Raw genomic sequence first — 57671 nt, forward strand, 5'->3', positions numbered from 1 at the left:
TAAAAATTCCATGGTGATCACCTTGTTTGCTCCTGCCTAAAAAGTAGGCAGCGCTAGTAAAACACCTGGCTCAGTTTTGGGGCGGCATAACCTCTAAAAGTGGCTCAGTTTTCGGTCGGCGGCAACAGAATAGGCCTCTTCACCGGTGGAGCAACCGGTACACCAGACACGCACCGCGCTGCCAGCGGGCTTGCCTTCAAACAGTTTGGGGATCACCTGTGCCTGGAGCGCCGAAAAAGCCTCCGGGTCACGGAAAAAGTTGGTCACACCAATCAACAGGTCATTGAACAGGGCTTGCACCTCGACCGGGGTTTGTTGCAGGTATTTGACGTAACTGTCAATGGCATCAATTTGGTGCACCGCCATACGCCGCTCTATGCGCCGGTAAATGGTGCTTGGCTTGTACTGAGAAAAGTCATGCCCAGTCTGCGCCCGCAGCAGCACAAATATTTTTTTTAAGGCGCTCCCGCTCAGGGGTGTCGCCACACCTGTTGCATGCGGCGGGCGACCAAAGGCGTGCGCCACATAGGCGATAAGTTGCGCTGCCATGTCAGCCGGTGGCAGTTCAAAGTCCACCATGCCGGTGGCCAGTGCACTTTGTGGCATGCCATCGAATTCACTCGACGCTGGCGTTTGCACCATCACCATACCGCCTTCAACCTTGATGGCACGCACACCCAGCGTGCCGTCACTGCCAGTGCCCGACAGCACCACGCCAATGGCTCGCTCGTGCTGGTCTGCGGCCAGTGAACGAAACAAAAAATCAATCGGCAGGCGGTGGCCGCGCGGCGCGGTGGGTTCGAGCAGTTGCAGTGCGCCGTTCAAAAACGCCATGTCGCGGTTGGGCGGAATGATGTAGGCGCAGTTGACGCGCACCACCATGCCATCAGTCACCTCCAGCACCTGCATGCGGGTGCGCCGTGCGATCAGTTCGGTGAGCAGGCTTTTGTGGTCCGGGTCCAGGTGCTGCACCAGCACAAAGGCCATGCCAGGGTCCGCGTCTGCGGGCATGCCCGAGAAAAAGGCCTCAATCGCAGCCAAACCCCCAGCTGAGGCACCCATGCCCACGATGGGAAAAGTCTGGTTTGCAGCAGGCTCTGTGGACAGCGCGGTTGGCTGCAAAGCAGGGGCTTGATCAGGGCTTTGAGGGTGTTTTTTTGGCATCTTGAATACTCCTGAATGTGTAGCTGCTCATGCACTATAGACGGGCGCTAGCGCCTTATTTTGTTGAAATGCCAGAAGCATCAAAACAGACCCCTTGGGTGTCATCGGCTTTGGCTTGATACATGGCCTGGTCGGCTTTTTTCAACAAGCTGCTCATGGCTTGGGCATCCCCCGAAAAAATCGCCACACCGATGCTGAGCGACGTGTCATAGGTCTGACCGAGCAACTGATAGGTTTGCCGCAGTGCATGGTGCATTTTGTCGGCAATCACCTTGACTTGCCCTTCCGCCAACGTGCCACTGGCGCTCAAACTTTCCAGCAACACCACAAATTCGTCGCCCCCAAAACGCGCCACCGTGTCGCCCTCACGGGCGCAGCCGAGAATGCGTTTGCTGACCTGCTGCAGCAGCTCGTCACCCGCGATGTGACCCAAGGTGTCATTGAGTTGCTTGAAGTGGTCAATATCCATGAACAGCAGGGCACAGTGCCGGTGTGTGCGCGCCGAACTGAGTTGCGCCTGGCGCAAACGATCCAGCAACAAACGACGGTTGGGCAACTGGGTCAGGGCATCGTGCAGCGCCAGGGCCTCCAGCGTCAGGTTGTTGTGCTCCAGCTGGTTGTAGAGCAGGCGCACTTCCAGCATGTTGTGAATGCGGGTCTTGAGCTCTTCTATGTCAAACGGCTTGGAGATGAAATCTTTGGCCCCCGAGGCCAATGCGCGCAACTTGTGGCGGGGCTGAACCGTGATGGCCAGCACCGGGGCATAGCCCTGGCCTTCGGTCTGCTTCAAGGCGGCCATGACAGCAAAGCCGTCCATGCCTGGCATTTGCAGATCAAGCAAAATCAGGTCAAAGTGCTGGCTGCGGTGCAACTCGCACACCGCATACGGGTCACGGGTGGTGGTCAGGTTCTGATAGCCAGCCTCTTGCAACAACTGCACCAGCAATTGCACGTTGGCCTCCTGGTCGTCCACGATCAGAATCTGCGCGGACAAAATATCGGCGGGGCTGAGCATCATGGGGTAGCCAACAAAAGTGGCTGTTCAGTTCGCTCTTGGGCCATTTTGAAGCCATCGTCAAGCGCTGCCAAAAACTCATTGACCCTGATCGGCTTGGTGAGGTAGCGGTAAAACCCTGCTGTAAGTCCTTTTTCAATGTCGCGCGGCATCGCGTTGGCACTCAGAGCCAGCACGGGAATATGCGCCGTGGTGGGGTCATCGCGCAAGATTTGCAGCGCCTGCATGCCACTGATGCCGGGCAGATTGATGTCCATCAGAATCACATCTGGCTGGTAAGTGCGTGCCATGGCAATGCCGCGCATCGCATCTGTGGCGCCAATCAGCCGCATGTCGCTCTGGCGGGCTATGAGCTGCTCAACCAGTTCCATGTTGGCACGGTTGTCTTCCACATACAGTAGTGTTCGCACTGACGCACCTGGGCACCCTTGCAAAGAAATCATGGTGTACCCGTCGTGGCTGTCAGCCAACCATTGGGGTGCAGCCACTGCGTCCAGTTCAAACCAGAACTCGCTGCCCACGCCAACCGTGCTTTGGGCACCAATTTCACCCTGCATCAACTCCACCAGCCGACGACTCACCACCAACCCAATGCCGGTACCCTCCTCGGTGCCAGATTCTTGCCCCAGGCGGTTGAAAGACTGAAAAAGCAGCGCAATTTTTTCTGGCGACAAACCTTTGCCACTGTCGGTGACGCTGATGCGCAAGCGCCCCGATGCCTGCTTCACATAACTCACCTCAGCCATGCCGCTCGGTGTGTTGTATTTGATGGCGTTGGACAACAGGTTAATCAGCACCTGTTTCAGGCGGGTTCGGTCCGCGTTGACATAGCAGTCACTGTCCACCACGGCAAACTTGAGGTGTATGCCACGTTGTTTGGCCTGCGGCCCGATCATGGCCTGGCAATCCTGAAACACGTCGTGCAGCGAGGTGGGTTCCAGCGACAGAGACAAACGTCCGGATTCGATCAACGCCAGGTCGAGAATTTCGTTGATCAGCTCCAGCAAATACCAGCCTGCCTTGAGAATTTGAGCCACACTGGCCATTTGGGTCGGTGTGGGCGCAGGCTTGCCGGACTCCAGCAACTGTCCAAAAACCCAGAATGGCATTCAGCGGCGAGCGCAGTTCGTGGCTCATGCTCGACAGAAAGTCTGACTTGGCCTGGTTGGCGGTTTCAGCCACCTCGCGCGCACCTTCAAGCTCCAGGTTTTTGTTTTGTAACACTTGCTCAAGGCGCGTTCGCTCGGCCTCAATCTGCTTGCGAGCCGTGTTATCGGTGCCAATCAGCAGGTAGCCAATGATGGCATCTTCGCCATCGCGCAACGCGGTGACCGACACCACGGCGGGGAAGCGGCTGCGGTCTTTGCGGATGTAGGTCAGCTCGTAAATGTCTTCAATGCCGCGCGAGGCCTTAAACACCAGCGCTTCAAAACCGGGGGTGATGTGGGTCTCAAGCTCCAGGCTGAGCGACTTGGCGCGTGCAATCACCTCTTGCGGATCAGAAATATCGGCGGGCGTGATTTTGTCCATCACATCGGCGGCGGCGTAGCCCAGCATGCGCTCAGCCCCCACATTGAAAATCTGGATCACACCTTTTGCGTCGGTGGCAATGCTGGAAAAGTTGGCGCTGTCAAAAATGGCCTTTTGCAAAGCACCTGCTTTGAGCAGCGCGGCCTCAAATTGCTTGCGTGCTGTGATGTCACGCAAGATGCCCGTGAAGTAGCGTTGCCCGCCAAGCATCATTTCGCTGACGGCAATTTCAAGCGGAAAAGCGCTGCCATTCTTGCGCAGACCCAGCACTTCACGACCCATACCATTGGCTCGCGCCTCGGCACTCACACCGTAATAGGCCAGCGACATGGTGTGCTGGTCTTGGTCAAGCTCAGGAATGAGTTGACTCAGGTGCTTGCCACCCAGGTCAGCCGCGCTGTAACCAAACATGAGTTCAATGGCCGGATTGACCGACTCGATGATGCCCCCGTGGGCGTGAATGGTGACGATGCCGTCCACCACGGTGTTCAGAATGGTCTGAACCAGTGCAGCACTGTCGCGCAGCGACTGTTGCACCGCGTATTCATCGGTGACATTGCGAAACACCAGCACGGCACCTACTACCTGACCCATTGCGTCACAGATCGGGGCACAGCTGTCGGCAATGTCGAACTCTCTGGCATCGCGGGCAATCAGCACGGTGTGGTTGGCCAAGCCCTGAACCGTGCCGTGCGCCAGCGTTTGCGCCACTGGAATGGTGGCGGCTTTGCGGGTTTCTTTGTTGATGATGTTGAAAACTTCATCAATCGAGCGACCCAAGGCCTGCTCTAGTGTCCACCCCGTGAGGTCTTGCGCCACCGGGTTGAGCAGGGTCACGCAGGCTGCTGCGTCGGTGGCTATCACCGCGTCGCCAATCGAGCGGAGGGTAACAGTGAGCTTTTCTTCACTTACCCGCAGCATCAGGTTGGTTTGCTGGAGTTGCCGGTTAATGGCTTCCTGATTTTCAAGCAACCGCCGGGTTTCCAGATGCACCTGATTTTTCAGGTGTTGCCCGGCTTGTCGGTAAAGCCACCAAGCCAACACCATGGCCGCCAGCAACGCCAGCAGGCTGACGATGACGATGACGCTGAACAGGCGCTGCATGTGAGACTGAAACTCAGCCTCGCGAAGCGACCGATTGTCAGCCTGCGACTGAACAAAACGGTTGATGTGATCTCGGATCACATCCATGGCTTGTTTGCTCTGGGCATTGCTGACCAGCACCTGGGCGGCGCTTTGCCCCTTGTTGCGGCGCGTGGTGATGGCATCTGACAGTTCAACCATGTAGGCTTGTACCAATGGAGCCAGAGGGGTCAGGTGAATTTGCCCCGGGCTACCCACAGCCAGCTGGTTCAGTGTTTCGAACCGGCTTTTGATGCTGTCACGCACGGCCAGATAGGGCGCCAGAAACGCATCGTCGTTGGTCAACAAATAGCCGCGCTGGCCGGTTTCTGCATCTTTCAGGGCAGACAAAAAGTCGTTGGCGTTGCTGACCACCGAGTTGGCCTGCCTGCGGGCCTTTGCAGCGTCTTCAATTTGGCTGAATGACCAAAACAGGGCTCCTACCGCTGAACTTACCAGCAAAACCAGCGCGGCAATCCATACCTGTGCTTGGCGTCCATAGGCTGAAAAAAGTATGGGGGTCATGTGCTGGCTCGATTTCTGTAAAAGTGAATCAGGCCGAACGGGAGAACCGAAAGGATGAACTGACGCACTTGTGCTTATACGCCTATTCTTTGCAGGAATAACTTTGCCATCTGTACGGTTGCGCACAGAACGAATATCAGCACTGACCAACAATGCCTTTTCGCCCGTGCTGGTGTGAACCGCATCACACGATTTCACCAAGACCAAATAAACCCATTTCCCCGATATTGCCCTTGCAAGCAAATTGCCCCTGGCAGCCTGCATGCCATCTTCTTCCAACAAGGTACTCCCCAATGAACATTCTGCGCACATTCAGTCAGCTGCTGGCGCTAACCGCCGTGCTGCTGCCCCTGGCTCTGGGGTCAGGTTCCTCACAAGCCCAAACCCACACTACCACGCAAACGCTGCCCCGCATTGACGGTTTTAACGTCGACGAAGTCAAACGGCTTAGTCCGGGTGTGGAGCTGAACTTTGAGATGGACGGCACACCAGGCGGTCAAGCCACCTTGCACATTGCCGGGGCGGTACGCAATTTGACGCTGGCTGAGGTTGAGGCCGGGCACTACCTGGGAACTTACACCATCAGCAGCCGCGACAAAATTGCCGCTGGCAGTGCTGTCACAGCCAATTTGCGTCTAAAAAATCAGGTCACCAGTGTGTTCCTGAACGAATCCCTTCAGATCGGCGTTGGGGTGCATCAAACAAAATCAGCTCCGGGCTCACAACCCAAAATTGAGCATTTCAACGTAGACCCGGCTGCCGCACTGGTGGGGGGCAGCGAGCTGTATTTCTCGGTGTTTGGTACGCCTGGTGCGCAGGTGGATTTGGCCATTACAGGAGTTCGGGGCAAGGTGTTTTTGCCCGAGGTGAAAAGCGGTGAGTACGCCAACACTTACATCATCAAAAACCGTGACCGCATCACCCGCAACAGCGTTGTGACGGCCAACATGCGTCTGGGCGAGCACGTGGGCAGCGCCATTTTGGGCAAACCTTTGCAAAGTGACAGCGCACCAGCACCCCTGCAAATCAACCGGGTGTGTGCCACGTGTGGTGTGGTGGAGTCGGTAAACCTGATCGAGGTCAAAGGTGAGGGCAGCTACCTCGGCACCATTGGCGGCGGCGTGGTAGGGGCCATTTTGGGCAACCAGGTGGGCGCTGGCACAGGCCGCACAGTGGCGCAAATTGCTGGCGCTTTGGGCGGGGCTTATGCCGGCCGGGCGCTGGAAGCCAAGTCGCGCACAACCAACCACTTTGAAGTGCTGGTGCGCCTGCAAAACGGAACCACGCAAACGGTGAGTTTTGCAGCTGAGCCGGGGTTCAAAGTGGGTGACAAGGTGCGAGTCAATGCAGGCGTGATCACACATACCCCTTGAAACGACTCAGGCCACTGTGATGCCAATTGATTTGCCACAGTGCTGGGCTCTACTCAAACAAGTTACCAACGCCTGGCTGGACGACTATGTACCCAGCATGGGTGCAGCGCTGGCCTACTACACCCTGTTTTCATTGGCCCCATTGCTGCTGATCGTGATCTCCGTGGCGGGACTGGTGTTTGGGCAGGACGCAGCGCGTGGTGAGATCGAATGGCAGTTGCGCGCCCTGATGGGCGATGCAGGTGCGAGCGCAGTGCAAGCGCTGCTGGTCAGCGTTGACCAGCCTGCCCAAGGTGCTGTTGGCACACTGGTGGGGCTGCTGTTGCTGCTGGTTGGGGCCACCACCGTGTTTGGCGAGCTGCAAGGCGCGCTTGACCGCATTTGGCGTGTGCCCGCCAGGTGCCAGACGAATGGCTGGATTGCACTGCTGCGCGCCCGGTTGCTGTCGTTTGGCATGATTTTGGCCATCGGCTTTTTGCTGATGGTGTCACTGGTGCTGAGCGCTGTGCTGGCCACCATGGAACGCTGGTGGAGCCCACTGTTTGGTGGCTGGCTGACCGTGGCCAGCGTGGTCAACGGCATTGCTGGTTTCTTTTTGGTGGCCGCTGTGTTTGCCCTGATTTACAAGGTGATGCCACGCGTGCATGTGCATTGGCGCGATGTCTGGATTGGTGCGGTGTTTACTGCGCTGCTGTTCACGCTGGGCAAGAGCCTGATCGGGGTCTACATTGGCCGCAGCGGCATCGTCTCGGGCTTTGGCGCTGCGGGCTCGCTGGTGGTGGTGTTGCTGTGGGTGTATTACTCAGCGCAGATTTTCCTGATCGGCGCGGAGTTCACTTGGGTGTATGCAAATGTGTTTGGGTCGCGCACTAACATACTGTTCCAATCAGCACTTTCAAAATAGATCAGAAAACCTCAAATGGACTTCAAACCCCTGGTAACCCTGCTGGCGATTGTGAACCCGCTGGCCATCGTGCCGTTTTTTATTCACTACACGCACGACTTCAGCCCAGCGCAACGCGCCCGCACGATTCGCATCAGCGCCTTCAGCTCGTTTGTAGTGATTGCCAGTTGCGCACTGCTGGGGCTGCACATTCTGGAATTTTTCAGCATCTCGCTGGCCAGCTTTCAGGTGGGGGGCGGCATGCTACTGCTGACCTCGGCGCTGTCCATGCTCAACGCCCAACCAGCCGAGGCGCGCACCAATGCCGAAGAAATGCAGGACTCGTCCGCGCGTGCCAGCATCGCCGTGGTGCCGCTGACCATTCCGCTCTTGACTGGTCCGGCCACCATGTCCACAGTGGTGATTTACGCCGAAAAAGCCAAAACCTTTTGGCAACTCAGCACGCTGGTGGGCTACGGTGTAGTTGTGGCGCTGGCCACTGCGCTGTGCTTTACCCTGGCCGAGCCCATTGCGCGCATTCTGGGCAAAACCGGTATCAACGTCATGACCCGGCTCATGGGGCTCATTTTGGCGGCGCTGGCGGTTGAGGTCATGTCTGACGGCCTGATCAAGCTGTTTCCAGTCCTGGGGGGCTAAGGGCTTGTCAAGCAATAAGGGACGCAGAAATCTCAAATAGCCCATTTCTGGCGGCACTGGCGGATTCAATAAACTATGCAGTGTTGCACCTGAACCGGCGAGCGCCAGTTTGCCATCAAGCGACATCCGCTACATCTTTCATCGTTTATTTTTCCAATGTCACCCAAAGAACTCTCCCCTGGCCTGGTGCTGCAACACCTGCCCTCCCACCTGAAGTTGACCGACTTCAAACTCATTGCTTTTGACATGGACTCGACCCTGATCAACATCGAGTGTGTGGACGAAATTGCCGATGCGGTGGGCAAAAAAGCCGAGGTGGCAGCCATCACCGAGGCCGCCATGCAGGGTGAAATTTCCGACTACAAGTCCAGCCTGCGCCAACGCGTGGCCTTGCTCAAGGGCGTCACAGTGGCCGACATGGAGCTGATCTACACCCAGCGTCTGCAGCTCAACCCGGGGGCTGAGCGGCTGGTCAATGCCTGCAAGGCCGCCGGTCTGAAAGTGCTGCTGGTCTCGGGCGGCTTTACATTTTTTGCCGACCGCATCAAAGCGCGCTTGGGGCTAGACTTTGCCCGCGCCAATGTGCTGGAAGTTCGCAGCGGTGCCAACTGTGGTGAACTCACTGGGCGCATGGTCGACCAGTCTTGGGGTGACATTTGCGATGGTGCTGAAAAACGCCGCACCTTGCTGGACGTGGCCAGCTTGCTGGGCATTGAGCCGGCGCAGTGCATTGCCATGGGTGACGGTGCCAACGACCTGCCCATGATGCGCGCCGCCGGTTTGTCGGTGGCTTACCACGCCAAACCAGCCGTGCGCGAGCAAGCCCAAGTAGCCATCAACAGCGGTGGGCTAGACCGCTTGCTGGAAATATTCACCTGACCTTCATGCTTCATTCACTTGAAAGCATGAGGCTTGTCAAGCGCCAAACCTGCCAGCACCAATAGCCCTGGCCTCAGGGCGAATGCAAGTCACGGGCGAGGCCAACCCAACCAACTCAACCCCATCAGCACCCCGATCAGCACCGGCTGGTGCAGCATGTAATAGCTCAGACTCCAGCGCCCCAGTGCAGCCAGCGCCTGCCCGACGCGGGGCAACGGCTTGTGCAGCATCGCGAGGGCATGCTTCAGCGCCCAAGCGCCAGCCGCGGCGCCCCACCACATCACACCCAGCCAGGGGAACAGCGGGGCGTAATCTTCGGTGACGGGTTTTTGAGTAATCCACCCCAGCCAATTCATCATGGGCGAATTCATCCGTGCAACAAATTGGCCGCTAGCGCCCATGGATAGTGCATAAGCAGCTATAAATTTTGATGCAATGGCCAGCGCACCCAGCAGCCACAGCCAGCGCCCCCAGTGGGCGGTGAGGCGCACCACCACCAGCATTAACGCCATGCCATGCAAGATACCAAAGTAAATGAAGGTTTGCGGGTACATCAGCCACGACCCCAGGCTGACCAACAGCGCGCAGCCCGCCACCAGCGCCCAGCGCTTGCCAAACCGCGCCCAACTTTGCCCCTGTGCCGCAGCCACAGCCTGGCCAAAACCGGCGCAAAACAAAAACAGGCTGACGATGGCCACCCGCTGCCAGGTCCAGAACGGGTCGCGGTAAAAATCTTGCTTGACCCAGCCAAAGTGGTTCAGGTCAAACACCAGGTGAAACAAAGTCATCCAGACCATGGCCAAGCCACGCAAGGCATCTAGGTGGTCAAAACGGTCAAATCCGTTAAAGCGATCAAATCGTGCAGGGGTCATGCATGAAGTGTAGACAAGGCAAATGCCTCATCATCAACTTCAACTGGCAGCAGCATGGCAATGCGCTGACCAATGGCGTCGGCTCGCTCAGCGCCAGCAACAAGTTCCACGGCTTGCAACATGTCACGCGCTGCAGCCAACATGGATTCACGGTCACGCGCCTTGCGAAAGGCATCCCGAAACATCTGCGCCTGCTCTGGCGCACGCCGGGAAAACATGCGTTCACACATGTCAAACAAAAACATGCGCGTGGTGGCCAATGACCTTTTGCCTTCAAAGGTGTCTGCATTTGTCTGATGAAGCGATTCAGGCGTAGGCTTGAGCGTAGGCTTAGGTGGGCTTTGACTTTGGGTCAGACGAATGCAGGTCAAATAGCCTTCTCGGATCAGCGAATCCGCCATGAGCCGTGCCTCGTCTTTGAAAATAATTTCAAAGTCCTGAATCGTTTTTTGACCATCCGCCAAGATCAACAAGTTGCGCTCCCTGCGTCCTACACGCCTCAAACTGCCCGTTAACTCCTCTCGGGCTTTGTCAGTCTTCACCAATCTCATAGGGGTGCTCCAGTAAAAACACGCATTCAACCCCAGGTGTGTGACACGCCTATGAAGCCCAGGCCAACACCGGGCATTGAGAAGCAAAGCGTAGGCAGGGATAATCGCGCGCTATGTCTTTACTCCCCCACCAACTCGAACTCCTGGCCCCGGCACGCAGCGCTGACATTGGCATTGAAGCCGTCAACCACGGGGCTGATGCGGTCTACATCGGTGGTCCTGGCTTTGGCGCACGCTCCAGTGCCGACAACTCGGTGGCCGACATCGCCCGGCTGGTGCAACACGCGCACCGCTTCAACAGCCGCATTTTTGTCACCATGAACACCATCTTGCGCGACGATGAGCTCGAAGGCGCCCGCACGTTGGCTTGGCAGCTGTATGAATCTGGCGTGGATGCACTCATCGTGCAAGACATGGGCTTGCTGGCCATTGACATGCCGCCGCTGCAGCTGCACGCCAGCACCCAGTGCGACATTCGCACGCCCGAGAAAGCACGCTTTTTGCAAGACGCAGGGCTGACGCAGCTGGTGCTGGCACGCGAACTCACCCTGCCCCAAATTGCCGCCATCCGTGCCGCCACCGACCCAACGCGCAGCACGCTGGAGTTTTTTGTGCACGGCGCGCTGTGCGTGGCCTACAGCGGCCAGTGCTATATCAGCGCCGCCCACACCGGGCGCAGCGCCAACCGGGGCGAATGCAGCCAGGCCTGCCGCCTGCCCTACCAGGTGATTGACTCGGCAGGCCGGTTTGTCGCGCATGACAAACATGTGCTCAGCATGAAAGACAACAACCAGAGCGCCAACATCGCCGATTTGATTGATGCCGGGGTGCGCAGCTTCAAGATTGAGGGTCGCTACAAAGACATGGCCTATGTGAAAAACATCACCGCGCATTACCGCAAGTTGCTCGACGAGGTGATTGAAGTCCGCCAGCACTCAAGCAACCCGCTGGCACGCGCCAGCAGCGGCCAGACCAGCTTCACCTTCACGCCCGACCCCAACCAGAATTTCAACCGCGAATTTACCGACTACTTTGTGCAAGGTCGCCAGGACACCATTGGTGCCTTTGACACGCCCAAAAACCCAGGGCTACCGATTGGCTATGTGACCGTGGTTGGCCCCAACTGGGTGGAACTTGAACTCAGCCACAAAACCACCGAGCTGCACAACGGTGATGGCCTGTGTTACTACGATTTGCAAAAAGAGCTGGTTGGCCTGGCCATCAATCGCGCCGAACTCATCAGCGCCAAAAAAGGCAGCTGGCGCGTGTTCCCGAAAGACCCGATGGAAGGCTTGCCCGACCTGCGCAAAGGGGTCGAAGTCAACCGCAACCGCGACGCAAGTTGGCTGCGCCAGCTGATTAATAAAAGCAGCGACCGGCGCATCGGTGTCTGGGCCAAGCTGGCCGTGCTGCCTGACGCGGTGCAACTCACCCTGACCGATGAAGACGGCACACATGCCACGGTGCAGCAGCCCTTTCCCGCAGCCAATCGCCAGCAAGCGCATGACAAAGCCGCTGCAGAGGTACAAATCCGCAGCCAGTTGAGTCGATTGGGTACTACTATTTTTGTAGCTATTAGCACAGATATTACCTGGTCTAGAGGCCGATTTGATGCTGTATTGGTGCCCAGCTCCCTGCTCAATGCCCTGCGCCGCGAGGCGGTTGAAGCACTGGAGGCCGCACGTGCTGCAAGCTTTGTGCGCTGGCTACCAGGCCAGGCGGTGGAGCCGCCCGCGCCCTACCCTGAAGACACCTTGAGCTACTTGGCCAATGTGTTCAACCGCGCTGCCCGCACGTTTTACGCACGCCACGGCGTGAAGGTGATTGATGCCGCTTACGAGGCCATTGAAGAGCCCGGTGAGGTCAGCCTGATGATTACCAAACACTGCGTGCGGTTTTCTTTAAGCCTGTGCCCCAAACAGGCCAAGGGCGTGACCGGCGTGCAGGGTTTTGTCAAAGCTGAGCCGCTGCAACTGGTCAACGGCAAAGAAAAGCTCACCCTGCGCTTTGACTGCAAACCCTGCGAAATGCATGTGGTGGGCAAAATGAAACCGGCAGTGGCCAAGCAGTCGCGCCAGGAATTGGCGCAGGCGCGTGTCGGCACACCGATGACATTTTTTAAAACCCGCCCGTTACCCGCAGGCGAACAATTTGGACACTGACACTGTTCAGTCCCCAAGCACAGCGCAGTTACGGCTCCGTGTCTTGGCTTGGTAGAGCCGCGCATCGGCCTCGCGAAACAGTGCCACTAACTCGCCTTGTGCCGGGTTTTTGAGTGCCCCACCGACCGAGATGGTTACCACACCCCAGGCCTCGTTGAGCTCATGCGCTATGCCCAGGGCGTGCACGCTGCTGACAATGCTATTGGCCACTTTGGTCAGAATTTGAGGCGTGGCCATGGGCACGATCACGGCAAACTCCTCGCCACCGTAGCGGGCGGCAAAAGCGCCGTGGGTCAAACCCAGGTCGTTGGCGTGGCGCACGCTGGTCTCAATAGCCTGCGCCACCTGGCGCAGACAGTCGTCGCCGCTTTGGTGACCATAGTGGTCGTTGTATTTTTTGAAGTTGTCGATGTCGAGCATCAGCAACCCGTAAGACCGGCCAAAGGCTTGCGCTTCTAGCCAATGCTGATCGGCACGCAAGTCCATGCTGCGGCGGTTGCACAAGCCGGTCAAGCCGTCTTGGCTGGCCAGGTCTTGCAGCTTTTGGTTGGCTTGCGAGAGGCTTTTACGCAGGCTGGCAATGCGGCTCATGGCTTTCATCTTGGCTTGCAACACGGGCTCGGGCACAAATTTGCTCATGAAATCGTCACCACCCGCCTCGATGGCGGTCACCAGGTTTTCAACCGTGTCTGACGAGGTGAGAAAAATCACCGGTGTCCAGGCCCACTGCTTGGTGGCCTCAAACGCACGGATGCGGTTGGTGGCTTCAAAGCCATTCATCACCGGCATCTCAATGTCCATCAACACCAGGTCGGGAGCTGCGCTGGCAAATGCGGCCACCGCCTCTTGGCCGTTGGCGGCGTGCACCACGTCATACCCATAACTGGCCAAACGTGAGGTCATGACCATCACCACCGAGCGGGCATCGTCAACCAACAAAATTTTCATGGTGCTTCTTTCTGTGTAAGCAGTGGGGGTGAAAGCTCTAAATCAAGTTCTAAGGCATCGAGCTGTTGCAGCAACGTGTCGCGCAGCGCATGCAGTTGGGGCAGCATGGCCAGCACATCGGCGTTATGCCCCTGCGCTTGCTCAGCCAGCATGTGGGTGGCCAAGGCATGCACCTGCAGGTGCAAATCGACCAGCACAGCGAATGTGGGTAGCGCGCCAAAACGCGCCTGCCCCTGGTTGTAAAGCCATTGCCCAAAGTGACACTGATGTGCCGCCAGCGGTGGCGGCGACAAGCGCTCGCCTCGCAGGTGGGCACCTAACGCGTTGATCCAGGCACGGTGCTCCACCTTGGCATACAACACGGGCACATCCTCTGGCTCAAGCTCGTGGATATGGCACCAAGCTGGCTCGGGCCGCCAATGCTGCACCCACTCAGGCATGAGCTGTGCTGGCATGGGCCTGGCAATGCCGTAGCCCTGCGCCAAATCGCAGCCGAGTTGCAGCAGCAAAGCACCATGCGCCACGGTCTCAACGCCTTCGGCAATGGCCTCACGCCGAAACGATTTGGCCAGCCCAATGATGCCTTGCAAAATGGCCAAGTCGTCGGTGTCGTCGAGCATGTCGCGCACAAAACTTTGGTCAATTTTGAGCAGATTCACTTGCAAACGGCGCAGGTAGGTCAAAGACGAGTAACCCGTGCCAAAGTCGTCCATGGCAAACATCACACCAAGTTTGCGGCAGTCTTCTATCACCCGCGACACGCGCCCCAAGTCTTCCAGCGCGCTGGTCTCCAAGATTTCAATTTCAAGGCGGGCGGGGTCCACGTGCGGGTGGGCAGCCAAAATGGCTTGCAAGCGAATCACAAAGTTGGATTGCTGCAGTTGCCGTGCCCCCACGTTCACACTCACCGGCAGGTGCAAGCCCTGCGCTTGCCACAACTCGATTTGAGACAAGGCGGAGTGAATCACCCACTCACCCAGATCAACAGCTAACGCATGGTTTTCAATGGTGGGCAAAAACAAGCCCGGCGCCATCAGCCCAGCCTGGGGGTGCTGCCAGCGGATCAAGGCTTCGGCACCCACCACCTGACCGGTGCGCATGTTGACCTTGGGCTGGTAAAACAGCACAAATTCATGGCGCGCCAGCCCTTGGCGCATGCGCTCAATGCTTTCGTGGTGGTTGCGAATGCCACTGTCTTGCGCGGCATCAAAAAAACTGTAGCGGTTTTTGCCTGACACCTTGGCCTGGTACATGGCCTGATCTGCTTGGCGCAGCAGTTGGTCGGGCTCCAGGTCTTGCTCTTGCGGGTACAGGGTCACACCCAAGCTGGCCGAGACCTTGAGCTCCGCCGCATTGACCGTGAGTGGCTGCGAGGCGGCACTGAGCAAACGCCCCAACATCGGCAAACAGGCCTGTGCATCCTCCAGCTCACACAATACAGCCACAAACTCATCACCACCAATGCGTGCCAGCGTGTCGCCCTCACGCAGAGACTGTTTCATGCGGCTGGCCAAGGCAATCAAAAGCTGGTCGCCCGCTTCATGGCCATGAGCATCGTTGACGGCTTTGAAGCCATCCAGATCAAGAAACACCACCGCCAGTTTTTTGCCCCGGCGCTGCTCTTGCAGCATGCCTTGGCGCAGGCGGTCGGCCAACAGTACCCGGTTGGGTAAATTGGTCAGGGCATCAAAGTGGGCAATGTGGTCAAGCTGCTCCTGGTTTTCTTTGAGGGTGGTGATGTCTGAGAACAAGGCCACGTAATGTTGTGGCTGACCCTGAGCATCGGCGACAGCGGTGATGGTCAGCATTTCGGCATACAGCTCGCCGTTTTTACGCCGGTTCCAGAGCTCTCCGTACCAATGCCCTTTGTGGCTGAGTTGCTGCCACATGCTGGCGTAAAAGTCAGGCCCATGGTGGTGCGAGCTCCACAGGCGCGGGTTTTGCCCCAGCACTTCTTCACGGGCATAGCCGGTGATGCGGGAAAAGGCGGCATTCACATCCACCACGCTACCATCCAGTTGGGTGATGAAAATACCTTCTCGGGCATGGCTGAACACACTGGCGGCCAGGTGCAGTTTTTCGTCAGCCGCTTGTTGCAGTGCCAGTGACCTTGTCAACTCGGCTTGGGTCTGCTCCAACTCGACCACCCGCATGGTCAATCGATTTTTTTGCTCCAGCACTTGCTTGCGCAAGGCTTCGCGCTCAAGCAAATTTTGGATGCGTTGGCGGGCAATTTCCACATTGACCGGTTTGGTGATGAAATCGGCCGCACCCAGCGCCAAGCCACGGGCTTCAGACACGGCATCGGTCAGCGCCGTGACAAACACCACCGGAATGTCTTTGAGCTGGGCATGCGCTTTGAGCTGGCGACAGACCTCATAGCCATCCATCTCGGGCATCATGATGTCGAGCAAAATCAGGTCTGGTGGCGTCTTCTCGGCCAGTGCCAACCCCATGGCACCTGAGGTGGCCATTTGCAACTCAAAAGCCGGCTCTAGCGCGGCGCCCAAGGTAAGTAAATTGGCGGGGGTGTCGTCAATGGCCAGGACAAGCGGTTTGGCAAGGGTCATAAACAGGCGCTGATGTGCAGTTAATTGAATGGTTTAGCCTTCACCTCACGCAAAAGCAGCAACGCTTGCTCAAACCTGAAGGCTTGCAGCAAGGTGGTGATTTTTTGAATATCGGTGTCCAACGGTGTACCTTGTGTGATGCCTCTGAGCTCTTGCAATTTGCCAAAAGCACTGAACTTATTTTGACCCAACAAAGGCTCCAATTCACTGACCAGTTTTAAAAATTGTGAGCTATCCAGCGGCTTCGAAACTGGAACTGCTGGCAACATCTTTGTGTTGTCTGGCAGATGCGCTGCCGCTGGCAACCACCGTTTGAGCGCTTGGTACAAGGCTTCCAGAGTGATGGGTTTGGTTAAAAAATCGTCCATCCCCACCCGCAAACAATGCTGGCGATCTTCGGCAAATGCATCCGCAGTGAGGGCAATGATGGGCAGGTGGCCGGCACCGGTGTCACGCTCCCATTGACGCAGGCGCTCAGTGGCGGTGTAGCCGTCCATCACCGGCATGTGCAAGTCCATCAGCAGCACATCAGGGCGCGCACCGGCTTGAAGGCGTTGCAGCGCTTGCTGCCCATCAGTGAGCCAATGGTGGGACAGCCCAAGCTGCTTCAACATCTCGCCAATCACCAGGCCATTGACCGGGTGGTCTTCAGCCACCAGCACGCTGCCTTGCAGGAGTTCAAGCGGTGCGGGCAAGGCGGCACTTGCATCCATGGCGGGCGCTGCAGTTGAGACGGATAGCCGGCTTGCCACTGGCAATGTTGCAAGCTGCGGCGCGGCCAGCCCAACGCGCGCGCTGAACCAAAAGCACGCGCCCTGCCCTGGCTCGCTGCTCACCCCCACCGAGCCGTCCATGGCTTGTGCCAGGGTGCTGACAATCGACAACCCCAGGCCTGAGCCACCAAATTCGCGGGTGGTGGAACTGTCGGCTTGCGAAAAGGGTTTGAACAACACATCTAATTTGTCTGGGGCAATGCCAATTCCGGTGTCTGTGACAGCGAATTTCAGCAGCGCGCTGTGCGCCTGGCGCTCAAGCTCAAAGCCTTCAATGACAATGCTTCCCTGCCGGGTGAACTTGATGGCGTTGCCCACCAGGTTGGCCAGCATTTGGCGCAAACGCTGCGCATCTGCCAGATAAGCTTGGGCTGGCGTGCCGTGCCAGTGGTGCGACAGCTGCAAGGTTTTGGCCAAAGCGGCACCTTCAAACAGCGACTGGATCTCAAGCAACAGCGCCTCTGGTGAAAAGTCGGCCAGCTCCAACTGCAGGTGCCCGGCTTCAATTTTTGACAAATCCAAAATGTCATTGAGCAAGCTCATCAAGCTTTGACCACTGGTCAAAATGGTGTGCGCGTAATCACGCTGCTGCTGTGGCGTGGTGTGCGGCAGCAACAGCAATTGCGCCATGCCCAAAATGCCATTCATGGGCGTGCGGATTTCATGGCTCATGGTGGCCAAAAACCGGCTTTTGGCCAGATTGGCCGACTCTGCCTTGGTTTTGGCCAGTTGCAGCTGCTGCGCCACCTGGCGCTGCACATCCAACGCCAGCAAATGATTGTTGTAGCCCTGCACCAGCTGAAAAACCTCATCTTTCACCCGCCCAATGGGCAGCAAATGGTGGTGTTCATGCGGCTTGCGGGCAATGGCTGCAAAACCTTCTGAGACCGCGCGAATCGGCCAGACCACGGTTTTGGCAAAGTACCAAGTCAAGCCCAACATGGTCAACACCGCCAACCACACCAGCCCAAACGTGGCCATGCCCAACTGGTTGATTTTTTGAGTCAGTTGCGCACGGGGCGACAACGTGACCAGCAAGCTCTGGTGCGTGGATGGCGCTACTGCCATGAGCATTTCTTGGCCATCAAGCACCAGCCGCGCCGGTGGCAGCGCGGCTTGCACCAAGGCCAGCAACGCGGGTGTGAGCGGCCGCCCAAATTGCTTGGCGTCTGAGTGCAGCTCGATCTGGCCATGGTGGTCTAGCACCATGAGCTGGGTACCGGGTACCAGGGTGATGCCTTGCAGGTAACGCCGCATGATTTCATCATTGAGATTGATCACCAGCAGCCCCACCACTTCAGAGCTGCCACGGGTGGGCGAGAAGTATTGAATGGCGCGCACCACGCTGATGGTTTTGGGGGTGTCTGAGTTTTGATTCAAATTGGCATCTATGCCACGCCACAGCACCGGCCCCGGCGCCGCCAACGCCTCTTGCAGCAGCGCATCTGCCACAGCTTTCTGCACCTGGCTGAAATCGAGCGTTTGCCCGGCTTGAAAATGCGCACCGCCCCGAGAAAACAAGTGAATGGAGTCAAGCCCGCGCACCCGCACGTAATTGTTCAAGATGTAGCCCATTTGAGCGCGCATTTCCAGCGCGCTGTAGGTGCTGGCTTGGGTGGCATCAGCCTGTGCCAGCGCTTGCCCAATGGCTGGGTTGCCAGCCAGGTTGGCGGCCATGTCTTCAATTTGATCTTGGTACAGGCGGTAGTAAGACGAAAAGCTGCCCGCTAAGCGCAGGTTGTCAGACTCAGCCTGCTCAATGAGCACGCGCTTGGAGATTTCAAAAGCCACCGCGCCCAGCAACACCACCGGCAACACCCCTGCCAGCAGCAAAAAGGCCAGCATTTTGGCCGTGAGGTTGAAGCGCCAGGTCATGGCTGAAGCCGTGAAAAATCAGGGCAATGAGCTGGCAGTGATCAGCTTGGTGTCGATCAAAGTCACCGTGGGCACAACATTGCCGTGGCTGAGGCGGTTGGCCAAGGCAATGCCTTGATAGCCTTGTTCGGCGGCTTGCTGGTCGATGGTGGCCAACAAGCGCCCGGCCTTGATTTCAGTCAGGGCTTCAGACAGGGCGTCAAAGCCCGCCACCTTGACTTGGGTGCGGCCGCTTTCTTGTAAAAATTTCAAGGCGCCCAAGGCCATCATGTCGTTGGCGGCAAACAGCAGTTTGACGTTGCGGTGTTTGGCAAAAATGGCCTTCGTCACACTGTAGGCTTCATCAATCTTCCAATTGGCGGTCTCAGAGGCCGCCACTGAAATGTGTTTGTTTTCAGCAAAGGCTCGGCGCGCGCCCTGGGCTCGTTGGTGGGCGTTGTCAGCACTGCGAATGCCTTCAAGCACTGCCAACTCGGTGGGCGCAGTGACGCCCTTCACCAAAAATTGCCCGGCCTTGTAAGCCCCCGCTTCGTTGTCCACACTGACGAACGGTATCGGGGCAAGACCGGCGTTTTTAACCGCCACCTCGTCCAAATGGTTGTCAATGTTGACCACCTTGATGCCTGCGTCGGTGGCTTTTTTCAGTGCTGGCACCAGGCGCTGCGAGTCGCCGGGGGCAATCACAATGGCATCGACCTTGTCGGCGATCAAATCTTCAACCAACTGGATTTGCTGCTCTATCGAGGTTTCTTGCGCCGCGGTTTTGACCTTCAGGTCAATGCCGAGCTCTTTTTCAGCACGCCTGGCACCTTTTTCCATCTCTACAAAAAACGGATTGGTCAGGGTTTTCATCACCAGCCCAATGCGCTTGTTGGCTGGTGCCGGCACCGGTGCAGCCACCGGTTGCACCGCACTGGTGACGTTGGGCACGGCCGCTTGCTCACACCCTAACAGGCCCAACCCCACCACTAAAGCAGGCAAAAAATGCAACAGTTTCATAAAGTCTCCTGGGGTTGGGTGGGGTGTTCAAAGCAAGTTTCAGTGTACCCATGGCCTGAACGCATGGCCTTTGACATGAGTCACTTTTTGCCGAATCAGCGATGACACGATTTTTTCGTCCCATTCGTCAATAATGACCAAGTTTTTACAATCAAAAACATAGCTGCTTGCGCTTATTCCATATGCTCTAGAGGTCTATTATGTATTAATAAATCTTAAAGTGTTGAGGCTCGGCATACTGCCGCTGTTTATTATTGACAATAACGCCATGAACTGTCTCAACACTGCCTGGAGCTCTCACGCTGCCGAACTGCGTGGCTGGCTGTGTCACCGCCTTGGCAACAGCGCTTTGGCCGATGACCTGTTGCAAGACCTGTTTTTGAAAGCTTTGCGCCAAGGCGACCGTTTTTGCGCACTGCACAACGCCCGCGCTTGGCTGTTTGAAGTGGCTCGCAACCTTGTGGCAGACCACCTGAGAGTGGCACACACCATGGTAGAGCTGCCGGAAGACCTGGTGGCCGTGCCTGAGGATGTGGAAACCGTTGATATTTTGACCGGCTGCCTGCCCCGCGTTTTGTCAGAACTCGGTGTGGAGGACCGTGAGGCCATCACCCTGTGTGACCTGCAAGGCATGCCACAAGCCGACTACGCCCAACACATAGGGTTGAGTTTGAGCGCAGCGAAGTCACGCGTGCAGCGGGCGCGAGTTCGTTTGCGTGCGCACATGAGTACAGCTTGCCAGGTGATCACAGACGAGCAAGGCCGCGTGAGCGACTTTGTGCCTAGAAACTAAATCGAGAATGCGCGCCTATTACGCCGACCACTTTGTATTGCCCCTGCCGCAGGGGCACCGCTTTCCGATGCAAAAGTACGCCATGCTGCGCGAGCGCCTGGTGGCTCAGATGCCGGGCATTGAAATGCATGAAGCATTACCAGTGAGCGCCAACGAACTCAAACTGGTGCATACACCAGCGTACATCGACGCGGTATTCAATGGCACTTTGAGCGCAACAGCCCAGCGCGAAATTGGTTTTCCTTGGAGCCCAGGCATGGCCGAGCGTGCTTGCCGCTCTGTGGGAGGCACCGTTTTAGCGGCTCGCGCAGCCCTCAACGGTGGCTGGATTGCCACCAACTTGGCCGGTGGAACCCACCACTCGCATCCAGGGCACGGTAGCGGGTTTTGTGTGTTCAATGATGTGGCTGTAGCCGCGCGCCTGATGCAACACGAATTTGCCATGCAGCACTTGCAATATCCCAAACGAGTCTTGCAAGTGGCAGTGATTGATCTGGATGTTCACCAAGGCGACGGAACCGCCCACATCTTTACCAATGACAACTCGGTGTTCACGCTGTCGCTGCATGGTGCTAAAAACTTTCCTGTACACAAGAAAATCAGCGATTGCGACATTGAATTACCAGATGGCTGCCAAGACAAGGACTATTTGCAAGCGCTTGAACAGGGTCTGACTTCTCTGGAGAAGCGCTTTTGCCCGGACTTGATTTTCTATTTGGCGGGTGCAGACCCGCATGAAGATGACCGTTTGGGGCGACTGTCTGTCTCAGACGCTGGCATGCAGAGCCGCGACCGCCGTGTCTTTGAATGGGCTTTTCAGCGCCAGGTGCCTTTGGTCATGACCATGGCGGGCGGCTATGGGCGTGACATTGAGTCCACTTTACGCGTGCAATTCACTACATACCGAGTGGCGCTTGAATATTGGCAACGCTGGCGCGCACTGTGCAGAACAATTTAGACATGATCGAAATTGATCTAACAGGCTGACCTTATATCTTCGCCGCCGATTGGGACAACCGTTGGGACAATGGGTGAAATCAACACTTCAAAAAAGAAAAGACTTAGAGCATTTCTGCGCTAAGTCCTTGATTTTATTGGTCGGTGTGAAAGGATTCGAACCTTCGACCCCTTGCACCCCATGCAAGTGCGCTACCAGGCTGCGCCACACACCGAAGTCGCATATTATAAACCGTAATCGGGGCTTAAATCAGATCGACTTCTCATCCGCGTCAGGGGTCAGTCCCCAGCAACATGCGAACGGCCAGGAGTTCACGCCGAAGAGATTCCCAAGACGCAACCGTCATCGTTTGAAGCTCATAACCACCAGGTTGCCCTGGCGCATCAGACAAGAACGAATCAGACAGCTCAATCACCTCAATACCAACCTCAGACGAGAGCGTTGACGTTTTCAAATCAGGATGATTTGACACGAGTGCCTGCATTTTGTTGCGGGCGCCGATGATGGTGAACCCTTGGTCATACAGCAGCTCGCGAATTCGACGAACCATCAAAACTTCGTGATGTTGGTAGTAGCGTCGATTTCCGCGCCGCTTCATGGGACGGAGCTGGGTAAATTCTTGCTCCCAATACCGAAGTACATGAGGTTTGACGCCACATAAATCCGCCACTTCACCAATGGTGAAATAGCGCTTGGCCGGTATGGGAGGAAGATCATTCTCCATAAAAATCAATGAATTAGATGAGATTTTCAGAGACTAATCTAGATTGATGAGTTTTGTAAAGTCAACTTTTCACCTTTAGACAGTCTATTGACACCCGTCAATCAAATGGCTGGCAATCATGGCTCGCCCGCATCATCTTGATTTTGAATCTGCACTTTCAATTTTTGACTGGCGTGAAAAGTGACCACACGACGCGCATGAATCGGAACACTTTCTCCGGTACGAGGGTTGCGGCCAGGTCGAGGCGCTTTGGTGCGTATCTGAAAATTCCCAAACCCTGTCACCTTGACATCTTCACCTGCTATCAATTTTTGTGCAATCAGGTCAAAAAAGGCTTCAACCATGTCTTTGGATTCACGCTTGTTCAAACCAATTTGATCAAACAACAAATCAGCCAAATGGGCTTTGGTGAGCGCATTGGTTTCCAATGAAACGACATTCATGTTCATAGAACTTTCTTTCTGAAGCGATTGAAAACCACGCTCAAACACGTTGCCTTGCACCTACTTTTTCTGTCAAGTTCGCCAGAACAGCAGCTACGGTGGTCTCGATTTGCTGCTCGGTCAAAGCCGTGTCTTCGGCGTTCAAGGTCAAACGCACAGCCATGCTCTTTTCAGCAGCTGTGGCCACGCTGCTGGCAGTTTCTGATGGTTTGGGGCGATAAATGTCAAACAGCACGGCGTCTTTCAGCAACCCAGCCGTGGGTGCCGAGCGGATGGCTTGCATCAAAGCGTCATGGGTGATTGACTCATTGACCATGACGGCAATGTCGCGCTCTACAGCTTGAAAACGGGGAACGTTTGAAAATTGAGGGATCTGCCGGCGCATGACCACATCCAAGTCAAGCTCAAACAAAACGGGCGTTTGCACCAAGTCGTAGGTTTGACGCCATTTAGGATGCAACTCGCCAACATAACCGATGGCCACACCTTCACAAATGACCTGCGCACAACGACCCGGGTGAAGCGCCGCATGCTGCGCAGGCTTGAACGTCAGGGAAATGGGCGCCATCAAGGCTTCCAAGTCGCCTTTGACATCAAAGAAGTCAACCGCACGCACCTTGCAACCCCACTCTGGCATGTCCACAGAGCCAGTGGCCAAACCTGACAGGCGCATGGGTTGGTCAAACCCTTGCACTGTTGTGTCTGTGTCACTCACAGTGGATGAGCGCAGAAAGACCCGACCAAGTTCAAAAACACGCACACGCTGCGCTTTTCGATCTAGGTTAAATTTCAAAACTTGGAGCAGCGACCCCAATAATGACGAGCGCATCACGCTCATTTGACTTGCAATTGGGTTGAGCAACCGAATCGGATTGGGGTTGCCAGCCAGCTCCTGCTCCCAACGCTCTTCAACAAAACTGAAATTGATGGTTTCTTGGTAGCCTAATGCTGCCAGTGCACGCCGCACGGTAAAAGTTGAGCGTTGGTTTTCTGGCCGGATTTTGGCCGTGATGGGCGCACAGGGCGGGGTTTGCGGCAGATTGTGATAGCCAATCATGCGCGCCACTTCTTCAATCAGATCTTCTTCAATTTGCAAATCAAAGCGGTAAGACGGTGCCGTCACATGCACCACACCCTCCCCTTCCGTGACCTGAAGCCCCAAACTCACGAGCGCTTTGGCGCACTGTGCTTGGGTCAAGGGCAAACCCAAAATTTTGGTGGCTCTGGCCACTCGTAAAGTGACTTGACGGGTAGCAGGCATGGCCACCTTTTGGTCATCTATGGGGCCGCAAACAGTTTGTGCGTTGCCACAAATCTCAAAAATCAGCTGTGTGATGCGTTCAATGTGCTCCACTGTCAACTCTGGATCAACACCTCGCTCAAAGCGATGACCGGCATCGGTTGAAAAATTAAAGCGCCTGGAACGCCCTGCAATGGCTTTGGGGAACCAAAACGCCGCTTCCACATAAATGTTTTGTGTGGTGTTAGACACTGCCGTGGCGTCGCCCCCCATGATGCCAGCCAGAGATTCGACAGCTACCGCGTCTGCAATCACACCCACCTGCTCATCGACCGTGACGGTGTTGCCGTTGAGCAATTTGATTTGCTCGCCCGCGCGACCCCAACGAACCTCAAGACCGCCTTTGATTTTGTCCAAATCAAAAATATGTGTAGGGCGCCCAAGCTCAAACATCACGTAGTTTGAAATATCCACCAAAGCCGACACACTGCGCTGTCCACAACGCGCAAGTTTTTCAACCATCCAAGCCGGTGTTTCGGCCTTGGGGTTGACCCCGCGTATCACACGCCCTGAAAACCGACCGCATAAATCGGGCGCACGCACCTGAACCGGCAGCACTTCGGTGATGGCACACACGGTTTTTGGAAATTCAAGCTGCTTCAAGGGTGCGTTGCTCAACGCAGACACTTCACGGGCAATGCCATACACACTTAGACAATGCGCCAAATTGGGGGTGAGTTTGAGTGTGAGCAAGGTGTCATCCAGCTGCAAATGATCACGGATGTTTTGACCCACAGGCGCCGAAGAGGCAAGTTCGAGCAAACCACCGTGCTCTTCTGAGAGTTGCAGTTCGCGCGCAGAGCACAACATGCCAAAACTTTCCACACCGCGCAACTTGCCCACTTTGATGCCAAAGGGTTTGCCGTCCTCACCGGGGGGCAATTGCGCCCCCACCAAGGCGCAGGGTACTTTGATCCCTTCCCTGGCGTTGGGTGCACCACACACAATGGTCAAAAGCTCTGCTTGCCCTACATCCACTTGGCAGACCCGCAACCGATCAGCATTGGGGTGCTGCTGAGTGGCCTTGATTTCACCCACCACAATGTGACTGAACGGGGGTGCCACAGGTTTGAGTTCTTCAACCTCTAAACCGGCCATGGTCAATGTTTCAGATAACTCAGCGGTACTCAAGGAGGGGTTGCAGAATTCGCGCAACCAAGATTCAGGAAATTGCATAGTCAATCCAACGGGTTCAGACAAGAAAACAAAGCAAGTGACAGCGCTCAGCGAAACTGAGATAAAAAGCGCAGATCACCATCAAAAAACAAGCGTAAATCGTTCACACCGTAACGCAACATGGTCAATCGATCAAAACCCATGCCAAAGGCAAATCCAATGTAACGCTCTGGGTCTAGCCCCATGTTGCGGATGACGTTGGGATGAACCTGACCGCTTCCAGCCACTTCCAACCAACGCCCAGCCAAGGTTCCACTAGGGAACTGAATGTCAATTTCAGCACTGGGTTCGGTGAATGGGAAAAAGCTGGGTCTGAAGCGCAGCACCAGGTCTGGGTTTTCAAAAAATGTGCGGCAAAAGTCGGTAAAGACAAATTTCAAGTCTTTGAAACTGATGTTTTCACCCACCCACAATCCTTCACACTGGTGAAACATGGGGGAATGGGTGGCGTCACTGTCCACGCGGTAAGTCCTGCCTGGCGCAATCACGCGAATTTCAGGCATGGCACCAGAAAACAAACCTTGGTTTGCCTGTGCGGGGTCAACCGCAGCACGGTGCTTCTTCACATGCTGCACAGCATGCCGAATTTGCATGGGACTGGTGTGTGTGCGCAAAAGGTTGGGGGCATGCGCTGAGCCACCTTCCACATAAAAAGTGTCGTGCATTGAGCGCGCGGGATGATCTTCAGGGGTGTTGAGCGCGGTGAAATTGAACCAGTCGGATTCAATTTCAGGCCCCTGTGCCACCTCAAAACCCATCGAGCCAAAAATCGACTCAATGCGCTCCAGCGTCAACGACACCGGGTGCAATCCACCGCTACCACGCTGACGGCCCGGAAGGGTCACATCAAGCGCTTCAGCTTGCAGCTGCGCTTGCAATTCTTGATCAGCCAAAGCTTGTCGGCGTGCATTGAGCGCGACTTCAATGCCCTGTTTGGCTACATTGATGGCAGCACCGCGCGTTTTCTTTTCCTCTACCGGCAAGGCAGCCAGCCCTTTCATCAGTTCGGTGATGCGGCCAGACTTACCCAAAAACAAAGCTTTGCTGTTTTCTAGTTCCGCCGGCGTAAGTGCCTTTTCAAAGGCCAAGCGAGCCATCTCGATGATAGAAGACAAATCGTTCATAAAAATTCTTGAAATGATAAATCCAAGGAAAAAGGGCTAGGGCTTTTTCAAGCTCTAGCCCTTATAAATAGTGCGTAAGTAGCTATTTATAATATAGCAAAAAACTCAAGCAGCCAGCTTGGCCTTGACCTGTGCCACGATGCCTGCAAATGCAGACATGTCATGAATAGCAATATCGCTCAAAACCTTGCGGTCAATCTCGATGCATGCTTTTTTCAAGCCGTTGGCAAACTGACTGTAAGTCATGCCGCATTGACGAGCAGCAGCATTGATACGGGCAATCCACAACTGACGGAACACACGTTTCTTTGTACGACGATCGCGGTAGGCGTATTGCCCAGCTTTCATGACCGCTTCTTTAGCGACCCGGAAAACATTACCACGACGACCACGGAAACCTTTTGCAAGGGCTAGAACTTTTTTGTGGCGGGCGCGAGCCGTTACACCACGTTTGACGCGAGGCATTGTGTTACTCCTTGTTCGTCGTTAATCAGAGACCACGGCAGGGCAACATTTGTGCCATGCGTCCCATATCGGTCTCATGAACAGCAGTTGCTCCACGCAAATGGCGTTTATTTTTGGTGGTCTTCTTGGTCAAAATGTGACGTTTGAAGGCTTGGCCGCGTTTAACGGTACCACCTGGACGGACGCGGAAGCGTTTCTTTGCCGCGCTTTTGGTCTTCATTTTGGGCATCTTCATGCTCCTTTTCATTGTGCTCGTGAGGCGTCTGCAAACACATTGCAGCCTTGATGGCCCCGAGCCACTTGGTACAGCAGGTTTCACCCCGCTGTGGATTGGGAAGCAACACACGTGTCATTTCCCAAAACTCGAATCAGGCTCAGGGTGTCTGAGCCGATTTAACTTTATGCGGTAACCGCACTGTCTGCCGAAGCAGATTTGACTGGCGCTGGTTTCTTTCGGCCTGGTGCAATCATCATGATCATCTGACGACCTTCGAGCTTAGGAAACTGCTCAACCACAATCAAATCAGCCAGTTCATCACGAATGCGATTCAGCAGCGCCATACCCAAGTCTTGGTGGGTAATTTCGCGACCGCGAAACCGCAGCGTGATTTTGCATTTATCACCCTCAGACAAAAAGCGCTTGATGTTGCGCATTTTGATGTTGTAGTCACCATCATCGGTACCAGGACGAAATTTAATTTCTTTGATTTCGATGACCGTTTGCTTGGCTTTGGCTTCAGCGGCCTTTTTTTGCTCTTGGTACTTGAATTTGCTGTAATCCATCAAACGACAAACTGGTGGCGTGGCGGTTGCCGCAATTTCCACCAAATCGACATCCAACTCACCCGCCATGCGCAGCGCTTCAGTCAAACTGACCACACCGAGGGGTTCATTTTCCACACCTGAGAGGCGAACCTCTGGCACCATGATTTCCCGATTCAATCGGTGTTTGCGTTCTTCGCGTTGACGGCGATCACGAAATTCGGTAGCGATGACTTAATCCTTCACAAAATTTGCCACATTCAAGTGGCTTCACTGCACAAAGCAACGCATGGTGAGAAATGTCGAAGAATCAAATGTTTGATTTTTTGGAAACATCAACCAACAATCTTTGAACAAAATCGTCAACTGACATCACTCCAAGGTCTTGACCACCCCGGGCGCGCACTGCAACAGCACCAGATGCCATTTCTTTGTCGCCAATCACGACCAAGTAAGGCACTTTCTGCATGGAATGCTCTCTTATTTTATACGTGATTTTCTCGTTTCTAAGGTCTAACTCAACCCTAAAGCCTTGATTTTGCAGCGTATTGGCGACGTTTTTGGCATATTCCACTTGTGCATCAGTGATGTTGAGCACTTTCACTTGCACCGGCGCCAGCCAACTCGGCAGTGCGCCTGCGGTTTCTTCAATCAAAATCCCGATAAAGCGCTCCAAACTTCCCACAATGGCGCGGTGCAACATCAGGGGGCGATGACGGGCGCCATCTTCGCCCACGTATTCCGCTTCCAAGCGCTCTGGCAGGTTGGGGTCGACTTGAATGGTGCCGCATTGCCATGGCCGGCCAATGGCATCTTTCAAGGTGTACTCGATTTTGGGGCCGTAAAAAGCACCTTCTCCGGGCAAATATTCAAAATCGCAGCCTGATGCGCGCAAGCCTTCAGCCAGCGCGTGTTCTGCCCTGTCCCAACTCTCTTCAGAACCAATGCGCTTTTCTGGCCGCGTTGACAATTTGTAAATGATCTTGGTGAAGCCAAAATCTTGATAAACCTTTTGCAGCAAGGTGGTAAATGCCACCACCTCGGATTGAATTTGATCTTCAGTACAAAAAATATGACCATCGTCTTGCGTGAAAGCACGCACCCGCATGATGCCGTGTAAACCGCCTGTGGGTTCATTGCGGTGGCATTGCCCAAACTCGCCTAGACGCAGCGGCAAATCACGGTAGCTTTTGATGCCCTGCTTAAAAATCAGAATGTGACCAGGGCAGTTCATCGGTTTCAACGCGTATTCACGTTTCTCACTCTCGGTGGTAAACATGTTTTCACGGTATTTGTCCCAGTGGCCCGTTTTTTCCCAAAGCCCTTTGTCCAGAATTTGGGGGCCTTTGACTTCCTGGTAGCCGTTGTCGCGGTAGACCTGGCGCATGTACTGCTCAACTTGCTGCCACAAGGTCCAGCCCTTGGGGTGCCAAAACACCGTGCCAGGCGAAAATTCATCAATGTGAAACAGGTCCAGTTCGCGCCCCAGCTTGCGGTGGTCGCGCTTTTCAGCTTCTTCCAGCATGGTCAAATGCTGCTGCAATTCGTCTTTGGTGGCCCAGGCTGTGCCGTAAATGCGTTGCAGCATTTCATTTTTATGGTCGCCACGCCAATAAGCACCGGCGAGTTTCATCAGCTTGAAATGCTTGAGCTTGCCAGTGCTGGGCACGTGTGGGCCACGACACAAATCTTCAAACGCGCCTTCGCGGTACAGGCTGACATCTTCGCCCGCAGGAATGCTACCAATGATCTCGGCCTTGTAATGCTCGCCAAGCCCTTTGAAATACGCCACAGCTTCATCACGCGGCAACACACGGCGCACCACGGGTTCGTCAAGTGCCGCAAGTGCTGCCATTTTTTTCTCAATGGTCGCCAAGTCGTCCAGGGTGAAGGGGCGCTTGAAGGAAAAGTCGTAGAAAAAACCGTGCTCAATCACCGGGCCGATGGTGACTTGCGCCTCGGGAAAAAGTGACTTCACCGCATAGGCCAACAAGTGCGCCGTCGAGTGACGAATGACTTCAAGCCCATCGGCATCTTTGGCGGTGATGATGGCTACCGAGGCATCTTTGTCAATCACAAAGCTGGTATCCACCACTTTGCCGTCCACCTTGCCAGCCAATGCAGCCTTGGCCAAACCTGCACCAATGGACAGAGCCACCTCTGCCACCGTGACGGAATGGGCATAGTCACGCTGCGAGCCATCTGGAAGAGTGATTTGAACCATGGTTTCTCTCAAAAATAAAACGCGTTTGAAAACAAAAAGCGCGGAACATGCCGCGCTTGAACTATGAAAAAAGTAGCTGCTTACGCAATATCAACGGCTTCTAGAAGCGCAATGAGTCATGTCAATTGTCATCATCACTCAAAACACCATCACATGACAACTAATCTTGGACATCATCAACAAGCCGATATTTTGAGTTTAACCGACCCGTTTACACCCCACTCACATGCGCCACCAACATGCAAAAGGGCTGGCGCCTCTTGCGAGAGTGCCAGCCCTGATCATCTCAAAACAGGTCAGTGGAACTGTTCTTCTTCGGTGGAGCCGGTCAAGGCGGTTACGCTGGATTTGCCACCTTGGATCACGGTGGTCACTTCGTCAAAGTAGCCGGTGCCCACTTCTTGTTGGTGTGACACAAAGGTGTAACCACGGTCACGCGCAGCGAATTCAGGCTCTTGCACGCGCTCCACATAGGCCGACATGCCGCGTTTGACGTAGTCTTGAGCCAAGTCAAACATGTTGTACCACATGGAGTGGATACCAGCCAAGGTGATGAACTGGTACTTGTAACCCATGGCACCGAGCTCTTTCTGGAACTTGGCAATGGTGGCATCGTCCAGGTTTTTCTTCCAGTTGAAGGATGGGCTGCAGTTGTAGGCCAGCAATTTGCCAGGGTGTTTGGCGCGCACAGCTTCGGCGAACTTGCGGGCAAATTCAAGGTCAGGGGTACCGGTTTCGCACCACACCAAGTCAGCGTAGTCAGCATAGGCCACGGCGCGGCTGATGGCTTGATCCAAGCCCTTGCGTGATTTGTAGAAGCCTTCTGCCGTGCGTTCTCCGGTCAGGAAAGGTTTGTCATTGGCATCGTAGTCGCTGGTCAACAGATCCGCAGCTTCGGCATCAGTACGGGCAATCACCAGTGTCGGCACGCCACACACGTCGGCAGCCATGCGAGCGGCCACCAGCTTTTGAATGGCTTCAGCGGTTGGCACCAACACTTTGCCACCCATGTGACCGCATTTCTTGACAGATGCCAACTGGTCTTCCCAGTGCACGCCTGCAGCACCGGCCTTGATCATGTTTTTCATCAATTCAAAACCGTTCAAGACACCACCAAAGCCCGCTTCAGCGTCAGCCACGATGGGTGCAAAGTTGTCGATGTAACCTTTGTCGCCCGCGTCAATGCCCTTGGAATGCTGAATTTCGTCGGCACGGCGGAAGGTGTTGTTGATGCGTTCGACAACGGTTGGCACTGAGCTGACGGCATACAGCGATTGGTCAGGGTACATGGCCATCGAGGTGTTGTTGTCTGCAGCCACTTGCCAGCCTGACAAGTAAATGGCTTTGACACCGGCTTTGACTTGTTGCATGGCTTGACCACCGGTCAGCGCGCCCAGGCAGTTGACATAGTCTTCAGTGTGCAGCAAGTTCCACAGCTTTTCTGCGCCACGACGAGCCAAAGTGTGCTCAATGGGGAAAGAGCCGCGCAAACGCACCACGTCTGCAGCGCTGTAACCGCGTTTGATACCCTTCCAACGTGGGTTGGTCGCCCAGTCTTTTTCCAAGGCGGCAATTTGCTGCTCGCGGGTCAAGGTTTCGGTGGTGTATGAAGGCATGAGATCACTCCTGAGTTGATGAAAAGGTGGGCTTGAAAAGCTTGTGTGCTTTGCTTGCCATGGCTCATATTTTAAGTCTTATAGAAGACTAAAGCCTGATCTTATGTCTTATACAAGACTATTTTTTTATACCTATAAATCAACAAGTTAGAAACAACTTATCTCTATGTGAAACTTTATTTCTTGAAATGGCAAGCAAAACACCTTTGTTGATCTCACTAAATCTCACAATATAAAAATGAAATTTTGCATAGCGAAATCAAAAAAGCAGCAAAGGGACGCAACACAGCTCACACCGGGCTGTCAATGCGGATCCAGGTGGTTTTTGTTTCGGTGTACTTGTCAAACGCGTGCAGCGATTTGTCACGCCCCACACCGCTTTGCTTGTAGCCACCAAACGGCACGGTGATGTCGTCCTCGTCGTACTGGTTCACATGCACTGTGCCAGCGCGCAAGGCACGCGCCACCCCATGGGCCTTGTTGATGTCACGCGTCCAGACCGCGGCTTGCAAGCCGTAAACGCTTTGATTGGCGGCCTTCACCACATCTGCGGTATCGGTAAAGCTCAGCACCGAGAGTACCGGGCCAAAGATTTCTTCGCGCGCAATGGTCATGTCTGCCGTCACACCCGCAAACAGTGTGGGTTGCACGTAGCAGCCACCAGCGACTGGCATCACTCGCTGCCCCCCGGCCAACAGGCTGGCACCTTCGGACTGCCCCAGACCGATGTAACGCATGACATTGTTCAACTGCGTCTCGTCCACGATGGCACCCATCACCGTGGCAGCATCCAAAGGGTTGCCTGGTGCGTAGCTGGGCATCAAGGCCACGGCACGCTCCAAAAATGCCTCACGAATTGAGGCCTCGACAAACAGCCGAGAAGGTGCGTTGCAACTCTCACCCTGGTTAAAAAAGATGCTACCCACCGAGGCGGCCACCGCTTTGTCCAGGTCGGGGCAATCGGCAAACACAATGTTGGGGGACTTGCCTCCCAACTCAGTCCAGGCACGCTTTAAATTGCTTTGCCCGGCCATCACATGGATTTGCTTGCCCACACGGGTAGAGCCTGTGAAGGCAATGCAATCCACATCCATGTGCAAGGCCAACGGGCTGCCTGCTTCAGGACCAAAACCGGGCACCACGTTGAACACACCGGGCGGCAAACCAGCTTCTAGCGCCAGCTCAGCCAAACGCAGCGCCGTCAAGGGTGATTTTTCGCTGGGCTTCAGCACCACCGAATTGCCAGCCGCCAAGGCTGGGGCAATCTTCCAGGCGGCCATGATCATCGGGTAATTCCAGGGCACGATGACACCCACCACCCCCATGGGCTCGCGCGTAATCAACGCCAAGGCGGTGGCTGCTGTGGGGGCAATTTCGTCATAGATTTTGTCCACGGCCTCGCCGTACCAGCGCAAACAATTGGCTGCACTGTTGACATCAACCGCGCGGGAGTACTTGATGGGTTTGCCCATGTCAAGCGTTTCCATCAAGGCCAATTCATCGGCGTGCGCCAACAGTTGGTCGGCAAACTTGATCATCACCCGCTTGCGTGCTGCAGGTGCCATGCCTGACCAGCGACGGTCTTCAAACGCAGTGCGCGCTGCCGCCACAGCGGCATCCACATCGGCTTGCGCACCACGTGACACCTGAGCCAGCAGCCGGCCATCCACAGGAGAAATACAGTCAAATGTAAGACCCGTTTGCGCCGATACACGCAGGCCGTTGATCACCGCACGACCGTCATAAATTGAATTTGACATGGTAAATTACTTAAAAAATGTAGCTACTCACGCTTATTCCATAAGCGCTGGAGGCCTAAAAAGCATGTAACTTATTTGATGGACAGAGCGGCTAACTCAGCACGAGTTGCTGCGGCAATTTCACGCTCGCGCATGCGCGTTTGACGCGCCACCCAAACGCTGTAAGCGATGACGACCACCGTGACAGACACAATGAGCAAGGTGGCAGCGGCATAAATGGTGGGGTTGATGCCGCGGCGAGCATAGCCAAAAATCACTTGCGGCAAGGTGTTGACGCCTGGCCCTGACAAAAACTCGGCAATCACCACATCATCAAAAGATAACGTGAACGCCAGCAAATAAGCAGCAAACACAGCTTGCATGATGTTTGGCATGGTGATCAAAAAGAACACCTGAAACGGCTTGGCACCCAAGTCCATGGCGGCCTCTTCAATGGCGTGATCCATCTCCAACAAGCGCGACTGCACCACCACCATGCCATAGGCCATGCCCAGCAAGGTGTGACCCAACACAATGGTCAACATGCCGCGCTGCGGCCAACCAAAGGCGTTTTGCACCCCCACCATCAATAACAGCAGCGACAAGCCAATCACCACCTCAGGCATCACCAGCGGCGCATTCACCATGCCTGAGAACAGAGTTCGACCACGGAAACGCCGATAACGCACCAAGACAAAAGCTGCAAAAGTGGCCAGCACCGCAGAGGCCACGCCCGCCAAAGTGGCCACTTTGACGGACAGCCAAAAGCCTTCGACAATTTTGGTGTCGCGCGTCAAGGCCTCGTACCAACGCCACGAAAAACCGGTAAAAACCGCATCTTGGCGCGTGCTGTTGAATGAAAACACCATCATGAACAACAGTGGCAGGTACAAGAACAAAAAGGTTAACCCCAGCCAGGCTTTGCCAAAGTACCGGTACAGAAACGCTCTCATGGTCTGCTCCCTTAGGTTTTAGCCTGCGCCGGTTCGGCGGTGTAGTGGTAATACAAGGCCAAGGGCACCACAATCAAACCAATCATCACCACCGCCAATGCCGTGGCGCGCGGCCAGTTGTTGCTGGTGAACATTTCATCCCACACCACCCGGCCAATCATGATGTTTTCAGGTCCACCCAGCAGTGAGGGAATCACAAACTCGCCCACCGCCGGAATGAACACCAACATAAACCCCGCAACGATGCCAGCTTTGGACAGCGGCACAGTGATCAGCCAAAACGCTTTCAGGGGCGTGGTGCCCAGGTCGTAAGCTGCTTCAAGCAGCCGAAAATCCATCTTGACCAAATTGGCATACAGCGGCAGCACCATGAACGGCAAGTACACATAGGTCATACCCACCAACATCGACACATCGGTATAGAGCATTTGAATGGGCTCGGCAATCAAGCCCAGCGCCATCAGCAGCTGGTTGACAACCCCTTGGTCGGCCAAAATGCCCTTCCAGGCGTAGACCCGAAGCAAAAACGACGTCCAAAACGGCAGCATCACCATCATCAGCAAGGCCGGGCGCACACTGGGCTTGGATCTGGCAATGAAATATGAAAACGGGTAACCAATCAGCAAACACAACACCGCGGTGCACAAGGCATAGCCGATGGAGCGCACATAGGCTTCGATGTAGATGGTCTGAAACCACGCGCCATCGTCTGTTGCCCTGAAGATTGACCCATAGTTTTCGTATTTGAGCTTGAGCAAGCCCGTGGTGGTGTCCCAAATCGGTTTGAACGGCGAAATGTCGTTGCCCATGTCAACAAAGCTGATGTAGAGCAAAATCAAAAAAGGGAGCAAGAAAAACACCACCAGCCAGGTATAAGGCACGCCGATAACGAAACGGCGACCCGGTGCAGCCCAAAAATGTGCCATGCCTCAAGCTCCTTAGTTGCGCAACAGAACGGCGTCGGTGTCGTCCCACCAAAAATACACGTCGTCCTCCCAGGTGATGTCAAGCAAGTCCAGGTGAGAGCCATTGGGCTCAGTGATCTTGACCCGAACACCACCCGAAGTCACCACAATGTAAGTGTTGTAAGACCCGAAATAAGCAATTTCTTTGACCCGGCCATGAAACAGGTTGTGGCTGACGTTGTGCGGTGCCTGCTTACCAATGCTCACCTTCTCCGGGCGCACCGCCATCGCCACGGGCATGCCCAATGTGCCACTCACGCTGTGCCCCACATGCATTTCTCCAATGGGGGTCTGAGCCGCGCAATGGTCGGGCTCGTCAACGCTGAGCTTGCCCTCAAACAAATTCACACTGCCAATGAAATCGGCGACAAAACGGTTCGAGGGGTATTCATACACCTCTTGCGGCGAGCCCACTTGCTGCACCCGCCCTTTGCTCATGACGGCAATGCGCCCGGCCATGGTCATGGCTTCTTCTTGGTCGTGCGTGACCATGACACAGGTCACGCCCACTTTTTCAATGATGTTGACCAGTTCAAACTGGGTTTGCTCGCGCAGCTTCTTGTCGAGTGCGCCCAATGGCTCGTCCAACAACAGCACTTTGGGGCGTTTGGCCAAACTGCGTGCCAACGCCACCCGCTGTTGCTGTCCGCCAGAGAGTTGATGCGGCTTGCGCTTGGCATAGGGGGTGAGTTGCACCAGGTCAAGCATTTCACCCACCCGCTGCCTGATCTCGGCGCCCGGCAAGCCCTCGCGCTTCAAACCAAACGCGATGTTTTCCCAAATATCCAGGTGCGGAAACAGGGCATAGCTTTGAAACATCATGTTGAACGGGCGCTCGTAAGGCGCCAGCGACGCCACATCTTGCCCACTGAGCAAAATGCGCCCTGAGGTGGGCGTCTCGAACCCCGCCAACATGCGCAGCAAGGTGGACTTGCCGCAGCCAGAGCTGCCCAGCAAGGCAAAAATTTCACCCTGCTTGATGGACAAGTTCACCTCATCCACAGCCACTGCTTCATCAAAGCGCTTGACCAGTTTTTCGGTCACCAGGTAGTCGTTTTTAGGATTCACATCAGCCATGGTGCCGCCTTCTGTACTCATTCAAAACATAAAAAAGGCTGTTTATACGCAGCGTACAAACAGCCTGATGGTCGACCTTAAAGAGCCTTACTTGCCCTTTTTAAAGCCGTTATAGACCGTGGACATGGCCTCACGGGCTTCGTTGCTGAAGCTCGACGGTGCAATCATCTTGGCCATGTAGTCGGCTTCCACAAAAATAGACTTGTTGCCGGCAATTTCAGGCTTGATCTTGTCCATGGCGGCCTTGTTGGCGGTGGGGTAACCCATGTCGTTGGCCATGGCCGCTGCGTTTTCAGGGCGCAGGTAAAAGTCGATGAAGGCCGCCGCGTTGTTGGGGTGTTTGGCATCTTTGGTGATGGCCATGGTGTCAAAAAAGATCAACGCACCGGTCGATGGCAACAACGATTCGATCACGTCTTTGGACTTGTTCTCGGTGGCACGTGCAGCGGCTTGGTTGATGTCGCCTGACCAGCCAATCGCCACGCAGGCTTTGCCACCGGCAATGTCGTCAATCATGGTGGAGCTGAAAATACGCACGTCTTTGCGCACCTTGGCCAGCATATCTGCAGCCAGTTTGTAGTCAGCCGGGTCATTGGAATAAGCATCTTTGCCAATGTAGTGCAAAGCCACCGGGATGATCTCGGTGGGCGAATCCAGGTACGCAATGCCGCAAGACTTCAGCTTGGACGTGTATTCAGGCTTGAACACCAGGTCCCAGGCGTTCTCTGGCATGGGCAGCTTGCCCAAGGCTTTGGTGACTTTGGCTTTGTTGATGCCCACGGTGGTAAAGCCCCAAGCCCATGGCACCAGATGTTTGTTGTCTGGGTCGGTGTTTTTGGCCAGTGTGGCCATGATGGGCGCGTCCAGATTGGCCAGGTTTTTGATTTTGGCTTTGTCCAGCGGCTGGAACATGCCGCCTTCAATTTGCGGTTTGGCAAACACACTGCCGGGCACCACGATGTCGTAACCGGTGTTGCCTGCCACCAGCTTGGCGTGCAGGGCTTCGTTGGTCTCGAAGGTGTCGTAGTTGACCTTGATGCCAGACTCTTTCTCGAACGCGGCAATCATGCCCTCGGGCACGTAGTCGGGCCAGTTGTAAATGTTGAGCACTTTCTCTTCAGCAGGCACGGGGGCAGGTGCCGGGGCGCTGACCACCGGTGCCGGCGCAGCCACTGGTGCCGGAGGCGGTTCTTTTTGACCGCAGCCAGCCAAAACCACCGCAGACAGTGCAAATGACCAAAGGTACTTTTTCATCATAAAAAACTCCGTTAAAGAGAAAACCACATAAGGGAAGCTGAGTTTAAACCTAGGGACACTTAGCAATAATCACGCCAATGAAAACACTAAAAAAGCTCACAGCGAGCCTTTTTGGGTCAACTCTTGCAGCGTGAAATCCAGCGCCTGGCGCACCAAGCGCATCATTTCGTCGATGTCGGCGTGCGTCATGATCAAGGGCGGTGCAATGATCATGCGGTCGCCTACCGCCCGCATGATCAGGCCGTTGTCAAAACAATGGCGCCGGCAAATCATGACCACACCCAGGTGCTCGGCAAAGCGCTCACCGGTGGCCTTGTTTTTAACCAACACCAAACCGGCCGTGAAACCACAGGTTTCAGCCAAGCCCACCAGCGGATGACTGGCAATGGCTTCAAAGCACTGCGCCAAATAGGGCGCCAAGTCGGTTTTGACACGCTGTGGCAATTGCTCACGCTCCATCAAGTCCAAATTGGCCAGCGCCACCGCACAGGCCACCGGGTGCCCGCTGTAGGTGTAGCCGTGGTTGAACTCGCCGCCCTGCTCGATCAACACTTTGGCCACACGGTTGCCCACCAGCACGCCTCCAAGCGGGATGTAACCGCTGGTGACGGCCTTGGCAAACGTCACCAAATCGGGTTTGTAGCCAAATTTTTCATAGGCAAACCAATGTCCCAGGCGGCCAAAGGCACAAATGACCTCGTCGCTGATGAGCAAGATGCCATATTTGTCCACAATGCGCTGGATTTCTGGCCAATAGGTGGCTGGGGGAATGATCACACCGCCCGCGCCCTGAATCGGCTCGGCAATGAACGCGGCCACGCGCTCAGGCCCCAGAGCCAATATCTTGTCTTCCAGCCAGCGCGCAGCGCGCAGGCCAAATTCGTCCGCGGTTTCGCCGGGCAAACCGTTCTCAAAAAAATACGGCTGCTCGATGTGGGTGATGTTGGGAATGGGCAAATCGCCCTGCGCATGCATGCCGCTCATGCCCCCCAGCGACGCACCCGCCATGGTGCTGCCGTGGTAGGCGTTTTTGCGGCTGATGATGACCTTGCGCTGGGGTTGCCCCAGCAAGTCCCAGTAGCGGCGCACCATGCGCACGTTGGAGTCGTTGCTCTCAGAGCCGCTGCTGGAGTAAAACACATGCTCAAAGCTGCGGTCGCCCACGCGGGGTGCGAGCGAGGCCAGCTTGGCGGCCAGCTTGACCGCAGGCACGTTGGTGGTCTGGAAAAAACTGTTGTAAAAGGGCAGTGTCATCATCTGGTCAAACGCCGCCTGCGCCAGGGCTTGGCGGCCATAGCCGGCGTTCACACACCACAAGCCACTCATGGCGTCAAGGATTTTGTGGCCCTCAGAGTCCCAAATGTAGATGCCTTCAGATTTGACAATCACCCGCGCACCCCGGCTGGCCAAGTCGCCATGGTCGGTGAACGGATGCATGAAGTGGGCACTGTCCAAGGCCTGAATGTCTTGGGTGTTGAGCGTGGCGGTGACGGGGTTTGATGTCATGGAAGATTCCTCAATTTATATAAGAAATTGGCCTCTATCGCTTATTAAATAAGCATGAGTAGCTATACATGTAATAGCAGATGTTCGCGTTCCCATGGCGAGATGACTTTCATGAACTCGTCAAATTCAAGCTCTTTGATTTCTGAATACACGGTGATGAACTCTTTGCCCAGCACTTCATGCAACTCTGACTCGCGGCGCAACCAGTCAAGCGCCTCACCCAAGCTGCGTGGCAAGGCGTAGGGCGATAAATACGCATCACCTTTCATCTCGGCCTTGGGTTTGATCTTGTTTTTGAGCCCCAAATAACCACAGGCCAGCGTCATGGCCAGCGCCACATAGGGGTTGGCATCGGCACCAATCACGCGGTTTTCTACGCGGCGCGCAGCGGGTGACGAAATGGGCGAGCGAATGCCCACCGTGCGGTTGTCGTAACCCCACTCAATGTTGATGGGCGCCGCGGTGTTGCGGCTCAAACGCCGGTAGCTGTTCACGTAGGGCGCCACCAGCACCATGGCGGCAGGAATGTAGCGCTGCAAGCCACCGATGTAATGCATGAAGGCCTCTGAGGGTGTGCCATCTTCATTGCTGAAGATATTTTTGCCGGTGGCTTTGTTCAAAATGCTTTGGTGCACATGCATGGCGCTGCCCGGCTCGCCGGCAATCGGTTTGGCCATGAAAGTGGCGTACATGTCGTGGCGCAGCGCCGATTCACGCACCGTGCGCTTGAAGAAGAACACTTCGTCAGCCAAACCCAGGGGTTCTGCGTGAAAGAAATTGATCTCCATTTGCCCCGCGCCAATTTCATGGATCAGGGTGTCGACGTTGAGCTCCATCTTGTCGGAGTAGTCATAAATTTCTTCAAACAGCGGGTCAAACTCGTTGACCGCATCAATGCTGTAAGCCTGGCGCGAGGTCTCGGCCCGGCCACTGCGGCCAATCGGGGCTTTGAGCAGGGTGTTGGGGTCGGTGTTGCGGGCGGTCAGGTAAAACTCCAGCTCTGGCGCCACGATGGGCTGCAGCCCCTCTGCCGCAAACAGGTCACACACTTTGCGCAGCACGGTGCGCGGGGCAAACGGCACCAGGTTGCCTTGGTGGTCAAAGCAGTCGTGAATCACCTGCGCCGTGGGGTCGGTGGCCCAGGGCACGATGCGCACCGTGCTCGGGTCCGGGCGCAGTTGCATGTCTTTGTCGGTGGGGTCGATCACATCGTAGTAAGGCCCGCTTTCGGGAAACTCGCCGGTCACCCCCATCGCCACCACCGACTGCGGCAAGCGCATGCCACGGTCTTCGGTGAACTTGACACGCGGCAAAATTTTGCCCCGCGCCACACCCGTCAAGTCAGGCACCAGACACTCCACTTCTGTCACCCGTCGGTCATTGAGCCATTGCTCCAAATCATTGAAAGTCATTGATTTTTTATCGTTCATAAAGCACTCCAGAGGCAAACCAGGGCAAAACGCCAGCTTGTCCATGGCTCATTGTGGTGGGCAAATTGGTTCACAATCAGAGCCATTTAAAGCAAATACAGGGTGCCACTTGGGCATCACCCCAAACCATGCTATCTGAACTTTTACTCAGCGAGATTGAGGGGCTCAAGCCACACAACACCTGGCCGCTGCACCGCCTGCTGTACGAGGCCGTGCGCCGCACCCTGCTCAGCGGCAAATTGCACGCGGGCGAACGACTGCCTTCCAGCCGTGAGCTGATGCACGACCTTGGCCTGTCGCGCAACACGGTGGTTGCGGCGCTGAACCAGTTGGCGGTGGAGGGCTACCTGGTCAGCCGGGTCGGCAGTGGCACGTTTGTGAACCCCGACCTGCCGCACGTGAACCCAGCGCGCACCAGATCGGCACCGCTGCAGCTTGAGAAGCTGTCACGACGCGGCCACGCACTGAGCCACACTTTTTGCGCCGCTGATCTGGAGGTGCAACCCTTTACCCCTGGCCTGGCTGACTTCAGTGCTTTCCCGGTGGCACTTTGGCAGCGCCTGCAAAACAAACACTGGCGCATGACCTACCCCGACATGTTGGACTACAGCAGCGCGGGGGGGTATGGGCCTTTGCGCCGCGCCATCACCGACTATTTGCGTGTCTCGCGCAGCGTGCCGGTGGATGTAGAGCAAGTCATTGTGACCAGCGGCACCCAGGAGTCTTTGGGTTTGTGCGCCCAACTGCTGGCCGACCCGCATGACACCGTGTGGCTGGAAGATCCGGCTTATTGGGGAGCTGTCAAGGCCTTCATGGCCACCGGCTTGCAGGTGCATGGCATTGCGGTTGACGACCAAGGCATGGCACCGCTGGCGGCGGACAACGCCACACCACCCAAACTGATTTATGTCACCCCCTCGCACCAATACCCCACCGGCGCAGTGATGTCATTGGCGCGCCGCCACCAGCTGTTGGCCTTGGCACGCCAACACGCAGCCTGGGTGCTGGAAGACGACTACGACAGTGAATTCCGCTTCAGTGGCCCCCCCATTTCATCGCTGGCGGGGCTCGATACCCACAGCCAAGTGCTCTACATGGGCTCTTTTTCCAAGGTGCTGTACCCCGGCCTCAAACTGGGCTACCTGGTGGTGCCCAAAAGCTTGGCAGCAGCCTTCAAACGCGCCCATTACGACCTGAACCGCCCCGGCCAAATGCCAGTGCAGGCAGCACTGGCAGAGTTCATTGACATGGGGCACTTTGCCAGCGCCTTGCGCAAAGCCCGGCAAAGCTACAACCAACGCCGCCAATGTTTGCTCCATGCCCTGCAACCCTGCCTGGGTGAGCAGGCGCACATCACGGGTGCCGAGCAAGGTTTGCACCTGTGCCTGCGTTTGCCGACATGGGTGGATGACAAAGCGCTGGCACAGCACATGCGCCAGGCCGGGTTGGTGGTGCGGCCGCTGTCAGCTTATTGCCTGCAACGCCAAGACTTGCGTGGCTTGGTCATTGGCTACGGCTACGCACCGCTGGCCAGCATTGAACGCTTTGGGCCTGACGTGGCGCAGTGGCTCAAACAAACGCTTCGGTCAAGTCTTCAACCGTGTATCTGACCCGAAACGACTGACGTCGAACAGTGGTCACAGCCAAACCAAAACCAAAACCAAAGTGTCAGTACAAGGCTTTGCGTAACTCTGCCACGCGTTTGGCAATAGCGGTCCGGTCAGGGTAGCGCCCTGATGTGGCTTCTTTTTGGGTATTGGCCAGGTAGGTATCCAAGTCTTCCAAGGCATGACCCACACAGCCCGCCTCGGCTTGAGCCAGCCCACGGTCACGGTACAGAGTCCACTCTTGAGGCAGCAGCACAATGAGCCGATCCAGCACCGCAATCAAGCGCGTCCAGTCCTCTTGCGCGGCGTGAATTTCTTTCAGGTTGTGCAACATACGCGCAATGATGTCGCGTGGCGTTGCCGCCTGCAGGTACAAGCCCAAGGGCACTTCCAGCTCGCCATCGAGCCCATGGGGTTGCCGGTAGGGTTCAACGCGCTCCGCCAATTGCTCACGACTGAGCGATTGGCCATTGAGGGGGTCAATCACCACCTGCCCCTCAGTCAAATGCACTTTGACCAAAAAATACCCCGGGAAGGCCACGCCACGCACCTTCAGGCCCACGCCCTGCGCCAGCTCCAGCCAGATCACCGCCATGGAGATCGGTATCGCCAGCCGGGTGCGCAGCACCACATGGACATAGCTGTTGTCGGGATCGGTGAAATGGTTGAAGTTGCCCGCAAAGTTGAGGTCGCGGTACAAAAACTGGTTGAGCGCTCGCAACCGTTGCAACGAGCCGGCATCAGCGGGAATGCGACGCTGCAGCCGCGCCAGCAATTGATCCACATCGCCCAGGGCTTGCTGCACATTCAAATCAGGGTATTCGTCTTGCCCCAGGGTAATGGCGGCCTCCAGCAGCGGAAAGTCTGCATCGGCCTGCACCAAGGCGGCAAAGTACTCGAGAGGCGTTGGCACGTTCAAACTGAGGTTCATGCTTTTATTGTGACAGGGACAGAACCGACCTGGTTTCTGCTGTCAACGCCGAATCAGCTGCTTGAGCTTCAAGCCAGTCGCCATCAAAGCTACAAAATAAATAGCTACTGACGCAATCAATACAAGCGCCAGAAGCCAAATTCTCTTAAAACTTTCAACACGCAAGCCGACCCAATCGACACTTGAATTGGCCCAAGTCAAAAACACGGCGAGCAAGGCACTGGCGGCCAGCACCTGCAAACCAAACACCCCCCAGCCCGCAAGTGGTTTGTAGCTGCCACGCTTGAGCAAGCCCAGCAACAACCACAATGCATTGACCATGGCACCGATGCCAATCGACAAGGTCAATGCGGCATGGGCAAACACCGGCACCAAAAAGACATTCAAAATTTGTGTCACCACCAGCACCAGCACCGCCACTTTCACCGGCGTTTGGGTGTCCTGGTTGGCGTAGTAGCCTGGCGCCAACACCTTCAGTGCCACCAAACCAACCAAGCCCACCCCCCAGCCCATCAGCGCATAGGTCACCATGCGGACATCCACCTCAGTCATGGCGCCATAGTGGTAGAGCACCGCCACCAAAGGGGTTGGAAACACCAACAATGCCACGGCACAGGGCACCGAGAGCGCCACCACCAGCCGCAAACCCCAGTCCAGCATGGCAGAGTATTTGGCCGCATCGTTGCTGGCGCGCGCCCCGGCCAGTTGCGGCATCAGCACCACACCCAAAGCCACGCCCAGCATGGCGGTGGGGAATTCCATCAGCCGGTCGGCATAGGTGATCCAGCTCACGCTGCCGGGTGCCAAGTGCGAGGCAATTTGGGTGTTGATCAACATCGACAGATGCGCCACGCTCACACCCAGCAGCGCAGGCCCCATCAAGCGCAAAATTTTTTGGGTGTCCGAATCCGCCCAAGCCAGCTTCAACGCTGACCACCGCCAAGCCAACCGAGGCTGCAGCTTGAGTTGCTTCAAACCCAGCCATTGCATTGAGAGTTGCAACACGCCCCCCAGCAACACACCACCAGCCAAGGCATAAATAGGCTCCCAACCCATGGACTTGAACCACGGCGCCCCCAACCACGCCGCGCCAATCATGCAAATGTTCAACAGCACCGGGGTAGCAGCAGGCAAGGCAAACCGTTTCCATGTATTGAGCACACCCGCCCCCAAAGCCACCAACGACATGAATGCAATGTAGGGAAACATCCAGCGCGTCAGCACCACAGCCACGTCAAAACCACGTGGGTCTTGCTGCAATCCGCTGGCCATGACCCACACCAAGCCACCGGCGCCCAGCACCCCGAGCACACTCAACCCCAGCAACGCCCAGGCCAGCACGGTCGCCACATGGTCAATCAAGCGCCTAGTTGCCTCTTCACCCCGCTGCGCTTTGCTGGCAGCCAGCACCGGAATAAAGGCTTGGCTGAAGGCGCCTTCACCAAACAGGCGCCGGAACAAATTTGGAATGCGAAAGGCCACATTGAACGCATCGGTGATGGCTGAAGCGCCAAACGTAGACGCAATCAGCAGTTCACGCGCCAAGCCGGTGACGCGTGACAACAAAGTCAACAAAGAAACGATGGATGCAGATTTGAAAAGGCTCACGCGCCGAAGTGTAGCTGTGCGGCACCAGGTCTTTGGACACTGCTAGAATCGCAGGCTTTGCTGACAACATCCACAGACTCAAGGAACACACATCATGGCATCTGGAAAACCCAAGAAAAAGAACCCCCGCCTGGCCTCAGGCCGTAAACGCGTCCGTCAAGACGTCAAAATCAACGCAGCCAACACATCGCTGCGTTCCAAATACCGCACCGCGGTGAAAAATGTGGAAAAAGCAGTGTTGGGCGGCGACAAAGCCAAAGCTACCGAACTGTTTGCCAAAATGCAAGCGGTGGTTGACACCGTGGCTGACAAAGGCATCTTCCACAAAAACAAAGCCGCTCGCGACAAGAGCCGTTTGTCTGCCAAGGTGAAAGCATTGGCACTCTCTGCAGCCGCAGCCGCCTGATTCACCAGGCAACATCGCACGAACCTGAGATTTTTCAGGTTCGCCGTTTGTAACGGGTGCGCTGTCAGCAAAAAGCAAAAAGGCCGTCCAGTGGACGGCCTTTTTGCTTTGGCACATTTGTTATGCGCCAACGGGAGCTGGGTTTCAATGTTTGTGATGACTTTGATGGGGTGCAGGCGGCTCGCCATGGTGCACTTGAAGCTCGTTGTCTTTGGCAAAACCCATGACAAAGTCCCAAGCCATCACGTTGTGGCTGCGCAAGTCTTCGTGCACGATCACACTGCGGATGTTGTTCACACTGGTTGGCACGCACCAGGGTGAGTAACTCAAATGTTTGCCATGCGCCTGTCCGCCCGGACGAAACTGACTCATCACCCCGGCCAGCCGTTCAGCCCAATCACTGGGACGGAAAGTGCGGCCAGCTTGCGTGATGCCCAGGATGTAAACTTTTTTTGAAGTGTGCGTAACCATCGGATAGAGGTTGGTTGATGCCTGTCAGCGGGTGGTGACAAAGCGTCTTTATTCTAGTCTCATCTTATGTCTTATACAAGACTTACAAGGCCCAATGGACTTGCTCGACACCGGCATACTTTGCCCATGGCGGCCTCTTCAAGCGGTGATTTGAAGCGTCTAAAATCATTGTTCAACGGCTCAACCTGCGTTGAGCCGCTTTGTTTTTTGCCAGTATCGAAAAACTTCTGAAAGTCAATTCATCATGACCGCCCAACGCCCTTTGATCGAAGCCAGTTCACCGCACGTGATGAACACCTATGGCCGTTTGCCCATGGCACTCAGTCATGGGCAGGGTTGCCGCGTTTGGGATGTCAATGGCAAGTCCTACCTGGACGCTTTGGGCGGTATTGCTGTCAACACCCTGGGGCACAACCATGCCAAGTTGGTGCCAGCTTTACAAGACCAGATCAGCAAGCTGATTCACAGCTGCAATTACTACCACGTCCCGTTGCAAGAGGCGCTGGCCAAAAAACTGGTTGAACTCTCTGGCATGACCAATGTGTTTTTTTGCTCAACTGGATTGGAGGCGAATGAAGCCGCTCTCAAATTGGCGCGCAAATTTGGTCATGACAAAGGCATTGCACGCCCTGAGATTGTGGTGTTTGAGAAAGCCTTTCATGGCCGCAGCATTGCCACCCTCAGCGCCACCGGCAACCCCAAAGTTCAACAAGGCTTTGAGCCGCTGGTGGAAGGGTTTATTCGCATTCCCATCAATCACATTGACAGCTTGAAAAATGCCACTGAAGGCAACCCCAACGTGGTGGCCGTGTTTTTTGAAGCCATTCAGGGTGAAGGCGGCGTGAACCCGATGCACCTCGACTATTTGCGAGAAGTACGCGCCCTGTGCAACGAGCGTGACTGGCTGATGATGATTGATGAAGTGCAATGCGGCATGGGGCGCACTGGCAAATGGTTTGCCCACCAATGGGCAGGCGTTGTGCCAGACGTGATGCCTTTGGCCAAGGGCTTGGGCTCGGGTGTGCCGGTAGGTGCGGTGGTGGCAGGCCCCAAAGCCGCCCACATTTTTCAGCCAGGCAACCATGGCACCACTTTTGGCGGCAACCCGCTGGCCATGCGCGCGGGCGTGGAAACCATCCGCATCATGGAAGAAGAAGGTTTACTTGACAACGCGGCACGCGTTGGGCAAAGGCTAAGCCAAGGTTTGAAAACGGCTTTGGCAGCAGAACTGAGCCGTGGCACAGTGCGCGAAATACGTGGTCAAGGGCTGATGATCGGCGTGGATTTGGCCAAACCCTGTGGGGCGCTGGTGCAACAGTGTGCCAACCAGGGCTTATTGATCAGCGTCACCGCCGACACCGTGATTCGGCTGGTCCCCCCGCTGATCATGACCGAGGCCGAGGCCGATGAGGTGGTGCGTATTTTGTGCCCACTGGTTCAGCAGTTGCTGGCAGCCTAAGTCACCCTCCATTTATCAAAAACACAATCCATCATGAGCACGTTACAGCATTACCTGCAATTTACTGACCTTACCGCCAGCCAGTACGCCTATTTGTTTGACCGTGCCTCGTTGATCAAAAAGAAATTCAAGGCCTACGAAAAACACCAGCCCTTGGTCGATCGCACCCTGGCCATGATTTTTGAGAAAGCCTCTACCCGCACCCGTGTGAGTTTCGAGGCTGGCATGTACCAAATGGGCGGCAGTGTGGTGCACCTGACCACAGGCGACAGCCAGTTGGGGCGTTCTGAACCCATTGAAGACAGCGCCAGAGTCATCAGCCGCATGACCGACCTGGTGATGATTCGCACCTTTGAGCAAACCAAAATCGAACGCTTTGCCGCGCATTCACGCGTGCCCGTCATCAACGGTTTGACCAACGAATTTCACCCCTGCCAGATCATGGCCGACATCTTCACGTTCATTGAGCACCGTGGCTCTATTCAAGGCAAAACGGTGGCCTGGGTAGGTGATGGCAACAACATGGCCAACACCTGGTTGCAAGCGGCCAAGCTGCTTGACTTCAAGGTCAACGTGAGTACCCCTCAGGGCTATGAAGTTGATGAAAAAATAGCCGTTAGCGCAGGTGGTATCAGCTCAGATCACTACCAAAGCTATAGCAATCCATTGGCTGCTTGCCAAGATGCCGACTTGGTGACCACCGATGTCTGGACCAGCATGGGATATGAAGCTGAAAACGAGGTGCGTCGCCAAGCCTTTGCGGCGTGGCGCGTCACAGCAGAGATGATGGCTGCTGCCAAACCCAACGCCTTGTTCATGCACTGCCTGCCTGCGCACCGGGGCGAAGAAGTGGATGCGGATGTGATTGATGGCGCGCAAAGCGTGGTCTGGGATGAAGCTGAAAACCGCATGCATGTGCAAAAAGCCTTAATGGAATACCTGCTGTTGGGGCGGCTGTCTTAAGTTTTGCGCGTGGTGAATTTCCCCTCTGTGATGACCGATTGCACCACCTGCGGAGCCTGCTGTGCCAGTTTTCGGGTTGACTTCTCGCGCCATGAGGTCGACGATGCCGGCGGCCAAGTGCCCCAAGGACTCACGGTAGAGGTCAACGCCACGACCTGCCGCATGCGTGGCACCGACCATCAACCCGTGCGCTGCGCCGCGTTGACGGGTCAGCTGGGTCATCAAGTGGCCTGTGGTATTTACGAATGGCGCCCGTCACCTTGCCGTGAATTTGCTCAAGGCAGTGAGGCCTGCCATCAGGCTCGCAGGCGCCGCGCCATTGCATAGGAGACTTTCAACCGACATGGACAACAACAAAGATCCCAAATTTTGGCGCCTATTGGTCAAACTCTTTTTGGGTGCAGTGGCATTGATTGCTTTTTTTGGCCTGGGTCTTTATTACACCGCCAAATACAACACTTATGCACCAGAAGGACCCCCCCCAGACAGCTCATGGGGCATCAGCACCGATTCGCCCATTCGCAGTCATCGTTGACTCGAATTTGGGTAATAGTTAACGGTGCAACGCGTTGACTTGCGTTGTTTGTGCAGATTGACACGTGCTGTTTGAGACAATACATATAACTGTAAATGTTGCTTATATTCTTCATGTCAAACACGCATCGCTCACTTTTTGGTACCAGAAAAAACACCGCAAGCGCCTTGTTGGCGGTTGTGGCTTTGATGGCTGCACCCTTGGCTCAAGCCTACAACCCAGCCGACCCACTGGGTTTGTCGAGTGGCTTGAATTTGCTGGCATTTGACAATTTAACCGCTTCCGGCTCAGACGTTGAAGGACGTGTGGCGGTCGGTGCAAACGCCATTCTTTCCAGCTATTCCATCAACACCAAAGGTTTTGGCGCACTTTACAGCGGCAACGGTTTGGTGGTGGGTGGCAACCTGAGTTTTGGCAATGGATCCTTGTGGGGCAACACCCTTGTGGGTGGCAACCTGACGCTCGGCGGTGGCAATGCGTTTGAGAATGTCAGCGTGGGCGGCAACTTGAATGCCAACGGCAACTGGATCAATGCCAACAGCATCAGCTACGCCGGCCAACTGAGCCAAGTCAACCCCTATCAAAACCCGGCACCCGTGCAAGTAGCGCCAGGCAGCGTGCAAACCGGCATCGACTTTCAGGCTGAACGCGTGCGCACCACCAGCTTGTCTCAGACCTTTGACACTTTATCCAACACCGGCAGCGTGGCCAATGTGTATGGCACGTTGACGCTCAACGCCAACCACAACAGCTTGGCTGTGTTTGACCTCAACAGCACCCAACTCAATGGCAACGTCAGTCTGGCCAATCTGGCAGCAGACACCACGGTGTTGATCAACGTTCACGGCCAAAGTGTTGACTTTGGCAACCATGGGTATGACAACTTTGCCAGTGGTCGGGTGTTGTTTAACCTGCCAGAGGCCACGCAAGTCACTTTTGCAGGGGGCATCACGGCTTCATTTTTGGCACCTCTTGCCAGCTTCAATTCGTCCAATGGAGTGATCAATGGGCAAGTAATCGTGGCCAATTGGTCGGGTTCCACACAAGTCAACGATGCCGCATTCGCCGGCGCCATAGCCGCCGTGCCTGAGCCTGAAACCTATGCCATGCTGCTGGCTGGCTTGGGCACGATTGGCATGGTGGCCAAACGTCGCAAGAAAACGGCTTGAACTGCGCGGCGCGTGCACCAAGGCTCCTTTGGGAGCCTTTTTTCATGGGGTCAAGGCGGGGTCCCCGGCGTACAGCCAAGGCATGTCCAACAAACTTTCCCCAAGCCATTTCATGGCGGTGTTTCGCCCCCAACGCATCAACCCCGTGGCATGAAAAATTTGACCATTGCGGATGGCGCGCGCTTGCACCCGTGCATTGCGTTGCCAGCGCATTTGCGCATAGTGCTGTAACTGCGCAGCAACATCTTGCCCACCCGCTGTAGCTGACGACAAAGCCATGGCCAGCGCGGCTGCATCTTCAATCGCCATGCCTGCCCCTTGCGCCAAATAAGGCACCATAGGGTGGGCAGCGTCACCCAGCAAAGCCACCCTGCCCAAGGCCAGCTCATGTGCGCCGCGCATGGGCGGGCGAATACTTAAGGGCCACAGCCGCCACTGCCCCATGGCGGCAATCAACGCTTGCAAGGGGGCAGCGGTATGCACCATGTGGCGCTGCAAGTCTTGCACATTGGCACTGTGATCCCAGTGCGACATGTCACCTTGCACCCGGCCATGCACAATGGCCACCACATTGAGCCACTCGCCACCTCTGACCGGGTACTGCACCACATGCAGCCGCGGTCCAAGCCAGACGGTGATTTGATCGGTGCGCAAGGGTGCTGGCAAATCACTTTGTTTGACCATGGCGCGGTAGGCCAAATGCCCTGTCGGCATCGGTGTGCCGTCAGCCCAGACCAGCTTGCGCACCGTGCTCCAGCCCCCATCAGCCCCCAGCAACAGGTCACAGTCATCTTGCATACCGTTGGCGTAGCTAACCTTCACAGCAGCATCAGTGGCCGCTACCTCCACCAAAGCAGCACCAAAATGAAGCGAGACATGCGGCAAAGATTGCACCGCTTTGAGCAGCACAGCGTGCAAATCGGCACGGTGAATCGTCACATAAGGCGCGCCGTAGCGCTGCTCAAACGTCTGCCCCAAACGCAAACTGCCGAGTTGAGCCCCCGACATGGCGCAGCGCACTTGCAACTGCTGCGGAAAAGCCGCCACCTGACGCAGCGCCGCTTGCAAGCCCCAGGCGTGCAACAGTTTGACCACGTTGGGCCCGAGTTGAACACCCGCCCCCACCTCTGTCACCACCGCACTGCGCTCAAACACACTCACCGTATGCGAGGTTTGCGCACAGGCCAAAGCGGCGGCCAGACCACCAATACCGCCACCCGCAATGTGTAACGTGCTCATGTCGACCTCGTTTCCCCAAAAATTCAGGCGATTTTTACCCTGCAGTCAGTGTTTAAGCTGACAACACTGCCACAGCGCAGCAGCTTCCCTTATTGCAGTTGCAACCAGGCTTTCTCCAGCCGCTTCACGCTCACAGGCTGCGGTGTGCGCAGTTCTTGGGCAAAGAAACTCACACGCAATTCCTCCAGCAGCCAGCGAAATTCTTGTTGGCGCGCATCCATCACGCCCTTGCGCTCGGCCACCAAGCGCCAATAACGCTGCTCCAGTGGCAACAATTCCTTCAAGCGGGCGCTGTCTCGCGCGGGGTCGGCTCGAACCTTCTCCAGCCGGGCAGTGATGGCTTTCAAGTAGCGGGGAAAGTGCTGCAACATCGGCCACGGTGTCACGCTCAAAAACCGTTTGGGCATCAACCTAGCCAACTGCTGGGCGGCGTCTGCGCTGGCCTCTGGGGCATGTTTGCTGTCTTTGATCTTGCGGGCAGCCACCGCGTAGTCGGCCAACACTGTGGCCGACAAGCGAGCCACTTCAGTACAAATCAGCGTCAGCCGCCCACGCCCCTCTTCCACACGCTTCTTGAACGCAAATTCATCGGTAGGCAGCGGGTTGAGTAAAAAAGCTCGATCCAGTGCCACGCTGATGATCTGTTCGCGCAGCTCTTCCAGCGTGCCACCCGTGCCCGAGCCATCGGGGTTTTTACCTACCTGCATGTAGGTCACGGCCATCTTTTGCAGGTCCGGCACATTTTTTTCAAGGTATTTGAGCGCGTCTTTCAGCTGCAGTGCAAACAGGCGGCGCAAGCCGGCGCGGTGTTTGGCAGCGGCCACATCGGGCTCGTCAAACACCTCGATGGTGACCGCATCACCGCAATCCATCAGCGCTGGGTAGCCAATCAGTGTCTGGCCGCCTTTTTGAATTTCCAGCAGCTCGGGCAGCTCGCCAAACGTCCAGGCGGTGTGTTTAATCCCGGCGGGGTTGGATTTGGAAGGCACTTTAATTGCTTCACTTTGAATAGCTACCCGCGCTTGTTTGACGGGCGCTAGAGCACTATTTTTCATATGAACATCGGCACCACCCGGGGTGGCCGCACCCTGCCCTAGCTTCAATGCAGCCAACGCTTGAAACGCGCCACGGGCTTGCCCACCCAGTTCAGCCTTCAAGGCGCCCAGGTTGCGCCCCTGCCCCAACTGGCGGCCGTGTTCGTCCACCACCCGAAAGTTCATGAAGAAATGAGGGCTGAGCATGTCGACCTTGATGTCAGCCCGCACCACATCCACAGCTGTTGCCAAGCGCACCAGTTTCAACACTGCCTCAATCAGCGAGCTGTGGCCAAACAGCGCTGGCTCGTTGAGTTGCTCAGCCATCTTGCGTGCCGACTCGGGCAGTGGCACCAAGCGTGAGCGCGGGCGCTGGTGCAAGGTCTTGAGCAGCGCCTGGATTTTGTCTTTGAGCATGCCGGGCACCAGCCATTCACAGCGCTCGTCATTGACCTGATTCAGCACAAAAATCGGCACGGTCACCGTCAAGCCGTCTTTGGCGTCGCCCGGTTCATGCAAGTAGGTGGCTGCGCAGTCCACTCCCCCTAAGCGCACGGTTTTAGGAAAGGCCTGGCTGGTGATGCCCGCAGCTTCGTGACGCATCAGCTCCTCACGGGTCAAACACAACAGCTTGGGGTTGATGCGCAAGGCCTCCCGGTACCAGGCCTCAAAGGTAAAGCCGCTGCACACATCGGCAGGCAACTGTTGGTCGTAAAACGCGTAGATCAGCTCGTCGTCCACCAGCACATCTTGGCGGCGGGCTTTGTGCTCCAGGTCTTCCACCTGTTGAATGAGCTTTTGGTTGGCGGCCAAAAACGGCAGCTTGGTGTCCCACTGGCCCCCTACCAGCGCTTCGCGGATGAAGATTTCGCGCGCGCCAGGCAAGTCCACCCGGCTGTAGTTGACACGTCGGCCGCTGTAGATGACTAGCCCATAGAGCGTGGCACGCTCCAGCGCGTTGACCTCGGCCACCTTTTTTTCCCAATGCGGGTCAAGCAACTGCTTCTTCAACAGGTGTGCACCCACCTGCTCCAGCCACTGCGGCTCGATGGCGGCAATGCCACGGCCAAACAGGCGCGTGGTTTCCACCAGCTCAGCTGCCACAATCCAACGTCCCGGTTTTTTCACCAGGTGTGCGCCGGGGTGCGGGTAAAACTTGATGCTGCGCGCGCCCAAATACTCGCCATTGGCACCATCCGTTTCGAGCTTGCAGCCAATGTTGCCCAACAAGCCCGCCAGCATGGACAGGTGCAATTGCTCATAGCTGGCGGGCTTGGTGTTGAGCCGCCATTTGTGCTCAGCCACCACGGTGTGGAGCTGGCTGTAGATGTCGCGCCACTCACGCACACGGCGCATGCTGACAAAGTTTTGCCGCAACAGCTGCTCGTATTGGCGGTTGCTGAGCTTGTGGGTTGTGGTGTGCGCTGGGAGCTGGGGTGGCCGGGCGCTCTGCTCCATCTGCCCCGTCTGCCCCGCCCGCTTTGCGGGCTCCTCCTTAGACGTAGCAGAACGCCCGGCCACCCCAACGCCCGAGACAGCGGCTGACGACACACCACGCGCATCATGAATCCACTTCCAGAGCTTGAGGTAACCCGTGAACTCGCTTTTTTCGTCATCAAACTTTTTGTGCGCGGTGTCGGCTTGCTGCTGCGCCTCCATGGGACGGTCTCGCACGTCTTGCACGCTCAGGGCGCTGGCAATCACCAGCACCTCGTCCAGCGCTTCACGCGATCGGGCTTCCAGAATCATGCGTCCTACGCGCGGATCCAGCGGCAGTTTGGCCAACTCTTGACCCATGGGAGTGAGCTCATTGGCATCGTCCACCGCGCCGAGTTCATTGAGCAATTGGTAGCCGTCGGCAATGGCACGGCCTGAAGGTGCTTCAAGAAACGGAAAGTCTTCGACGCTGCCTAAATGCAGCGACTTCATGCGCAAAATCACCCCAGCCAAGCTGGAGCGCAAAATTTCAGGATCAGTGAACCGGGGGCGACCTGCAAAATCTTTTTCGTCATACAGCCGGATGCAAATGCCGTTGGCCACCCGGCCACAGCGCCCGGCACGCTGGTTGGCCGCTGCCTGGCTGACGGGCTCAACCAGCAGCTGCTCCACCTTGCTTCTGAAACTGTAGCGCTTCATGCGCGCTGTACCTGCGTCAACCACGTATTTGATGCCTGGCACAGTGAGCGAGGTTTCTGCCACATTGGTGGCCAGCACAATGCGCCGACCGTTGTGGCTGTCAAAAATGCGGTCTTGCTCGGCTTGGCTCAGGCGGGCAAACAGCGGCAACACTTCGGCGTTGCGAAACACCGCGCTGTGGCTCAGGTGGCCGCGCAAGTGGTCAGCCGCCTCGCGGATTTCGCGCTCGCCAGGCAAAAACACCAGAATGTCGCCACTGTGGTGCACGTCGCGCCACAGCTCGTCCACCGCATCTGCCATGGCGTTGTTGATGTCGTAGTCACGCGCTTCTTCAAACGGGCGGTAACGTTGCTCCACAGGGAACATGCGGCCAGACACCATGATGATGGGCGCGGAGCCATTGCGAGATGCAAAATGATCAGCAAAGCGTTGCGCATCAATCGTGGCACTGGTCACCACCACCTTCAAGTCGGGTCGCCGTGGCAAGATTTGCTTCAAATAGCCTAGCAAAAAGTCGATGTTCAGACTGCGCTCGTGCGCCTCGTCGATGATGATCGTGTCGTAGGCTTTGAGCAGTGGGTCGGTCTGTGTTTCGGCCAGCAAAATGCCGTCGGTCATGAGCTTGACCGAGGCGTCTTTGCTCAGGCGGTCTTGAAAGCGCACCTTGAAGCCAACCACCTCGCCCAGCGGCGTGTGCAACTCTTCGGCAATGCGCTTGGCCACGCTGCTGGCCGCAATCCGGCGCGGCTGGGTGTGGCCAATGAGTTTGCCGCGCGGTGCAGGGCGGCCGTCAGGCAAAGTCTTGGGGTAGTTGCATAACCCACGCCCCAAAGCCAATGCAATTTTGGGCAGCTGGGTGGTTTTGCCTGAGCCGGTTTCACCACACACGATGATGACCTGGTGCGCCTGCATGGCGGCCATGATTTCTTCGCGGCGGGCACTGACAGGCAGGTCTTCAGGAAAGTCGATGTGGAAAGGTACAGCCATGGGGTGACCATTATCGAGGCTGCGTCTGGGGTCGCGAGCGTTCAGAACATCGTGGTACAAAATCAGTCACAACGCAACCCTTGCTGCACGGCGCGCTTGACAAACGCCTGTGTCTGCTGCTGTGTCAACGTGGCAGGGCGCAATGCACTGGTGGCCAGCGCGACCTTGGCACGCAACTCCGGCTCAGTGATGGTGCGCAGCACGTAACTGGCCGGGCGAGGCGCGTTGCGCACCGCATTGCGCGACAACACCGCACAGCCCACGCCTTCGGCCACCAAGTCCAGAATGGCCGACACCCCGTCAATCTCCAGCGCAATGTTCAGCCGTTTGCCAATATTGGCTGCTTCGTTTTCCAGCTGCATGCGAAACGCATTGGGTCGACTGGGGATCACCAGTGGCAACTTGGTGACTTCAGCCAAGGTGATTGAGCCAGTGGGTAGGTCTTGCGGAGCTACCGCCGGGCGGTGCTGAACCAGCACCAGGTCTTCTTCGTGTAACACACTGATATCGAGCTCCGTGCTGGGCTGCGCGTTGTACAACAGTGCAATGTCCAGCCGCCCAGCCAGCAGCGCATCTTGCAGCGCGGCCGACAAGCCTTCGGTAATGGAGATGGTGGCATCGGGCAATTCGGCGCGGAAGGTGCGCGTCAGCGGCACAGTCAGCACCCGCGCCAGGCTGGTAGGCAAGCCCACGACCACTCTGCCCGCAAGTGAGCCCCGCACACGCCCGAGCTCTTCGCGCGCGCGCTCCACTTGGTGCAAGATGCCGCGTCCATGTGCCAGCAACAGCTTGCCGGCCTCGGTGGGCAGCGCACCCCGGCCGTTGCGCGTCAGCAGCGTTTGACGCAATTCCACCTCCAGCAGGCGCACTTGGCGACTCAGGGCGGGTTGGGCAATGTCCAGCGCTACCGCCGCGCGGGTAAAGCTGCCAAGCTCGGCCACACGCACAAAATATTCCAGTTGTTTCAGATCCATGGTGGGCTTTCGTTGATGGTCAATTGTCAGGACAAATCACAGGGCTGACCCGCGACAACTGGGGCTGTGTCACCCATGACTTGCAGTGAAATTTGGCCCAAACCCGATCGCAGCCAGCGATGAGAAGGATCATCTTGATAGCGTTTGTGCCACACCATGTACATGGGCATCTTGGGACATGGCATGGGGGTGTTGGCCTGGCTCAAGTCTTTGAAGAGGTGCTGATGCAGCAAACTGGGCGCAGTGGCCAGCAGCTGAGTGCCGCGCACAAAAGCAGGCAGTGCCGCCAGGCCTGGTACCAGCACCTGGAAGTTACGCGCTATGCCCTGGCTGCTGAGCCACTGATCCAGATCCAGCGGGCGGCGCGGCTCGTACAGCACAGTGATGTGCTGGGCTGCAAGATACTCTGCCAATGAACGTGGCGCGTCGCGCTGGCTGGCATCAAAGTACACGCAGTAATCATCTTCAAACAGACGCTTTTGCATCACATCGCCGCCGTCTGGTGGCCGCGGGCTGATGACCAGTTGGCAGTGCTCCTGGCGCAGCATGTCCAGGCTGGGAATGTTGGACGCAATGACCCGCAGCACCACCCCGGGCGCCTGCCTGCGCAGCCAGGCCATGAGCGGGGGCAACAGCACCTCGCGTTGAAAGTCGTTGGCTGCAATGGTGAAGGTGCAGCGCCAGCGAGCCGGGTCAAACTCGCCACAGGTGGCAAACCCTTCCAGCGCAGTCAGCAGTTCGCGGGCTTTGTGCACCAATTGTTCGGCGTGTGCAGTGGCCACGATGCCCCGCCCCGACTTCACAAACAGCGGGTTGCCAGTGATCACACGCAGCTTGTCCAGCACATGACTCACCGCTGACTGCGTCACACCCAGGCGTTGCGCTGCACCGGTGATGGTGCCTTCTTCGACCACCGCCACCAGGAGTTGCAGCAAATGGCCGTCCAAATCAGCGTAGTTCCAATCACGTTTGGTGGGGGCGGTAAATTGATCTAATTTATTCATGTTTCTTATGTGAATACATCTGTTTATTTTATGAACGATGCTCGCCATACTTCACCCCGTTCATGTCAACAACAGGAGATTTTTCGTGGCTACCCACACACCTTTACCCCCCATACCGGGCACTCATCCGTTTGATGGCGAACTGGCGCGACGCGGTTATGCACTCAACAAAATGTGTTTTTCATTCAATTCAGCAGACCACCGTGCTGAATTCCAGAAAGACGAAGATGCCTACATGCGCAAATTCAACCTGACTGAAGTGCAGGCGGCAGCCATTCGCGCCAAAAACGTGCTGCAACTGCTTGATGCCGGAGGCAACGCCTATTACCTGGCCAAGTTCGCCGGTATTTTTGGGTTAGATATGCAAGACATTGGTGCCCAGCAAACCGGCATGACCAAAGACGAGTTCAAAGCCATGCTGGTTGCAGCGGGCCAATAAAGGAGACACACATGGCAACATTGATCGGTGGGTTGGGCACTTCACATGTGCCTGCCATAGGCGGCGCGATTCACAAGGGACTGCAGCAAGAACCCTATTGGAAGCCTTTTTTTGACGGCTACCCACCCGTGCAGACTTGGCTGCAAGAGAAAAGGCCCGACGTGGTGGTGATGTTTTACAACGACCACGGACTGAATTTTTTTCTGGACAAGATGCCCACGTTTGCGGTGGGTGCGGCTGCGCAATACAACAACGCTGACGAAGGCTGGGGTATACCCACACTGCCACCGTTCCAGGGT

At 56.1% G+C, this 57671-nt stretch carries 48 protein-coding genes and 1 tRNA gene (1 of these 49 running past the window's edge); 15 read left to right on the forward strand and 34 right to left on the reverse strand.

What is annotated here, in order from left to right:
• Positions 1 to 93 precede the first annotated feature (93 nt).
• The 4 genes from PHT20_RS07100 to PHT20_RS16725 are packed head-to-tail and all read right to left on the reverse strand — an operon-like array spanning position 94 to position 5356.
• Complete coding sequence (locus PHT20_RS07100) at positions 94 to 1164, reverse strand: chemotaxis protein CheB (RefSeq protein WP_301019974.1); 1071 nt, start codon at positions 1162 to 1164, stop codon at positions 94 to 96.
• 55 nt (positions 1165 to 1219) lie between these two features.
• Entirely contained in the window at positions 1220 to 2182 is a 963-nt protein-coding gene (locus PHT20_RS07105) for a diguanylate cyclase (RefSeq protein WP_301019975.1), read from the reverse strand.
• Positions 2179 to 3075 (reverse strand): ATP-binding protein, encoded by an 897-nt coding sequence (locus PHT20_RS16720; protein ID WP_366520906.1) that lies wholly within the window; start codon positions 3073 to 3075, stop codon positions 2179 to 2181. Before PHT20_RS16720 ends, PHT20_RS07105 begins: the two co-directional genes overlap by 4 nt.
• On the reverse strand, positions 3014 to 5356 hold the full coding sequence (locus tag PHT20_RS16725; RefSeq protein WP_366520908.1) for a PAS domain S-box protein: 2343 nt from the start codon (positions 5354 to 5356) through the stop codon (positions 3014 to 3016). Before PHT20_RS16725 ends, PHT20_RS16720 begins: the two co-directional genes overlap by 62 nt.
• 293 nt (positions 5357 to 5649) lie before the next feature.
• Between PHT20_RS16725 and PHT20_RS07120 the strand changes: the two genes are divergently transcribed.
• The 4 genes from PHT20_RS07120 to serB all read left to right on the forward strand — a co-directional run bounded on the left by PHT20_RS07120 (position 5650) and on the right by serB (position 9148).
• On the forward strand, positions 5650 to 6729 hold the full coding sequence (locus PHT20_RS07120; protein WP_301019976.1) for a glycine zipper 2TM domain-containing protein: 1080 nt from the start codon (positions 5650 to 5652) through the stop codon (positions 6727 to 6729).
• Between the two features lie 19 nt (positions 6730 to 6748).
• Positions 6749 to 7633 (forward strand): YihY/virulence factor BrkB family protein, encoded by an 885-nt coding sequence (locus PHT20_RS07125; RefSeq protein ID WP_301019977.1) that lies wholly within the window; start codon positions 6749 to 6751, stop codon positions 7631 to 7633.
• Between the two features lie 15 nt (positions 7634 to 7648).
• Complete coding sequence (locus tag PHT20_RS07130) at positions 7649 to 8269, forward strand: MarC family protein (RefSeq protein WP_301019978.1); 621 nt, start codon at positions 7649 to 7651, stop codon at positions 8267 to 8269.
• A 156-nt stretch (positions 8270 to 8425) separates the two neighbouring features.
• Complete coding sequence (gene serB / locus PHT20_RS07135; RefSeq protein ID WP_301019979.1) at positions 8426 to 9148, forward strand: phosphoserine phosphatase SerB; 723 nt, start codon at positions 8426 to 8428, stop codon at positions 9146 to 9148.
• A gap of 89 nt (positions 9149 to 9237) precedes the next feature.
• Here the strand turns inward: serB and PHT20_RS07140 are convergent, their stop codons facing one another.
• Together PHT20_RS07140 and PHT20_RS07145 are read right to left on the reverse strand one after the other, a co-directional pair.
• A complete protein-coding gene (locus PHT20_RS07140) occupies positions 9238 to 10020 on the reverse strand; it encodes a heparan-alpha-glucosaminide N-acetyltransferase (protein ID WP_301019980.1) in 783 nt (260 codons plus the stop codon).
• On the reverse strand, positions 10017 to 10571 hold the full coding sequence (locus PHT20_RS07145; protein WP_301019981.1) for a hypothetical protein: 555 nt from the start codon (positions 10569 to 10571) through the stop codon (positions 10017 to 10019). Before PHT20_RS07145 ends, PHT20_RS07140 begins: the two co-directional genes overlap by 4 nt.
• Positions 10572 to 10684: 113 nt before the next feature.
• Between PHT20_RS07145 and PHT20_RS07150 the strand changes: the two genes are divergently transcribed.
• Positions 10685 to 12733, forward strand: coding sequence for a U32 family peptidase (locus PHT20_RS07150; protein WP_301019982.1), 2049 nt, complete (start codon positions 10685 to 10687; stop codon positions 12731 to 12733).
• Positions 12734 to 12739: 6 nt separating this feature from the next.
• On the opposite strand, the gene PHT20_RS07155 is transcribed toward PHT20_RS07150, so the two are convergent.
• Genes PHT20_RS07155 through PHT20_RS07170 form a run of 4 tightly spaced genes read right to left on the reverse strand, consistent with a single transcriptional unit; the run spans position 12740 to position 19898 of the window.
• On the reverse strand, positions 12740 to 13681 hold the full coding sequence (locus PHT20_RS07155; protein WP_301019983.1) for a diguanylate cyclase: 942 nt from the start codon (positions 13679 to 13681) through the stop codon (positions 12740 to 12742).
• Entirely contained in the window at positions 13678 to 16251 is a 2574-nt protein-coding gene (locus PHT20_RS07160) for an EAL domain-containing protein (RefSeq protein WP_301019984.1), read from the reverse strand. Before PHT20_RS07160 ends, PHT20_RS07155 begins: the two co-directional genes overlap by 4 nt.
• Before the next feature lie 20 nt (positions 16252 to 16271).
• Positions 16272 to 18899: a hybrid sensor histidine kinase/response regulator gene (locus tag PHT20_RS07165; protein WP_301019985.1), complete on the reverse strand. Its 2628-nt coding sequence runs from the start codon at positions 18897 to 18899 to the stop codon at positions 16272 to 16274.
• 18 nt (positions 18900 to 18917) lie between these two features.
• On the reverse strand, positions 18918 to 19898 hold the full coding sequence (locus PHT20_RS07170; protein WP_300086743.1) for a substrate-binding domain-containing protein: 981 nt from the start codon (positions 19896 to 19898) through the stop codon (positions 18918 to 18920).
• A 268-nt stretch (positions 19899 to 20166) separates the two neighbouring features.
• Here PHT20_RS07170 and PHT20_RS07175 point away from each other — a divergent pair, with 268 nt between their 5' ends.
• Complete coding sequence (locus PHT20_RS07175) at positions 20167 to 20691, forward strand: sigma-70 family RNA polymerase sigma factor (protein ID WP_300086740.1); 525 nt, start codon at positions 20167 to 20169, stop codon at positions 20689 to 20691.
• Positions 20692 to 20698: 7 nt separating this feature from the next.
• Entirely contained in the window at positions 20699 to 21649 is a 951-nt protein-coding gene (locus PHT20_RS07180) for a histone deacetylase (protein ID WP_300086737.1), read from the forward strand.
• Between the two features lie 137 nt (positions 21650 to 21786).
• Here PHT20_RS07180 and PHT20_RS07185 read toward each other — a convergent pair.
• From PHT20_RS07185 to PHT20_RS07265, 17 genes are all read right to left on the reverse strand, one after another.
• Positions 21787 to 21863, reverse strand: a tRNA-Pro gene (locus tag PHT20_RS07185).
• Between the two features lie 57 nt (positions 21864 to 21920).
• A complete protein-coding gene (locus PHT20_RS07190; protein WP_301019986.1) occupies positions 21921 to 22373 on the reverse strand; it encodes a MerR family transcriptional regulator in 453 nt (150 codons plus the stop codon).
• Between the two features lie 116 nt (positions 22374 to 22489).
• Positions 22490 to 22822, reverse strand: a complete 333-nt coding sequence (locus PHT20_RS07195) for an integration host factor subunit alpha (protein ID WP_301020012.1) — start codon at positions 22820 to 22822, stop codon at positions 22490 to 22492.
• Between the two features lie 34 nt (positions 22823 to 22856).
• On the reverse strand, positions 22857 to 25292 hold the full coding sequence (pheT, locus tag PHT20_RS07200; protein WP_301019987.1) for a phenylalanine--tRNA ligase subunit beta: 2436 nt from the start codon (positions 25290 to 25292) through the stop codon (positions 22857 to 22859).
• Positions 25293 to 25339: 47 nt separating this feature from the next.
• The gene (gene pheS / locus PHT20_RS07205; RefSeq protein WP_301019988.1) at positions 25340 to 26416 is read right to left on the reverse strand and encodes a phenylalanine--tRNA ligase subunit alpha; all 1077 of its coding nucleotides are present in this window, start codon (positions 26414 to 26416) and stop codon (positions 25340 to 25342) included.
• 105 nt (positions 26417 to 26521) lie between these two features.
• A complete protein-coding gene (rplT, locus tag PHT20_RS07210) occupies positions 26522 to 26881 on the reverse strand; it encodes a 50S ribosomal protein L20 (protein ID WP_300086730.1) in 360 nt (119 codons plus the stop codon).
• Positions 26882 to 26906: 25 nt separating this feature from the next.
• Positions 26907 to 27110 (reverse strand): 50S ribosomal protein L35, encoded by a 204-nt coding sequence (gene rpmI / locus PHT20_RS07215; protein WP_078366696.1) that lies wholly within the window; start codon positions 27108 to 27110, stop codon positions 26907 to 26909.
• A gap of 170 nt (positions 27111 to 27280) precedes the next feature.
• Positions 27281 to 27874 (reverse strand): translation initiation factor IF-3, encoded by a 594-nt coding sequence (gene infC / locus PHT20_RS07220; protein ID WP_301020013.1) that lies wholly within the window; start codon positions 27872 to 27874, stop codon positions 27281 to 27283.
• 79 nt (positions 27875 to 27953) lie between these two features.
• Positions 27954 to 29867, reverse strand: coding sequence for a threonine--tRNA ligase (gene thrS / locus PHT20_RS07225; protein ID WP_301019989.1), 1914 nt, complete (start codon positions 29865 to 29867; stop codon positions 27954 to 27956).
• Between the two features lie 296 nt (positions 29868 to 30163).
• Complete coding sequence (aceA, locus tag PHT20_RS07230) at positions 30164 to 31483, reverse strand: isocitrate lyase (protein WP_300087881.1); 1320 nt, start codon at positions 31481 to 31483, stop codon at positions 30164 to 30166.
• Positions 31484 to 31773: 290 nt separating this feature from the next.
• The gene (locus PHT20_RS07235) at positions 31774 to 33243 is read right to left on the reverse strand and encodes an aldehyde dehydrogenase (protein WP_301019990.1); all 1470 of its coding nucleotides are present in this window, start codon (positions 33241 to 33243) and stop codon (positions 31774 to 31776) included.
• 71 nt (positions 33244 to 33314) lie between these two features.
• Positions 33315 to 34175, reverse strand: a complete 861-nt coding sequence (locus PHT20_RS07240) for an ABC transporter permease subunit (RefSeq protein ID WP_301019991.1) — start codon at positions 34173 to 34175, stop codon at positions 33315 to 33317.
• An 11-nt stretch (positions 34176 to 34186) separates the two neighbouring features.
• Positions 34187 to 35101, reverse strand: coding sequence for an ABC transporter permease subunit (locus tag PHT20_RS07245; RefSeq protein WP_301019992.1), 915 nt, complete (start codon positions 35099 to 35101; stop codon positions 34187 to 34189).
• A 12-nt stretch (positions 35102 to 35113) separates the two neighbouring features.
• On the reverse strand, positions 35114 to 36217 hold the full coding sequence (gene potA / locus PHT20_RS07250; protein ID WP_301019993.1) for a polyamine ABC transporter ATP-binding protein: 1104 nt from the start codon (positions 36215 to 36217) through the stop codon (positions 35114 to 35116).
• Between the two features lie 87 nt (positions 36218 to 36304).
• Complete coding sequence (locus PHT20_RS07255; RefSeq protein WP_301019994.1) at positions 36305 to 37474, reverse strand: extracellular solute-binding protein; 1170 nt, start codon at positions 37472 to 37474, stop codon at positions 36305 to 36307.
• 96 nt (positions 37475 to 37570) lie between these two features.
• Complete coding sequence (locus PHT20_RS07260) at positions 37571 to 38980, reverse strand: aspartate aminotransferase family protein (protein WP_301019995.1); 1410 nt, start codon at positions 38978 to 38980, stop codon at positions 37571 to 37573.
• 62 nt (positions 38981 to 39042) lie between these two features.
• Complete coding sequence (locus PHT20_RS07265; RefSeq protein WP_300086638.1) at positions 39043 to 40410, reverse strand: glutamine synthetase family protein; 1368 nt, start codon at positions 40408 to 40410, stop codon at positions 39043 to 39045.
• A 128-nt stretch (positions 40411 to 40538) separates the two neighbouring features.
• Between PHT20_RS07265 and PHT20_RS07270 the strand changes: the two genes are divergently transcribed.
• Entirely contained in the window at positions 40539 to 42020 is a 1482-nt protein-coding gene (locus PHT20_RS07270) for a PLP-dependent aminotransferase family protein (RefSeq protein WP_301019996.1), read from the forward strand.
• 58 nt (positions 42021 to 42078) lie between these two features.
• On the opposite strand, the gene PHT20_RS07275 is transcribed toward PHT20_RS07270, so the two are convergent.
• The gene (locus tag PHT20_RS07275) at positions 42079 to 42948 is read right to left on the reverse strand and encodes a transglutaminase-like domain-containing protein (RefSeq protein WP_301019997.1); all 870 of its coding nucleotides are present in this window, start codon (positions 42946 to 42948) and stop codon (positions 42079 to 42081) included.
• Between the two features lie 42 nt (positions 42949 to 42990).
• Positions 42991 to 44556 carry a murein biosynthesis integral membrane protein MurJ gene (gene murJ / locus PHT20_RS07280; protein ID WP_301019998.1) on the reverse strand — a complete coding sequence of 522 codons (1566 nt, stop codon included), beginning with the start codon at positions 44554 to 44556 and terminating at the stop codon, positions 42991 to 42993.
• Positions 44557 to 44650: 94 nt separating this feature from the next.
• Between murJ and rpsT the strand changes: the two genes are divergently transcribed.
• Positions 44651 to 44962, forward strand: a complete 312-nt coding sequence (gene rpsT, locus PHT20_RS07285) for a 30S ribosomal protein S20 (protein WP_301019999.1) — start codon at positions 44651 to 44653, stop codon at positions 44960 to 44962.
• Between the two features lie 144 nt (positions 44963 to 45106).
• On the opposite strand, the gene PHT20_RS07290 is transcribed toward rpsT, so the two are convergent.
• On the reverse strand, positions 45107 to 45433 hold the full coding sequence (locus PHT20_RS07290) for a DUF3579 domain-containing protein (protein WP_300086652.1): 327 nt from the start codon (positions 45431 to 45433) through the stop codon (positions 45107 to 45109).
• Positions 45434 to 45677: 244 nt separating this feature from the next.
• Here PHT20_RS07290 and PHT20_RS07295 point away from each other — a divergent pair, with 244 nt between their 5' ends.
• The 4 genes from PHT20_RS07295 to PHT20_RS07310 all read left to right on the forward strand — a co-directional run bounded on the left by PHT20_RS07295 (position 45678) and on the right by PHT20_RS07310 (position 49559).
• On the forward strand, positions 45678 to 46892 hold the full coding sequence (locus tag PHT20_RS07295) for an aspartate aminotransferase family protein (RefSeq protein WP_301020000.1): 1215 nt from the start codon (positions 45678 to 45680) through the stop codon (positions 46890 to 46892).
• 33 nt (positions 46893 to 46925) lie between these two features.
• Positions 46926 to 47855: an ornithine carbamoyltransferase gene (gene argF, locus PHT20_RS07300; RefSeq protein ID WP_300086658.1), complete on the forward strand. Its 930-nt coding sequence runs from the start codon at positions 46926 to 46928 to the stop codon at positions 47853 to 47855.
• A 30-nt stretch (positions 47856 to 47885) separates the two neighbouring features.
• A complete protein-coding gene (locus PHT20_RS07305; RefSeq protein ID WP_300086667.1) occupies positions 47886 to 48182 on the forward strand; it encodes a YkgJ family cysteine cluster protein in 297 nt (98 codons plus the stop codon).
• 321 nt (positions 48183 to 48503) lie between these two features.
• Positions 48504 to 49559, forward strand: coding sequence for an FxDxF family PEP-CTERM protein (locus PHT20_RS07310; protein WP_301020001.1), 1056 nt, complete (start codon positions 48504 to 48506; stop codon positions 49557 to 49559).
• 42 nt (positions 49560 to 49601) lie between these two features.
• Here the strand turns inward: PHT20_RS07310 and PHT20_RS07315 are convergent, their stop codons facing one another.
• The 4 genes from PHT20_RS07315 to PHT20_RS07330 form a co-directional block, all read right to left on the reverse strand.
• The gene (locus tag PHT20_RS07315) at positions 49602 to 50798 is read right to left on the reverse strand and encodes an FAD-dependent monooxygenase (RefSeq protein WP_301020002.1); all 1197 of its coding nucleotides are present in this window, start codon (positions 50796 to 50798) and stop codon (positions 49602 to 49604) included.
• Between the two features lie 89 nt (positions 50799 to 50887).
• Positions 50888 to 54955 (reverse strand): ATP-dependent RNA helicase HrpA, encoded by a 4068-nt coding sequence (hrpA, locus tag PHT20_RS07320; protein WP_301020003.1) that lies wholly within the window; start codon positions 54953 to 54955, stop codon positions 50888 to 50890.
• Positions 54956 to 55017: 62 nt separating this feature from the next.
• Positions 55018 to 55929 carry a LysR substrate-binding domain-containing protein gene (locus PHT20_RS07325; protein ID WP_301020004.1) on the reverse strand — a complete coding sequence of 304 codons (912 nt, stop codon included), beginning with the start codon at positions 55927 to 55929 and terminating at the stop codon, positions 55018 to 55020.
• Positions 55930 to 55955: 26 nt separating this feature from the next.
• Positions 55956 to 56933: a LysR family transcriptional regulator gene (locus tag PHT20_RS07330; protein WP_301020005.1), complete on the reverse strand. Its 978-nt coding sequence runs from the start codon at positions 56931 to 56933 to the stop codon at positions 55956 to 55958.
• An 85-nt stretch (positions 56934 to 57018) separates the two neighbouring features.
• Between PHT20_RS07330 and PHT20_RS07335 the strand changes: the two genes are divergently transcribed.
• On the forward strand, positions 57019 to 57372 hold the full coding sequence (locus tag PHT20_RS07335) for a protocatechuate 4,5-dioxygenase subunit alpha (RefSeq protein ID WP_301020006.1): 354 nt from the start codon (positions 57019 to 57021) through the stop codon (positions 57370 to 57372).
• Between the two features lie 11 nt (positions 57373 to 57383).
• Positions 57384 to 57671, forward strand: partial view of a class III extradiol dioxygenase family protein gene (locus tag PHT20_RS07340; protein WP_301020007.1) — the start only. Its footprint extends 564 nt past the window's final position; the window shows 288 of its 852 coding nt (coding positions 1-288); it begins with the start codon at positions 57384 to 57386; the stop codon falls past the right edge of the window.

The organism is Rhodoferax sp. (assembly GCF_028715765.1).
Classification (GTDB): domain Bacteria; phylum Pseudomonadota; class Gammaproteobacteria; order Burkholderiales; family Burkholderiaceae_C; genus Rhodoferax.

Excerpts from the sequence above, each read along its gene's own strand:
- serB (WP_301019979.1), top strand. The coding sequence starts at position 8,426 with ATGTCACCCAAAGAACTCTCCCCTGGCCTGGTGCTGCAACACCTGCCC.
- PHT20_RS07270 (WP_301019996.1), top strand. The coding sequence starts at position 40,539 with ATGCTATCTGAACTTTTACTCAGCGAGATTGAGGGGCTCAAGCCACAC.
- PHT20_RS07235 (WP_301019990.1), bottom strand. The coding sequence starts at position 33,243 with ATGTCAAATTCAATTTATGACGGTCGTGCGGTGATCAACGGCCTGCGT.
- pheT (WP_301019987.1), bottom strand. The coding sequence starts at position 25,292 with ATGCAATTTCCTGAATCTTGGTTGCGCGAATTCTGCAACCCCTCCTTG.
- PHT20_RS07130 (WP_301019978.1), top strand. The coding sequence starts at position 7,649 with ATGGACTTCAAACCCCTGGTAACCCTGCTGGCGATTGTGAACCCGCTG.
- PHT20_RS07255 (WP_301019994.1), bottom strand. The coding sequence starts at position 37,474 with ATGATGAAAAAGTACCTTTGGTCATTTGCACTGTCTGCGGTGGTTTTG.
- PHT20_RS07275 (WP_301019997.1), bottom strand. The coding sequence starts at position 42,948 with ATGAACCTCAGTTTGAACGTGCCAACGCCTCTCGAGTACTTTGCCGCC.
- PHT20_RS07295 (WP_301020000.1), top strand. The coding sequence starts at position 45,678 with ATGACCGCCCAACGCCCTTTGATCGAAGCCAGTTCACCGCACGTGATG.
- rplT (WP_300086730.1), bottom strand. The coding sequence starts at position 26,881 with ATGCCTCGCGTCAAACGTGGTGTAACGGCTCGCGCCCGCCACAAAAAA.
- PHT20_RS07265 (WP_300086638.1), bottom strand. The coding sequence starts at position 40,410 with ATGAACGATAAAAAATCAATGACTTTCAATGATTTGGAGCAATGGCTC.
- PHT20_RS07325 (WP_301020004.1), bottom strand. The coding sequence starts at position 55,929 with ATGGATCTGAAACAACTGGAATATTTTGTGCGTGTGGCCGAGCTTGGC.
- rpmI (WP_078366696.1), bottom strand. The coding sequence starts at position 27,110 with ATGCCCAAAATGAAGACCAAAAGCGCGGCAAAGAAACGCTTCCGCGTC.
- PHT20_RS07190 (WP_301019986.1), bottom strand. The coding sequence starts at position 22,373 with ATGGAGAATGATCTTCCTCCCATACCGGCCAAGCGCTATTTCACCATT.
- PHT20_RS07195 (WP_301020012.1), bottom strand. The coding sequence starts at position 22,822 with ATGAACATGAATGTCGTTTCATTGGAAACCAATGCGCTCACCAAAGCC.
- PHT20_RS07125 (WP_301019977.1), top strand. The coding sequence starts at position 6,749 with ATGCCAATTGATTTGCCACAGTGCTGGGCTCTACTCAAACAAGTTACC.
- PHT20_RS07305 (WP_300086667.1), top strand. The coding sequence starts at position 47,886 with ATGACCGATTGCACCACCTGCGGAGCCTGCTGTGCCAGTTTTCGGGTT.
- PHT20_RS07165 (WP_301019985.1), bottom strand. The coding sequence starts at position 18,899 with ATGACCTGGCGCTTCAACCTCACGGCCAAAATGCTGGCCTTTTTGCTG.
- PHT20_RS07260 (WP_301019995.1), bottom strand. The coding sequence starts at position 38,980 with ATGACATCAAACCCCGTCACCGCCACGCTCAACACCCAAGACATTCAG.
- PHT20_RS07290 (WP_300086652.1), bottom strand. The coding sequence starts at position 45,433 with ATGGTTACGCACACTTCAAAAAAAGTTTACATCCTGGGCATCACGCAA.
- PHT20_RS07175 (WP_300086740.1), top strand. The coding sequence starts at position 20,167 with ATGAACTGTCTCAACACTGCCTGGAGCTCTCACGCTGCCGAACTGCGT.
- PHT20_RS07100 (WP_301019974.1), bottom strand. The coding sequence starts at position 1,164 with ATGCCAAAAAAACACCCTCAAAGCCCTGATCAAGCCCCTGCTTTGCAG.
- PHT20_RS07105 (WP_301019975.1), bottom strand. The coding sequence starts at position 2,182 with ATGATGCTCAGCCCCGCCGATATTTTGTCCGCGCAGATTCTGATCGTG.
- potA (WP_301019993.1), bottom strand. The coding sequence starts at position 36,217 with ATGGCTGATGTGAATCCTAAAAACGACTACCTGGTGACCGAAAAACTG.
- PHT20_RS07240 (WP_301019991.1), bottom strand. The coding sequence starts at position 34,175 with ATGAGAGCGTTTCTGTACCGGTACTTTGGCAAAGCCTGGCTGGGGTTA.
- PHT20_RS16725 (WP_366520908.1), bottom strand. The coding sequence starts at position 5,356 with ATGACCCCCATACTTTTTTCAGCCTATGGACGCCAAGCACAGGTATGG.
- PHT20_RS07155 (WP_301019983.1), bottom strand. The coding sequence starts at position 13,681 with ATGAAAATTTTGTTGGTTGACGATGCCCGCTCGGTGGTGATGGTCATG.
- PHT20_RS07170 (WP_300086743.1), bottom strand. The coding sequence starts at position 19,898 with ATGAAACTGTTGCATTTTTTGCCTGCTTTAGTGGTGGGGTTGGGCCTG.
- PHT20_RS07120 (WP_301019976.1), top strand. The coding sequence starts at position 5,650 with ATGAACATTCTGCGCACATTCAGTCAGCTGCTGGCGCTAACCGCCGTG.
- PHT20_RS07150 (WP_301019982.1), top strand. The coding sequence starts at position 10,685 with ATGTCTTTACTCCCCCACCAACTCGAACTCCTGGCCCCGGCACGCAGC.
- rpsT (WP_301019999.1), top strand. The coding sequence starts at position 44,651 with ATGGCATCTGGAAAACCCAAGAAAAAGAACCCCCGCCTGGCCTCAGGC.
- hrpA (WP_301020003.1), bottom strand. The coding sequence starts at position 54,955 with ATGGCTGTACCTTTCCACATCGACTTTCCTGAAGACCTGCCTGTCAGT.
- PHT20_RS07145 (WP_301019981.1), bottom strand. The coding sequence starts at position 10,571 with ATGAGATTGGTGAAGACTGACAAAGCCCGAGAGGAGTTAACGGGCAGT.
- PHT20_RS07330 (WP_301020005.1), bottom strand. The coding sequence starts at position 56,933 with ATGAATAAATTAGATCAATTTACCGCCCCCACCAAACGTGATTGGAAC.
- aceA (WP_300087881.1), bottom strand. The coding sequence starts at position 31,483 with ATGCCTTCATACACCACCGAAACCTTGACCCGCGAGCAGCAAATTGCC.
- PHT20_RS07315 (WP_301020002.1), bottom strand. The coding sequence starts at position 50,798 with ATGAGCACGTTACACATTGCGGGTGGCGGTATTGGTGGTCTGGCCGCC.
- PHT20_RS16720 (WP_366520906.1), bottom strand. The coding sequence starts at position 3,075 with ATGATCGGGCCGCAGGCCAAACAACGTGGCATACACCTCAAGTTTGCC.
- PHT20_RS07140 (WP_301019980.1), bottom strand. The coding sequence starts at position 10,020 with ATGACCCCTGCACGATTTGATCGCTTTAACGGATTTGACCGTTTTGAC.
- thrS (WP_301019989.1), bottom strand. The coding sequence starts at position 29,867 with ATGGTTCAAATCACTCTTCCAGATGGCTCGCAGCGTGACTATGCCCAT.
- PHT20_RS07245 (WP_301019992.1), bottom strand. The coding sequence starts at position 35,101 with ATGGCACATTTTTGGGCTGCACCGGGTCGCCGTTTCGTTATCGGCGTG.
- argF (WP_300086658.1), top strand. The coding sequence starts at position 46,926 with ATGAGCACGTTACAGCATTACCTGCAATTTACTGACCTTACCGCCAGC.
- pheS (WP_301019988.1), bottom strand. The coding sequence starts at position 26,416 with ATGAACGATTTGTCTTCTATCATCGAGATGGCTCGCTTGGCCTTTGAA.
- PHT20_RS07310 (WP_301020001.1), top strand. The coding sequence starts at position 48,504 with ATGTCAAACACGCATCGCTCACTTTTTGGTACCAGAAAAAACACCGCA.
- PHT20_RS07180 (WP_300086737.1), top strand. The coding sequence starts at position 20,699 with ATGCGCGCCTATTACGCCGACCACTTTGTATTGCCCCTGCCGCAGGGG.
- PHT20_RS07160 (WP_301019984.1), bottom strand. The coding sequence starts at position 16,251 with ATGACCCTTGCCAAACCGCTTGTCCTGGCCATTGACGACACCCCCGCC.